The organism is Brevibacillus sp. NRRL NRS-603 (assembly GCF_003013445.1).
GTDB classification, from domain to species: Bacteria; Bacillota; Bacilli; order Brevibacillales; family Brevibacillaceae; genus Brevibacillus; species Brevibacillus formosus.
The window spans coordinates 1-57,671 of the sequence record NZ_PXZN01000009.1 but is presented as its reverse complement, the minus strand read 5'-3'; the positions used below and the strand labels follow the sequence as shown (position 1 = coordinate 57,671).

Below are 57,671 nucleotides of genomic sequence, written 5' to 3'. Positions count from 1 at the left end.
GGGCAATCTCGTTGATCCGATCCCCCGTCATGAGCAGGAGTTGCTTCGCCCGATTGATCCGCAGTTGATTTATGTAATCGAGCGGTATTTCTCCCGTCATTTCCTTGAAGAGCTGCGTATATCGCCAACGCGGAACATTCGCTTCCTGTGCTAGCTGATCTACAGTCAGCGGCTCTTGATAGTGTTCCTCTACATACGCTATCGAACGTTCAACAGCCCGCCTCGGGTCCAAACTTGTTTTGCCTGGTACATTTTGCAGGGCCAAAACGCATAGCAATTCCTCAAACCGCACGTGATTAAAAAATAGTTGCAGCGCCTCCGTGGCATCGCGATGCTTGTAAATCTCCGCAATCAATTCAAAGACACGTGAAAAAGGCGTGCAGGTCAACTCCCCGATACAGAAAAAATCCTCGGAAGCTTGTTCCTCCATCGGAGCTCCCGTGTGGACGACACGAAATGTCAGAGAATAGTAGTCGAGAACGTGACTCGTGCAGCTGATCCGAACGTTCTGACGCGGTCCTGCAATCCAGCACCGCTCCCGAGTAAACCGATATGTGCATGATTCGATCTCTATGAGCCCTTCTCCGTCTGTCGCTACAATCATCGTGTAGTCTTCCGGCTCCTGATAGTCCTGCCAGCTTTCCACATTGACTTTTTGGATGGCCGTCATGGCAAAGAATGATGGTGGAGATAGCTTGGCCCCGGATGCTTCGTTATTCATCTCCCTCACCCTTATCGTGAGAATGATTATCATTTCTATTATAATGAGTTAACATCCCGACGACAAGCTCCACAAATAAAAAAAGAAAGCGCATCAGCCGATATGACGCGCTTTCTCTCAAGAACTCGATTACTTTACAAACGCTTTGACCAAATCGTCTGCCTTCTTCATATTGGCCAGCATGGCACCAGATTGCCAATGTGTCCGCTCCATTGGGTAGACATGACCTTTTTTCACAGCAGGAACAGATTTCCAAATGGGGCTCTCCAAAATCTTGAGCGCATCCTTGTTTTCTTCGGAAGTCCACGTACCGTTCGATGGGAACACGATGATATGGTCTGCATCGATAGCCGGTATAGCTTCTTCTGATAATACCACGTGTGTTTCCTGATTTTTGGCAGCAGAATACGGCGTAAGGCCCAGCTCCTTATAGAGCATCCCTGTGTAAACATTGCCATCTCCGAAGAGGGCCAAATTCGGTTTATTTCCCACGTTCAAACGAATAACAGCCACCGTTTCCTTGCCAATCGCCTTTTCCAGCTTTGCCTTAGTATCCGCTATTTTCTCATTGTACTTTTGGATCGCTTCGTCTGCTTTTTCTGGAACGCCTAGCACCTCGGCGATTTTCTTGAGTCTTCCAGTCGTGTCGTTTCGAAGTTCATCCGGCAGCTTGTACGTAGGAGCTACCTTGCTGAATTCCTCGTATTTCTTGGGATCAGCGTAGCCATCCACAATGATGATATCCGGATTGGCTGCAAGCAACGCTTCAATACTTCCTGTAATATCAAAAAGCGGCACGTCCAGCCCGAGGTAGTCCTGTTTGCCCCACGCCGGGTGATACCACTGAACAACCGGGGTCACACCCAGTGCTGTCAAAAAGTCCTCCTGATAAATCGCCGCTACCCGCTCTGGCTTCACCGGAATCTCTACATCGCCATAGGCGTCTTTCACCACTTTGGTTTTCGCAGCAGTGTTCTCTGTCGATGCTTTCTGCTCAGTGGATGTTGGCTCCGCTGCTTTTTCTGCACACGCAGCTAACACGAGCATCATGATCAATAATAATGCCATCCATGCCAAGCCTGCATCCCGAACCGTTCTGACCATCTTTCTACCCTCTCTCGCATCTGTTGATGATTACCCAATTGATTCTCATTCTCACTTTTGCATCCTGATCATATTAGTTTCCTCTCTATTTTGGCAATGCATTTTCTCTATTATTTTTTGTCTAAACTCCACAACTGTCGGTGTGAAATCCTTCCCTTTGTACAAAATCAATGGTGGGTATCTGACGTTTGTCCATTGTGCTGATAAGCTACATATGATAATGATTATCATTGACAGCAAGCAGATTCGAACGACTAACTGGAGGAAAGTGAAAATGAAACACATGCGCAACATTAGCGGAACGCTAGGGATCTTCGTACTGGCTGGCAGCTTGCTCATCGGATGCAGTTCATCTGCTTCGCAAGCAACGACCGCAACGAGCAGTGAGGCAAGTCAGAAAAGCCAGACGCGTCCCTATACGGATTATCTCGGACATGCAGGCAACATCCCGGTCTCCCCTTCACGAATCATCTATTCCGGTGAGACATTTGGCGATATGCTCGCATTGGGCGTAAAGCCGATTGGGGGCTTCGGCTACACCAACCAAATCTTTGAAGACCAACTGCACGATGTCGAAAATGTCGGTTTTCCCGTTAATCTCGAAAAGGTCCTGGAATTACAGCCTGACCTGATTATCCATGCAAATACGGAAGAAAAAGAATATGAACAGCTAGCCAAAATCGCCCCTACCGTCATTTTTGATACATTCGCGCCGTTGGAAGAGCGAATGACCCAGCTCGGTGATATTCTTGGGAAACAAGAGACAGCTACGAAATGGCTTGCCGATTACAAACGCAAATCGGAGGAGATGTGGAAGAAGCTGAAGGAGTCTGGCATCATGAAAGAAGGAGAAACCGCCTCTGTCTTTACCTATTATCCGGGTGATCGGCTGTTTGTCATGGCAAGAACAGGGCTTTCCCAAGTCCTCTATGATACCAACGGATTCAAGCCCACTGCGCCCATTCAGGAAATACTCGATGCACAAAAAGGATTTGAGCTCATCTCCGTGGAACGTTTGCCCGAAATAGCGGGAGATCGTATCTTTATTTTGAATACAGCGAGCGAGGAAGCCGAGAAATCAACGCAGGAGCTGCTAAAATCACGCATATGGAAAGACCTTCCTGCTGTGAAAAACGGATATGTCTACTTCATCGACATCGAAAAATCTAGCAGTGATGCGACAACTAGAGAGTGGCTCCTGCAAAAGATTCCTGAAATGCTAGCCAAATAATCTATCATGTCCGCCTGAATCGAACACGAGAAGCTTTTCAACAATGATTGAAAAGCTTCTTTCTTTTGTATTCGAATGATAGAATAATTGATAATGATTCTCAAAAAAGGAGGGCAAAACCGATGCTTCACTCTATACCACCTCATCCCCCGCTCGGTTCCCTTCATTTTCAGTTGTGTAAGGCAGAGCGGACGGCTAGTCCTTCAGCCACTCCCTTCCATACCCTGCTCTTCTTCACAAAAGGTTATGGCAGCCTCCATGCTCACAATCAAAAGATTTCACTTTTGGCAGGAAAGTGTTTTTTGCTTTCACCGTCTACTCCTTTTACTATCGAATCCCTGTACGACAGCGTGATTGATTGCTTCCAAATCTCGTTTACCGTCATCCAGTTCGATACAGACAATAAGCCCTTCCCGTACCCATATGCACTGCTTGATGGCCGTATCGAGCTGTCCGCTCACCCCCCTGCCCAGCTCTTTCGCTTATGTGACGCGGTGCTCTTGGGCAGTTCCCCTTCCTCCGAAATGCACAGCTTTTGGCAGCAATTGCGGTTCCAGCAGCTGCTCGGATTTTTGCTGGAGCAAAATTTATCTCTTGACCTTATCCCTAGCAATAGCAACGAAGTCGAGAACAGCATTCGTTATATCCAGCAAAATTATCAAGAGAACATGACGGTCAAGCAGTTGGCACAACTGGCCAATGTGCCCGCGTGGCAGTACACACTGCTCTTTCGCCAGCTGACGGGTAAAAAGCCTTTGGAGTATTTGACAGCGCTGCGTATTCATCATGCGAAAAAGCTCCTGAAAAGCTCGAACGATTCATTGCGGGACATCGCCTCGCAGGTCGGCTTCTCAGACGAGTATTATTTCAACCGTCGCTTTCGAAAGACGACCGGTTACACGCCGAGGGAATATTCCAGGCTGACTCAACGCATGGAGCTCGTGCAGGACTGGACAGGGCATGAGGTAGAGATCCCCCTTCAGCCACAACGCATTATTTATATTGGCGAGACGTTTAATGATTTGCTCGCGCTCCATGTGGAAAATATCATCGGCGGAAATTTTACCTGGATGGAACGAACAATCTATCGAGACAGAGTAAGACACGTGCAGGATATCGCCTTTCCCGTTGACTATGATCATTTGACGACAATGAAGCCAGATCTGATCATTTTCGCGAACGCAGAAGAAGATAATTACAAGCAGATGAGCCGGATTGCCCCAACGCTCACATTTAATTCATTTGCTTCGCTGGAGGAACGATTGCATACACTCGGAGATTGGCTGGGGAAAAAGAACGAGGCGCGGGAATGGCTCCGGAAATACAACACGAATGCTACGACTATGTGGAATCAGCTCCGCTCCGAGCTTGTGCCGGGTGAGACTGCCTCCGTCTTTATCCATGAGCATGGAGGTCGTCTGTTCGTAATGGGCACTTCAGGACTTTCTTCTGCCATCTACCATCCAAACGGTTTTTCTCCTGTGGATAAAATGCAAGAAGTACTGCAAGCAGGCTACGGTTTTATCGAAATTCAAGAGGAGGACATCCACCTGTACGCAGGTGATCGGATCTTTATGCTGCTGTCTGAAGACCCCGAATCGAGTCAAGCTACTGCCGCACTACTGCAAAGTGAGAGGTGGCACAGTCTGCCTGCCGTTCAAAACGGCTATGTCTATTTTGTAGAAGCGGAAAAATGGAATTGCGGCGCTGCCCTTACCAGAGAGAGATTGCTGCATATGCTGCCACTTTTGCTGCGCCATTCTACCTGAAGCAAACAGGCCAGCTTCCCTGTCGTGGGGAATCGCTGGCCTGCTTACTCCTACTCCTCGGCTACCATCCATGCTACGTTTTTTGCTTGGAGTCCTTTATTCCATTCTGCTGGTGCTGGCGTATCGCTGATGATGATATCGACCTCTCCCAAGTCTGCGATCTTGCACAATGTGCTGACCCCAATCTTGGAGTGGTCCGCTAGCACAATGCTTTCATTGGCATTTTCGATAAAACAACGGGCGAGTTCCGTTCGATCCGGCTCATAGCAAGTCAAGCCTTTATGGAGCAAGATGCCGTCAGCCGCGATAAACGCCTTGTCCACATAAAATTGTTTCATCATCTTCTCTGCATAGGTCCCGCTTACCCGATGATGCTTGGCGCTAACCTTTCCCCCCAGGAAGTAGATGTCTGCCGCAAGCATTCCATTGTTTTGGTACTCGATTAATCGATTCAGCGCCGTGATCGAGCTAGTGAGGATCGTCAAATCTTTTTTCGTCACGAGAAAGCTGATCATTTTCAAAGGCGTTGTCCCTTCATCGATGACAATGGTATCGCTGTCTTGCACCAAGTCTGCTGCCAACCGTCCAATCCGTTTCTTTTCTTCCGCTCGCAAGACTTCACGGGTAATATGAGAGGGCTCAGAGCGCTCCACTGTCAGCTTTACTGCCCCGCCATAAACGCGCTTCAGCTTTTTCTCCGCTTCCAGCTCTTCCAAGTACCTGCGGATCGACTCAGACGAGACTTGCAGCTTTTCGACCAGCTCATTGGTCCGCACCTTGCCATTGGAATTGATCAACTGCAAAATGATTTGCTTACGCTCTTCCCCGAACAAAGACACGCCGAATGTCCCCCTATATCGTACTTTACGTCAATTCGATCTTCTCTCCATGGATGTAAATCTGACGTTTTGCCAGCTCGTGAAAAATCACAGCCGGATCAAATGCCTCTTCTGGTGTTATGACGCCAGTAGCTTTTACGTTTCCTTTTGCGATCTGCTCAGTCGCAATTGCCAGCGGGATTCCTACGTTGCGGGTATAGGCGCGCAGCCCTGCCCAGTCAGCAACAGAGCCGTCAGATGCCGGATGTGTATGGTACAGGATGTGTCCTACTTTGCGGCCGTCCTTGGTACCTGTTACCTCGACATGAAGCGAATACCCGTATAAATCCGTCTCTTTTCCCTCCCTAGAATTGTAGAGGTATTGGGAGATACAATCAAGGATTCCCACCTTTGTTTCCCCTACCGTGATCGGATCGTTCCGCAAAAAGCCATAATCATAGAGGGCTTTGACCAGCTCCATGTTTTGCTTCGGCCATGTTCCCCGCACCTCGATCAGCTTTACCCCTTTTGGAGACAAAGCCTGTGCCAGCGTCTTCGTTTCTGCATGAGGAATGATGTACTGAATTGTTTTTCCATACGGCTCGGGAAGCTTTATTTCGCGTGGGCGAGCAAATGGCGGAACTTGAATGAACGAGCCATTTTCATAGACGACACGCCCTGGCAAGTCTGGATCATACTCATAGGTCGTCGTCTCTGTGATCGATTTGGAAAAGGCAATCGGGCGAAAGGAGCCGTGGCTGACGCGAACCTCGTCGACTTCATCGAGCTGGTTCGCTGCATGCATCGCCATCATTTGGGTCAATCCAGGCGTCATGCCAAAGCCTGGCAGACAGGTCTTCCCATGGTCGCGGAAGATCGCATCTGATGCATTTTCTTCTCCAAAACCGTTCAAATTGATGCCATGGCAGCCAGCCTCCGCAATCGCAGCAGTAGACAGGCCGTTCAGTGTGATCGTGGTTCCGTCCATAACGATGTCATAACCGCGCATTTTTTGGACCGTATCCGCATGATCGCGTACATTTACCGGAACAAAATCTACGCGTGGATCGTTCAGCCACTCGACTACCTTGCGACCTTCTTCTTCATTAAAATCACCGATCGTGATCTGCTCAAAATCCGAATGCATCACGAGATCAAGCACAGCTTCCCGACAAATATTTCCCGCTCCACCCAAGCAAAACACTTTCATCACGATAGCCTCCTGTTATTTACTCCAGCCAGAAACGATTGTTTTCTATTGCAGCGATTAATCTCTCGATATCCTCTGGGTAAACCTCTCCGATATTGCCAATTCGGAATGTGTCCGCTTGCGAGATTTTGCCCGGATAGATGACGAAGCCTGCTTGCTTTAGCCGCTCATACAGCTGTGCGAAGGTGAATGCCTCGCTTTCGGGATAGTAAAAGGAGGTGATGAAGGGCGATTGCGATTCTTTTGGCAACAGGATACGAAAACCGATACGCTCCATGCCTTCAGCGAGTAGCTGCTGATTGCGCTGGTAACGCTCGTAACGTTTTTCCACTCCGCCCTCTGCCTCAAGCTCTATCAGTGCTTGATAAAAGGCTCGCACGACATGAGTCGGAGAAGTATAGCGCCACTTTCCATTTTGCTCCTCCATCGTCTTCCACTGGCTGTATAAATCGAGGGACAACGTACGGGCAAGCCCTTTGCATTTGATGAGCGCAGACGTTTTGGCGATGACAAAGCCGAAGCCAGGCACTCCTTGGATGCATTTGTTCGCACTGGAGATCAGGAAGTCGATCGACAGCTCTGCTGCATCCATTGGAATGCCACCGAAGCTGCTCATTGCATCTACGATATAGACTTTTCCGTATTTCTTGGCGACTTCTCCGATTTCTTTGATGGGATTGAGCATGCCCGTAGTCGTTTCCGAATGCACAACAGCCACATGCGTAATGGTTGCATCCGCCGCTAGTCTCTGCTCCAATACCTCTGCATCGGCTTTTGTCACTTCGCCAAAATCAATGACCTCCGTTGCAATTCCATAGACTTGTGCCATTTTCACGATCCGATCCCCGTATGCGCCATTCGTCAGGACGAGCAGCTTGCCGTCTGCGGGAATCGCACTGCCCACCACCGCTTCCACACAAAAGGTCCCGCTGCCTTGTATCAAAACGCTCGTATAATCCTCTACCTGCGAGGTTGCCAATCGGACGAGCTTTTGGCGGATTGCCTGTACCAGTTCATTGTAATCACGATCCCATGTGCACCAGTCCCGCAGCATTGCCTCGCGGACGGTTGAGGAAGTGGTCAATGGTCCGGGTGTGAGCAACAAGTACGGATTATCGGTTGGTCTTGTCTGATTCATGGTCTCTCTCCTTCTGCATGACGCTTCTCGATCTTTTTCAGCACCTCATCCAAGCATCCGATCTCCTCGATCACGTAGTGCGCACCCGCCGCCATCAGTCGCTCCGTTGCGATAGCCAGCCTTTTATCCAGCTCTTCCTGTGACATGCTCGTCACTTCCCCCAAGGACAGACCGAGCTCGCTTCCACCCTTCAGAACACCAACCGTCCACATCCCGGCGTTTCTGCCTTCTCTCATATCGCTCGTCGTATCACCGACCTTGACCATCTCGTTCATTGGATATACGTCCAGCAGGATCGCATTTTGATAGCACATCCATGGATATGGGCGTCCAGCAGGCACTTCACTCGGGGTGACCAGTGCGTCCGGCTCGTAGCCCTGTTGTTTAGCCGATGCTGCTACAACATCCATCATTTCCCTTGTGTAGCCTGTGGTCGAGCCGATTTTGATTCCTTGCTCACGCAGTCGTCCTACCAATTCAATTGCTCCTGGAACAGGAGTGGCGTACTCGTGCAGCGTCGCCATCAGCATTGGTTCGAAGTCGGCGTACAATTCGTCCACATCCGCTTCGTTCGGAAGTCGACCGTAACGCTCTTGCCATAGCGCTGCTACCCGCTCCATTTTGCAAAGGGCCTGGATATGATCGCGCTTAAGCATTCCCATCGGTTCACGAGCTTCTGCTGCTGTCAGCTCGATCCCCCGTTTTTTGAACACCTGTAAAAAGACAGCTAAAGGAGCGAAACATCCGTAATCTACCATCGTTCCTGCCCAATCAAATACTACTGCTTTCATGCTTTATGCCACCTGACCTTTCTCTTGGTAGGACCCTGTTGTCCGTTTGCGAAGTTTGGATGCGATCCATTCTGCGCCAGCACGTGCGATGATGTTGAGGAAGACGATCAATACCGACATCGCTGCTGCCGGAGCCACATCCCCTGCGTCATCCATGTTGACGATAGAGACAGATGCCAACTTGAAATCCGCTGCGTACAGAAAAACAACCGCCGAGATCGTCACCATCGAGTTGATGAAAAAGTACACCGCCATCTCGACAATCGCCGGCATACAGACGGGAATCGTGACGCGCCACAATAGCTTTGTCTGCGAGACCCCCATGGACTCTGCCGCTTGCTCGAACTCGGGATCGAGCTTTTTCAGCGCACTCGTTGCTGTAATAAAGCCGACTGCGAAAAAATGAATGACGTTCGCCAAAATCAAAATCCAGATCGTTCCGTACATGCCGTGAAATGGATTCGACGGATTATTGAAGAAGAAAATGTAGGCTAGTCCAATGACCATCCCCGGCAATGCCAGCGGTAGAATCGACAGGAAGTATCCAGCTTGGCGAAGCCCCTTCCACACTTGGGACTTTTCAATGGTGTAGGCCGTAATAAATGTGACAGCCGTCCCGATCACTGCCGTCAGCAAGGCGACGAGAATACTGTTCCACAGTGGCTCGATCCCTTCACCTGCTACGTTGGAAAAGTCGTAATGATCCAAGCCGAGTGTCAGATTGTACGGCCATACTTTGATGAAAGAAGCCAGTACCACCGCAGCCATGAGGAGCAGCAAAAAGCCGCTGACGCTCACACACAGAATGAAGTAAAACAAGTCGCGCAAACGATTTTCCTTGATTCGATACGGTTTGGACTTCGCTGTTACAGCCGCGTGCTGCTTTCGCTCAACAATCCGGTCCACGACAAACGCCACCAGAGCGGGAATGATCAACAGCAGCCCAACCGTTGCTCCCATCGTCATATTTTGCTGACCGATGACCTGCTTGTAGACGTCTGTCGCCAGTACAGAAAACTGTCCGCCGACAACCTTTGGTGCTCCGAAGTCAGTAAACGAGAGAGTAAAACAGACAAAGCAGGCGCTGACGATACCGTATTTCACACTGGGAATCGTCACTACAAAAAACTTGCGCCAATGATTCGCCCCGAGCGTATCCGCCGCTTCGTACAATTGATAGTCGGCAAACGCAAGGGAAACAGCGAGAATCAAATACGCTTGCGGGAAAACATAGACGATCTCCGCCAAAATAATCCCCACTGGGCCGTACAGATCGATGTCCCATTGAAACGGAAGCAACCCGAAGATCCCTGTCGTCACCAGCCCTTGATTCCCAAAAAGGTAGGTCAGGGCGATTCCGTGCATCATCGTGGGCGCAAACAGCGGCAGCAGCGCGATCGCCCGAAAGACTCGTTTTCCGCGAATCCCGCTGCGCGTCAAGGCATACGCGAACAGAAAAGCGAGCGTGACTGCAATCAGCGTCGTCATCGCGGAAATATACAAGGTGTTATTCAGCGACCCTGCCAGTGCTGGGGTGGAAAAATACGTAACGAAATTGTCCAGGCCGATGAACTGACCGTTCTTGTTATAGAATGCTTTGGAAAACAGCTGGCCAAGCGGCAACAGAACACTCGCTGACAATCCAAGAACGACAAGGCCGATGAGCCACTTTTGTATGGCTTTTCCATCGAAGATCGATGTCATTTCCTTCATGCTGCTCACTCCTGTTCCTCTATGGTTGGCGCATGCTCAAATGTCAGCAAGTTCTCCAGCGGAAACTCCAGCCACACCTTTTTTCCTCGGGCAATTCCAAGCCTTTGTGCCTCGGCCGCTATCAAATCGATTGTCAGAAGCTCATTTTTTATCTGACCTTCCTCTTGCCACTCCAGAAAGATTCGGTAAAAAGCACCGCGAAATTCGATTTCGGAAATAGTCGCAGGTATCGCGCATTCGGATTCTTGCTGCAAAAGCCGCACATGCTCCGGTCTGATCGCAAGTAAGCGATTCGGATCAGATTGGGCATTCTCGAAGCGACTGTACTCAAAAAAGTTGATCGCTCCGATAAAGTCAGCAACAAACGGATTAGCTGGTTTGTTATAGATCTCCTCGGGTGTTCCTACCTGAACGACCTCGCCGTGATCCATTACAACGATCTTGTCTGCCATGGTCAATGCCTCATCCTGGTCATGGGTGACCATCACTGTAGTCATGCCATACTGCTCATGCAAACGCCGAATCTCCCGGCGCAGCTTTTGTCTTACCTTTGCATCCAATGCGGATAATGGTTCATCTAAAAGCAAGACATCCGGCGATAGTGCAATCGCTCGCGCCAAGGCAATTCGCTGCTGTTGACCGCCTGAGAGCTGGCTAGGATATTTGGCGGCGGCATGAGACAAATCAACCATGTCTAGCGCCTCTTCTACTTTGGCTGCGATCTCTTTTTTCCCCAGCTTCTTTTCTTGCAGGCCAAAGGCAATGTTTTCGGCAGCCGTCAAATTAGGGAACAATGCGTATGACTGGAACATCATCGCAATGTTTCGTTTAGCGGGAGGCAGAGAAGTAATCTCCCTGTCTCCCAGGATCATTTTGCCTGTCGTCGGCTGTTCCAATCCAGCCAGCATTCTCAGTAATGTCGTTTTACCGCAGCCACTGGGACCGAGCAGACAAACAAATTCATTCTTGTCAATTTCGATGGAAATGTGCTCCAATGCGGCAAACAAACCAAAGCGTTTACTGACCCCTTGAATGGATAGATAGGATTGTGTCATGCTGTTCTCCTCGCTGCTTACTTGGGTTCACTCTTGGTCGCGTATCGTTTTTCCCACTCTGCCAAGACGTTGTCACGATTTTGTGCGGCTTGATTCAGGTCGAGCTTGATCAATTGCTTGATCGGATCTACTGCGTAGCCTTCCGGGAGTGTCGCGCCTTCTTGCTTGACACTGACGATGGCGAAGTTCTGGTTATAGGCTTTCATGACCTCATCCGAGATGGCCCAGTCCAAGAACAGCTTGGATTCTGGCTTGATCTCGCTCTTTTTGATCAAAGCATTCGCCTCTACATCCCAACCCGAGCCTTCTGTTGGGAAGACGACTTCAACGGGTGCGCCTTTTTTCTTCTCGGTAATCGAACGGTAGCCAAAGGAAATGCCGATTGGATATTCGCCCGATGCGGCCATTTTCGCTGGCTTCGAGCCGGAATGCGTGTAGATCGCCATATTTTCATGCAGCTTGTCGAGGTACGCCCAGCCTTCTTTCTCCCCTTTCAGTTGCATGATTCCGTTGATGGTGAGAAGCCCAGTTCCTGACGACGCCGGATTTGGCATCACGATCAGCCCTTTGTACTCCGGCTTGATCAGATCTTCATAAGAGTGCGGGATGGGCAAATTGCGTTTTTCCAGCTCCTTGGTATTGACCGCGATTGCAGTCTCCCATGCATCGATTCCTACCCAGCTTGCAGGTTCCTTGGAATCCTTAAACTCCGGGGATACCTTCTCGATGCCTTTGGGCGAATAGCCTTCGAGCATGCCTTGCTGTTCGAGTACAAGCAGGCTTGTCGCTGCCGTTCCCCATACGACGTCTGCTTGTGGATTGTCTTTTTCCGCCAGCAGCTTTGCTGTGATGATCCCTGTAGAATCGCGGACGATATTGACCTTTACATCTGGATATTTCGCTTTGAAGGATTCCAAATACGTTTTGATCTGGTCATCCTCCAGCGCTGTATAAACTGTAATCTCTCCGGAGGCGTTTGTACTTTCCTTTGTGGAAGTTTGTGTGTTTGGTTGTGACCCTGGTGCTTGTCCACATCCTGCTAAAAACGCGATTGATAGAACGGAAGCAAGTAAAGGATAATGCCATTTCTTCATGAGAACCTCTCCTCTTTGCGGAATGTTCATTTCTTGGTTCCTACGACACCAATCTTACTGGGAAAATATTAAGCGGATATGAACGCAACGTAAATTGATTGTTTTTATGTGTTTTTAGTTGTGATTTGTTGGCTTCATAAACAAAAAAAGACTGAGTCATCCATTCTAGTAGCAAATGAGATGAACTCAGTCTTTATTTTTTGGGCTTTGATCTACCGCAAAGCAGCCTCCACAGCCGCTTTTGCATGAATCGCAGTCGTATCAAATACCGGGACCGTGCAATCTTGGGCTGTGATCAATAGACCGATTTCCGTGCAACCGAGGATGACTGCCTCAGCGCCTTCCTTGACCAGTCGCTCAATAATCGCCTGGTAAGTACGTTTGGATTCTTCGCGAATGATCCCGACGCACAGCTCGTGGTAAATGATGTCATGGACGAGTGTTCGCTCTTGTTCATCCGGCAACAGTACCTCTAATCCATGAACATCACGCAGACGCCCTGTATAGAAATCCTGTTCCATCGTAAAGCGCGTCGCAAGCAGTGCCACTCGTTTATGCCCATGGTTCGCGATCGCTTGCGCTGTCGCATCGGCGATATGCAGAAATGGCAGGCTGGTCGCTTCCTCGATGGCATAGGCCAGCTTGTGCATCGTATTCGTACAAAGAACGATCAGGTCGGCTCCTGCCGCTTCCAGACTTTTTGCCGCAAGCGCCATCCGCTCGCCGGCTTCTTCCCATCGTCCTTCTCGTTGCATTTCTTCGATCTCAGCAAAATCTACAGAATACAGGATACTTTTTGCCGAATGCAAGCCGCCCAGCTGCTCCTTGACGGTTTCATTGATCAAACGGTAGTAGACCAAGGAGGACTCCCAGCTCATGCCGCCAATTAATCCGATTGTTTTCATTGTTCTCTACTCTCCTTTGTCGTTATCGTTTTCATTTGCGTTTTCCCATCCCGCCTGACGAAAACGGGTCTGTAGCAGTTCATGCGCCTTTTTCGTACACAACGAAGTATCCAACGGAATCCCTCGTTCCAGTGCCTCCACTTCTGTTAACAAGGTTTCTTTTACACCATCAGCATTCAGCCCTAATGCCAGAGCCATCGCTTTGTAAAAAGAATAATAACTCTCTTTCTTTGCTGGACCGAGATGAAGGGTTCCAAGGTAAGAGCCGTGCAGCAATTCGTGGATGGCCTTTCCCACATCTTCCACATGGACAAACGTCTTGTGCAAATTACCTGACCGGCTTACTTCTCTGCCAGCTTCCAGCTCTGCACACATCGAAGCGACGCGTTTATCCCATTGCCCAACCGCATTTCGACCATAGATCGGGCCCACTCGCACGATAACATGATTGGGATGCCGCTCACGAATGCGTGCTTCCCCTCGTATTTTGGCATTCGAATAAGCAGCTAACTGATTTCTCTCATCTAATGGCTCGGGATAATCTTGTTCCCGATAAGAGCCCGTTCCTCTTCCGAAAATACCGTCTGTGGAGATGAAGATGAATTTGCTCTTTTCCGGCAAATGAGAAAGCAGAGCATCCAAGCCTTTTTCTATTAGCTCTCGTTCATCTGTTGCACTCATCAACGCCCAAATGACAACATTCGGTGAAAACTCTTGCAGTATGGCTAAAAAAGAAGGGGTGTCAGTCACATCGACCCGAAGCAATTGATGGACAGCTTGTGCAGAAAAGCATGTACCCATCAGATCAATGGCATTATCCCGCAAAAGCTCCTGATAGATTTGACTTCCCAAGTAGCCGCTAGCCCCGAGCAACAATACGCGGCGTTTCTCCATGGTATGTCCCCCTCCATCACTTACCACTTCCATTATGATCCAATATACCACTATCCTCCATCTAGATCGACACATAAATAGCCCAATCACCTCATGAAAAAGAGGTGTTTTCATAGATCTTTTTCATAGGTAAACCCCAAGGCTTTCTGGATGGAGGCGCTTTTGTACTTAGATTCTAAAGTGTTTGTTGACGAAATGGGTATATCGAGGTCTGTTGCAGACCTGCTTGCGCCCGGCGTAATAAATTTTAATTTACGACATCGATTATTCAGAACGGTATAACTGCCCGCATGCCGCGTTTATGTCTGATCCGAATTGAGTTCGGACCGTGACGCTTATCCCCTTTGACTTTAAGATCCGAACAAACGCTTTAATCCGAGAAGGATCAGATTGCCGATAGCTGTCCGGCGTAACTTCGGTCGAATTGAAGGGAATCAGGTTAACGTGGTAGAGATGTTCCCAAGATCCCCTTCCCCTTAGCAACTCGGCAACTGCTTCCGCATGCGCTGTCGAGTCGTTTACTCCACGAAGAAGAATATAAGCAATATACACCTTTCTCCCTGTTTCCCGGATGTGACGATCCAATGCCATCAGTACGTCGCGGACTGGGAATCGGTCGTTGATCGGCATCAGCTCGCTTCGCTGATCGTCGAAAGGCGAATGCAACGAGAAGGTTAGATTGACCTGGGGAAACTCCTGCGTCAGCTTTTCGATCCCCGGCAACAGGCCGATCGTGGAAATCGTAATTCGTCGATGTCCTAAAGCAAAGAGAGAAGGGTCGGTCAATATCGTCATGGCATCAAAAATATGCGGATTGGCGAGCGCCTCCCCCATGCCCATGAATGAGATGCTGTCCAAAGAGTGGCCGTTCAAGCGAAAGTACAGCAATTGGTCGGTAATTTCGTCGGCGGTCAGATTTCGTTTCAAACCAATCGTTCCGGTAGCACAAAACTTGCACCCGAATCCGCAGCCGCACTGTGTGGAAATACAATACGATTTCCACCCCCGCTCATAAGTAAGTCGTACAGCCTCCACCTGTTCGTCGCCCGGAATCGCAAACAGCACCTTGCTAACCTGTTTCGACGTGAGTTCCTTTACCGGAGCGATACTGCAAACGTTCGGACCAAGTATCCGGTTCAACTCGTCGCGCAAAAATTTGGGTAGTATGGTCATCCGTTCGTATTCGCCGATGTTTTGCTTGAAAATGGCGTCCATAATCTGAGCATACCGATACTCGGGCTGCTTGCATTCGGACAATATTCGCCGAATCGTTTCATATTTCGAGGTTAGTTTCATGTCTTCTCCTTACTGCCGGAGAAACCATATAAAGCAACCGTCAATGGGCGCTATGACACGTTATTCATCTATATAGAAAAAGCGCATACGTTTGCAGACAGATTACTACGTGCATCTGTCGATAAATAGGTAAATCTCCGGCAACCGATTTATTTGTTTGTGAACCGCTTCACACAATTGGAACCGGTTCACATAATCATCTACAACCTCAATCTCCATCGCTTTCATCCTCCTAGAAATGGTTTAGGCTTATCTCTTGTCAGAATAAAAAAAGAGCTACAAGAAAGTTACCTTTCCTGTAGCTCAAAAAATACGACACATCCAACCCATTGCAGGGTATAAAAAGGATATATTTTCTGAGTGAAAAGAATAAGGTAACGATCTTGCCAATAAAGAATAAGAAAAATTCTGCTTTATTCTTTAAAAAAGTGGCAAGAATGATTACATTATCCTCTTCATCTCCTATCGTTAATTGTCAGCACGATTTTAACATACCAGTTTCTGCATGACAACATCCTTGAGTCCTACTCTTCGACCTTACCTGTCAGGGCATTGATATTGTTACCATCTATGCAATAGGCAAGAACCGGTTTGGCCAATCTCTTTCCATTAATAAATGGGTAGATGTATAGCAGTTCAGTGGGTTTCTCTGACAAGGCCTTGGCTGCTGCATCTATGGAGACAGCCTTCCTCTTATCCGGGAGCTTGGCGGGATTTTGGTGGAGCTTTTGATAGTAGTCGGTGATTTTCCCCGTGACTCCATTCACACCAATATCAATGCTTCGGCCGTATATCAGCGGAAGTCCCTCAACAGATGGCACAAACTCTACTACATACTCATGTGGATTCTGTGTATCAGGATTCACCATGTAGTAGAACTCCTTTTCTTCTTGTTTGAGATATGGTTGCAGGAACTGAACAGCTTTCTCAAGAGCCTGCTTTTCCGACAATGTTGGCTTCCCTTTTTGGGGTTCGGCGTTCGAATTGCTTATAAAACCGATCACAACGCCATCCTTCGTAAACAAAACCTCATTTTCATCAGGGGAAACATAGACTCTTTCCTTCTCGTCTCTGACGCCGTTGAAGGTACTTCCCTTCAAGCTGATACCAAACTCGCTTTCATAAATCCGGGTTGCCTCCTGCTCATTCTTCACCTTTACTACCTTTCCACCAGGTGTGAGGGAGATTGGTTTCCACCTCCAGGTTATGTATTGCCGATTAGGGATCAACTCAGCTCCTGTTACTGCGTCCAAATAATGGGAGCCTACAGTGTTGTAGACGAGATCGGTTTTATTTTCATCAAGGATGTACATGAGTTGCAGTTGAGGTGGGATAAAGCGACTGAGCTGATCTTTCTTCATCGCTTGGGCTGGGGGGAGGAAATCAGCAGGATTAATGTTTGTCAGCGTGTTTTCTCCTGCCGAAACGTAAGTTACCTGTCCCGCACTGTTTACTGACAATCGAAACTCATCGCCAACTACCTCGATGCCATTTACATAGCGGCTATAGATGACATCCCCTGCAGGAACCCGCGTTACCTTGTACAGGCTACGCATTTCACCGATCCACCCCTCCATGAAGGTATCGGCGCTCTTATAGGCCAGCTTGTCATCAGGATTTTCAAGGTCCTTGTCATCCCAATGAAACGTAAGCAGTTTTCCTGTTTCTGCATGGATATTGGCTATGGCAAAGAATTCATTATTTTTTTCATAAAGGATCTTGTACACAGGCTGGTCTTTCGTTTCCAAGGTAATATGTCTTGATGTGTCATCGAGCGCTGGGAAGAGCATTTGCAGCTTTTGCTCCGTTCGTTTTGCCTTTTCGCTTAACTGATTTTCCGGAAGGTGAGCTGCTGCTTGTTGGTTCCCTGTCTGATTTGCCATGACTGTGCCCGAGGCTGGTGACAGGAGCAGTGTGGCTATTAGGAGTGCGCTACTTGCCAGTACAGGATAACGCCTTTGAGAGGTCGAGGTCATACGTGTATCCCCCATCTTTTCTTGACGTTGAAGCTCACACAATAAGACGGTGTTTGGAAAAAATAGTAACCTTACCATATGCGGAAAGTATAACAAAGAGAAAAAGGGCCCTTATAAGGCCCTTACATCCGTGTTTCTATTCTGCTATTCAGTTACCCACTACTCTCTGTTCAGTTGATGAAAGTGGGTAAACAACTGATCGCAGTCCTCACGCTTCTCGACCTTGATCATGTTCAAAACGCTCTGATCCTTACCGGAAAAATAGTCGCGAAGATGCTTATCCGAAAAACCGTTCTCATGCGCATCCTCCGCAGTTGAGCAGTAATGAACAACCTTGATGCCAGACCAAATGATAGCGCCCACGCACATCGGGCAAGGCTCGCATGTCGCGTAAATTTCGCAGCCTGTCAGATTCATCGTGCCCAGCGTCTTGCACGCTTCGCGAATGGCTACCATCTCTGCGTGCTGGGACGGGTCCATATCTGCTATCATGCGATTGCTGCATACGGCGATGATTTCGTCCCCTTTCACGACAGCCGCTCCAAAAGGCCCGCCGAGCTTGTTGTTCATGCCTTCCATCGTTTTTTCCACTGCCAGCTTCATGTAATCCATAGACTTGCATCCTCCCTCAAGAGGCTTTTATTTTACGATGTGTGTCCCTGCTTTGTTCGTAATCGCGTCCTTTAAGCTCTCTGGGTTCGTAATGATCACACTTGACCCGTTTTTCTCCAAAAAGCTCAGGCTTGCCTCGATTTTTGGCAGCATGCTGCCTTTTGCGAAGTGCTCCTCACGAACGTATTGCTTCGTTTCCTCTACCGTGATGCGCTCCAGCGCCTTTTGATTCGGCTTGCCGAAGTTAATGCACACCTGCGGAACACCTGTCGTAATGATCAATGTCTGTGCATCGATTTGCTCTGCCAGCAAGCTGGTGGCAAAATCCTTGTCGATGACAGCATCAATCCCATCGTACGTATTTTCGTCCGTTTTCACAACCGGAATACCACCGCCGCCAACAGCGACTACCACATATCCCGTTTCGATCAACGATTTGATTGCGTCTTTTTCCACGATGTCGATTGGCTTTGGAGAAGGAACCACTCTTCTGTAGCCGCGACCGGAATCCTCGATAAATACCCAGTCCGGATGCTCTTTGCGCATCTCTTCCGCTTGCTCAAGCGTGAAGAAGGAGCCGACTGGCTTCGTTGGATTCTGGAAGTTCGGATCATCCTTGCTGACTTCCACCTGTGTGATGACGCTCGCCACTTTTTTGTTGATTCCTCTTTTGGCAAATTCGTTGGTGAGTGCCTGCTGGATTTGGTAGCCGATTCCCCCCTGCGTATCCGCCACGCAATTGACCAGGGGAATCGTAGGCATTCCGGACACTTCATTGGCGATTTCGCATCGTTGCAAAGCAAATCCAACCTGCGGTCCGTTGCCATGAGTAACGACAACGTTGTAACCTTCTTGCACCATATCTGCTATATTTGCTGCGGTTTCACAGACGGCTTCATATTGGTCTTGAATTGTGTTGCGACCCTTATCCTTAACCAATGAGTTGCCGCCGATTGCCACAATTACGAGTTTTTCCACTGGGCACTTCTCCCTTTGTTAAGATACTTTTGCAGTTGTTTCACTCTGCGTGATCGTGCTTGTTTTGTTCCATTTATAGCACAGCGCATATAAGACGCCGGATATGATCGACCCGCTAAGGAATGCTGACTTGCTGATGTTTGCCAACAGTGGCACATTTGGCAAGAAAGAGCCGGATAGCGTAATCAAGAAGCTGACGATCAGTACGCCGCATGCCACCATATTTAATCCGTTTTTGTATTCACCGTGTTCACCTGGTTTTACGTAGATAGCAGATAAATCTAGCTTTCTTTTTCTTTCAATAAAGAAACTGACCAGCATGATCCCCGTAATAGGACCGTACATGGAACCGATAAAGCTATAGAACATATACAGCGCAGCCGTGCCGTCCACCAGCTTCCAAGGTAAAATGACAGTCCCCAATACAGCTGTCAAGATAGCCGCTGATTTCACTGTAAACATTTTCGGAAGAAGCGCTGTCATTTGCAGTCCAGATGGAAGCAAATTCCCAAACACAACATAGCTCGTCGAACCTATATTCAGTGCCAGCAACAAAATAATGACGGCAACAGGATTCCCAATTTGATCAATGGCAGCGACGACATTAAAGTCTTTGATGCCAAACGCGATCTGCGTTCCAACCAACAATCCTACACACGTAATACCAAACAGGATGTAGGATGCAATCATTCCAAGCGGCAGACCAATCATCGGAGCTTTCGGGTGTTTTGCCCTTTGCGTAAGGTCTGCGATATTGACAATCGGGCCACCCCAGTTCGATACCAATGCACTTACACATGCGATAAATACAAGCCAATTCTCCATCGGTTTGGCAGGAGCATAAGCAAAGATTGGACCAAATCCGCCAGCAACGCTGATCGCCCAAATCGCTGCACCTACGATGAAAATATAGATGATCGGTGAAGACCATTTACTAAACAGACTGAGAATTTTCATTCCACCTAAAAACAATCCAACTGTAATGACCCAGAGGATCACATAAGAAAGCATGGTCGGGAAATCTAATCCGAGAAAATCAAAGCCCGGAACCATACTCATATAGCCAGGGAATATTTTTTCAAAAATGACATTAAAGGATTGTGCTCCAATAATTGTTTTTGTCCCAAAAAACACAACACCAGCGATAAGCCCGCGACATATAGCAGGAATGATCGAGCCTTTTACACCAAAGGAGCTGCGCAACAGCATCGAATAGCCAATCCCGTACTTCGTTCCCGCATAGCCATTCAACACATAGCCAGCCGAAACAATCAAGGCAGCAAGCATGACTGCCCACAAGACTTGCGGAACAGATAATCCGAGGACAAAGAATCCGGCTACCGTCATGTACGACATGAGATTATGCACAGCGCCCATCCATACGGTCACGTAGTTAAAGGTGCCCCAATCTCGATTTTCGGAAGTCTTTGGCAAAATATCGTCCGCGTATCCATAGGACTTGAATTCTTCATATGATTCCTTTACGTTTGCTTGTCCCATGTTCATTCACCTTCCTCTTTCAACCCAGCTTTCGCAACCTTCTTTTGCTGCGAAAGCTGAGTCACCTAGGATGAAAAGCTATTCGCTAATCGTTTCCGTTACTGCGAGCAATGCCTTTTCGAAAGCTTCCATTGGCGGATATGTAATACCCGCACCGATCATGCCGATACCTGCGTCTTTATGCGCAATGGCGGTGTTGATAATCGGCAGAATGCCTGTTTGGATCACCTGTCGAATATCGATTCCTGTCGGTACTCCGCTAAAGTCCAGAAGTGGAATCGTGACGTTTGGATTTTCTGCTGTCGTAATTTCCTTCATCGTGGTGGAGAAGCCGATCGCTTCTTCAACCGTTCCGCCTACGAGCGCAACAATCGCTGGAGCTGCTGCCATCGCGAAGCCGCCGATCCCGTATGTTTCGGTGATCGCACTGTCCCCGATATCCAAGCCGGAATCCTCTGGCTTGTAGCCTGCAAACATCGGACCGATTACCTTTTGTGCTGGTCCGGTAAACCAGGTGTTTCCAGCCATGCCGCTTACACGGATACCGAACTCTACCCCATTGCGGGCCATTGTGGTAACAATCGTGCTGTTCTCGATTCCATGTGCTGCATCCAGCGCGCATTTGCACATCGCCATCCATGTTGGGCCAGAGAAGTAATCGCTGCTCGCTACGAATTCGAATACTTCGCGCTTTTGCTCTTTTGTGAAATCTGTCTCCAAAATGTACGGAGTCAGCGCTTGAATCAACAAGCTCGTACCTGCGTTGTTGCGGTTGTGGCATTCGTCACCCATGTGCAGTGCTTGCGCCAGCATGAGACGCAGATCTATTTCACCTGCAATCTTCATTGCATTACGCAGCATTGGCCCCAAAACATCCCGCATCCAGTTCAGACGAGCGATGACAGTTTCATCGTTGGCACCCATGCGCAAAATTTTAGCCATTTGCTCACTGAGGTTGGTGTAAGCGACGTTGCCATACGTCTTGTTTTTCACCACATGCATGAACATCGAAGCGGATGTCACACCTGCCATGGAGCCTACGCAGTTGTGTTCGTGGCATGGAGAGAACGTGATTGCGCCGGAAGCAGCTACCTGTTCAGCTTCCTCGATGTCTTTTGCCAAGCCTTCGAATACGATTGCTCCGGTTACAGCACCTTTCATTGCTCCACACATTTTGTCCCAAGTAATAGGCGGACCTGCGTGCAGAATCGTGGTTTTGGTCATGCCTGGCACCACATTGATCGCTTGGTCGAAGCCAACGAGCATCGGCTGGGAGTTGATGATACGCTCTACTGCCAGCTTGTTTGCCGCAGCGATTTTATCAGCGACAGCTGCATTTTCCAGTCTGTCGAGAGCGTTGATCAGCTCAGGCTTTCCGCCGCCTGGTGGCTTCCAATCCAGATGAGACGCATTCGCATTTTGCTTGATGATATCGTCTTTGAAAAACTCGATCCCTACATTGATCGCATGAATTTTCCCGTTAAACAGCTCGTTGATTTTGCTCATGATTATTCCCCTTTCGCAACAAATTCTCTAGCCAGAAGACCTGCGTTCGTGCTGCTGCTCGCAATCGTTACACCCGCATCCATCAGCTTCTTCACTTGCTCATCGAAGTTCGGTGTATCGAGGTCAGTCCCCAACACATAGCCCAGAATTTCCAGGTGTCTGCCTTCCTTGGCAGCCTGCGCTTTTGCTTCGATGATCGCTGGCAGCATCACGCCGACAGGATCTTCGTGGGAACCAAAGCCCAAGATGAAGTCCATCAAAATGACGCCGACAGAAGGATCTTTTGCTTCTTCCAAAAATCTCGCGATGCGCGTGGAAGGATCGATCATCGGGTGCGGCTTGCCATTTGTAAAGTCGTCATCGCCCATGTCAAGGAAAGTGTGAGCCTTGCTCTCATGGATGTTTTTCAGCTTGTAGTCCGCTTTCTTTTGGATGTTGCTGTATACGTCTTCATACTTGTCCATCGCGAGGTACATGGCTTCGTCGCACAGCGTACCGCCGCAGAACAGCCCGCGAATGTATTTTTGTTCAGGTGTCAGCTTTGCCCGGACTTCTTCAATCAGCGGCCAGTTGAGTGCGCGCTTGTTAAGCTCGTCTTCGTTGGCACCAGCCAGCACAACTGCTTTGATGGCTGCTTCCTTGCTCGTCTTGGCAAAATGTCCGCCTGCTTCCAGAACTGCTGTCTCTTCTCCACCAATGAAGTACACAACCACAGGTTTTTTGCAGCTTTTCACCTGTGCCAGCACTTTTTCCTGGACACTTGGTGCCGGTGGCTTGGAAATGAGCACGATGACCTTTGTCGCCTCATCCTCTTCCAGTGCTTTGATTCCATCGAGCATCATGATGCCGCCGACTTGCTCTGAGAGGTCGCGACCGCCTGTACCGATCAGCTGCGTGATACCGCCGCCGAAGTCGTGAATACGCACGCTCACCTCTTGACTGCCTGTACCAGATGCACCTACGATCCCGATGTTTCCTTTTCTCACAGCGTTTCCGAAGCACAGTGCCACATTGCCGATTATCGCAGTACCGCAGTCAGGTCCCATCATCAAGAGGCCTTTTTCATGCGCAAATTGCTTGAGAGCGATCTCCTCCTCGATGCTCACGTTGTCGCTGAACAGCATGACATGCAGATCGTTTTCCAATGCTTTTCTCGCTTCTCTCGCCGCAAATGCACCGTTTACCGAGATGACAGCGAGGTTTGCCTCTGGAATGCTTGCTGCTGCAGAATCAATCGTGGAGTATTTGATCTCCGTTGCAGATTTGCTGCCGCCTTTTTTCTTGAACAGCTCTTCGATGGCGATGAGAGCGCTCTCGCACAGCTCGTCTGTCGCCGCCTTCACCACGATCATCAAGTCGCTCGTTTTCGCTGCTTCCAGCTCAGGTGTGAGCAAGCCTACGTTTTTCAATACCTCTTTGTTCATGTCGGTGCCCATCGCGATAACCGCTTGTTCGACACCTTCAATTTGATTCGCTTTTGTAGATAGAGACATCAGGGATACCGAGTCAAAATACGTACTTTGCTTGATTACGACTTTGGTAGACATACGTTACCTCCAGCTTCTAGATTTCGTTCCAAACCACATAGGATGCCAAGCAGGATATCCGTACCTGACGACGAGCCGATCCCGATGATTTTGTCTAAGGCAGGGACAAGCTCTTCCACAGAGCCGGACACCATGCATGAAAGTAAGTCATTTAGCGACTCTCTTACTTGTCCATGGGCTGCTTTTTTCAGCGTGATCGCACTGATTTCGTTCGTTAATGTTTGGGATGAACGGACGATTTCATCGAAAAATGGGCATGACAAACAAGAGGAAATGTTTTGCATTTTGTATACACTGCACAATCCCACTAAAAAATCGTCACCCGATGGCGTTAGCCCCGGCCCCAGTCCGATAAGACTTATCGCATGCTGAGTAGCTGACTCTATGCGTTTGTTCGCCAGATCGTCGGAAAGCATGCCTGCACGCTGAATCAGCATACGGGACATCTCTTTCTCAAACGGACTGGCAGGTTGGGAGGACATCTTCATGCCCCCCGTCTTGCCGTATACGTCCACGTAGTTTTTCGTGAACGCCACATTTCTGCGCAATACATCTACGCCTTCTATGTCACAAGGATAGGAAGGGAGTTCACCTTCCCACTTTGTTGCTTGCTGAATCCATATTCGCAAATCCGCTCCGATAACGAGCGTGCTATCTTCCGTCATGACCGGAGCGTTAACGGACAGCCCCAGCTCTGAAAAGCCCTTTACATCAATGATGAGCGTGTTCGGTGCATTGTCTAGCTGATGGTTGCCAATGGTGTACAATTCCCCGTTTTCGCTGCATATCAGATTGATCGTGCGCTCAAAAATACTGTGTACGCCCCCGCTAAAGTTTGCTCGTGCCAAACGCTCAAGGAAACCAGCATCGCCAGACAACGCCTGGATGTACATGGGACGCTTTACTTCGCTCCTGCTTCCAGCAAGATTTTTTCGATCTCGGTGTAGCCTTTTCTTCTCGCAAGCTCAAGCGGTGTTACGCCGTATTTATCTACCATGTGCACATTGCAGCCATGCTCAATCAACAGTTTGATGATCGTTTGTTGCTTCTCGCCGCCATCCCCTAAGATGATCGCTTCGATGAGTGGTGTCCAACCTACAAAGTTGGTATGGTTTACATTGATGTCAGTCGTCGTTACGAGCTCACGCACGATGTCCACGTGACCTTTTTCGCACGCTGGGGTAATCCCTACGCCACCAAAACGAGTCAACAGCTCCAGGTTTGTTCCTGCCTTGATCATCATTTTGACAAGCTCCAGCTTGCCGTTGATGCAACCGAACAAGAACGGGTTGAAGCATGTCTCATCCTGCAAATCTACATCTGCACCCGCTTCTACCAAAAACGATACCGCTTCCAATTTGTCGTTCATGGCAGCAGTCAGAATCGCTGTACGCTTTTGTCTGTTTCTTGCGTTAATATCTACACCCTGCTCCAGATGCTTTTTCAGTGCTTCGATATTCCCCTCAGCCGCTGCCTCGAGAAATGCTTGTACTACGCTTTTGTCTGTCATAGTAAGCCCTCCATGATCTCGTGATTGAACAACCTGCCAAGATTGGCTGAGTGCTTGCTTTTTAAAAAATAATTAGACAAGCCCCCGTACTTACATCATTATTCTAGACAGGGTGAATGGAATCGTCATTGTGTATGGAAACTAAAAAAATTGAGGTTCACTTGTGCACATTGCACAATTACAGGAGTCCCTTTGTGGCAAAGGAGTGAACAGGGTGCTGACCATCAAAGATTTGCTAACCATTCAATCCATAGACGGCATCAAAATCATCGCTGGAGAGCAAGGCATCAATAACGTCATCTCCATCGTCAACATCATGGAGAACCCGGATGCTTTTGACTGGCTGTCTTCCAATGAATTACTGCTCTCCACCGGATATATTTTCAAGGACAATCCCGAGCTGCAAAATAAAATCATCAAAGAACTGGCGGAAATCAACTGCTCTGGGCTCTGCATCAAGATGCATCGCTATTTCGATCAAATCCCGCAAAACATGATTGATCACGCCAACAAGTATGGACTGCCGCTCTTGGCCCTGCCTTTTGAATACACGCTGTCTAAAGTGATTGCCATTATTAACGAGAAAGCCTCCGGGCGCTACGATTTGTTGAACCGCAAAACATTGGACATGCATAACGCCCTGTTTCGCATTGCGCTGGAAGGTGGCGGACTGGATCGTATCGCTTCCGAGCTGTCCGAGACGATCAACAACCCGATCCTTATACTGGATCAGGACTGGAATCTGCTTCATTACACGGAAATCTGGCACAATCCGATTCCGCTTGACTCCTGCCTGACCTTGATCAAAAACAGACCTGTTTTTACCCGTGACTTCACCGATTCCGTCCCGAAAAATATTAGCCAGATCAAAAAGTCGATCAAGCGTATCTACCATGCGAAAGATTACGAGATTAAATGTAGAATTTTACCCGTTGCCGTTGCCAACCACATCTACGGATACATCGTCGTCTGGCAAACCGTGTGGGAGCTGACTGAATTTGACTACATCGTACTGGAACAGGCGTCCACCATCGTGGCGCTGGAGCGGATCAAGGCGAGGGAAATCGAGGAAGTGAAGCTGAAGATCAGACAAGACTTTTTCGATGACTTGCTCACCGGTAAAATTACTTCGGCTGACTCGCTGCAAACCTTATGTGATTTGCACGGACTGCAATCGAGCTACATGTATTTTTGTATGATTATTAATATCGAGCCTGTTGAGTTGGAAAATTTGGAGGATATAATCGATCGCAAGTACGAGCTGGATCGGATCGCCAAAAAATGCGTGGATCTCGTGTATGACTATTCAAACAAAGCTCCCGGAGAAATCACCTGCTTTTATCGGAACAATCGGATCATCATTCTCATCGGACAAAATGAACATCGTCCTGTGGTGTCTGCAAGTGAAGCCAAGCAATTCGCCAATGAGCTGTACAGCGCTCTCGTGGATAAAATCAAGAAAACCTTGTTCTTTATTGGAGTTGGACGTCAGTATAAAAACATCGCTTCGCTGCATAAAAGCTTTTCCGAAGCACACGAAGCGATCCGCCTGATGCAGAAGTTCAACAGCAAGGGCGACGTCTCTCATTTCGATGATTACTCCGTCTATCATTTCCTTGGTTCCAACATTAAGGACATTGAACTGGAAGACTTCTTTTTGAAGCGTCTGGGGAAACTGTACGAGCATGATCAAGAGTTAGGCACCAGCCTTATGGTGACCTTGGACAATTACTTTCTATACAATCAAAACGTCAGTGAAGCGGCGAAAGCGATGTTCATTCACCGCAATACGTTTATTTACCGGATCGAGAAGATCAAAGAGATTTTGAACATGGATTTGAAAAACTCGGAGGAGTTGCTCCAAATCCAGCTGGCGCTCAAGATCGGCAAGCTTTTGCACAAGGAGTAAAGCTCGAAAGAGCTTGGTCTTCTTGCTAATGTGGTCGGGAGGAAGGAGTGCCACATGTTTTCCAGTCGCCTATATCCTCACTTTGTTCGGGCGGTCTCCTTCCAAACATGTGACACTCCTTCCCGTACAGCTGTTTGGGTTGCTCGTTTTGAACTACTTGTAAGAGTAGAAGCTTGACGAAGATTTCGCTTGAATATAAAAGAGCCTCTTTGAAAGAGGCTCTTCCTTTTTAGTTATGAATATATTTTTCAAAGACTTTCCCAAAGTCTTTAACGACATACTTGTATCGGATGTCCTCCAGCCAATCGAAGGTGTATTGGTTGATGGACTTGAATTGTGAAGCTACGTCTGCTTGCTGGCCAGTTACGCGACCCAAAGTGCTTTGGGCGACGTGGAGGCTTTCTTTTGCATGCTGGAGCGCAAGTTCGTTATCGTGCATAATCGAGGCGATCTTCACAAGGGCTTTGTAGAGGTCTTTTAGCTCCTCCAAATGCTTTTTGTTGACATCGATTGAGTAGTGCTCATTGCCCATCGTGAACTTGATTTCTACATCCAAATCGACGGTTCCGGCTGTTTCCAAATACACGTTAGAGATTGGGTGTGTATGGTAGGAATAGCGGCGCAGCATTCGTTTTTTGCTGGTGGCACTCGTTCCATCCAGATGAACCAGCCCCAGATTGGTGAAGCAGTACTCATCGGACTTTGATTTGATCAAAAAATAGATTTTCTCATTGTCCTCGTGCATGATGTAATCATCAGCGTCCACCTTGTCGTAATCTGCTGGTTTTACCACGATTCCTACATTGCTCAAGCCAAGCGCGTCTGCGGCAAGCTTTCCAAACATGATCTAACAGCTCCCCTCGTTATGTACGGTGTAACCTTACCCATTTATACGTGCGTGGGGGGACTTAGTTGCAAACAACTACAGTGCTCACCCAGTTTTTCTTTTCCGTTCCGTGTTTTTTTCAAAGAAGCCAGCTGGAGCATTACAGCCAGGTCGTCTTTTCTTCCGCTGCCACCCGACTCGTCTCAGGAGCATCTGCCTCGGGATAACCAATGAACAGTGTGCCCACGACCTTTTTATTTTCAGGCGATCCGAGGAATTGCAGCAAGCGTTCGTCGCGAACCAAGCCGATTCCTCTCGTGCGCCATACCATGCCAAGTCCGAGTTCCTTCGCTGCCAGCCACATGGAGTGAATCGCGCAGCAAACCGCGTATTCGTTATCCTCTGAGGATGCTTCATCCCCTGGGATCACATCAGCAGTCGCGACAATGACGAGCGGTGTTTTTTCCAGGACGGTTAAGGAATCCTGCACGAGATTCGGCTTGGTCGGAAAACGCTCCAGCAAAAATTCCTTCGCGATTGCCTCGAACCGCAGCTTCGCTTCTCCTCTGATCACGTAAAAATGCCACGGCTGACGCAAGCGGTCGTTCGGGGCCAACACAGCGCAATCTAGCAACGCTTGGATTTTTTCGGTTTCTACTTCTTTTGGAATATAGTTACGTACGGCTCTTCTGCTTTTGAGTGCCTCTAGTACGGACATACTGGTTCCTCCTCGGTTTACCATTTTCATACGAATCCCAACCATTATATCGAAGGTTATTCGGGTTCGTACAGGTATCTATCAGCGAGCATGTATCGCCGAATGTGCTTGGTGTTCGTCTTTTCTCGCAACATAGATATCATATTGCTTATGATCTTCTTGGGGCAGCATCTCCATGTCTCCCCCTAAATGACGCAGCGCATGAGAGTGAATGCGTGTCCGAAAACGAATGCCATGAGAACTTAGCTTATTTGCCACACGAATGTATTCTTCATGACCAAACGCAGTGTGGATCAAGCACTTGCACTTGGAAAAAGGGTGAGAAAAAAGTCCATAAACCACTCCACTCCCTTTCCTTTTGTAGTATATTCCAATTATTGCGGAAATGAGAGGGGACATTCTACTATGAATCGGAAGAAAATATTCACGGGTTCACCTTGGGAGCCTGTCGTGGGATATTGCCGCGCAATCCGAGTAGGAGACCGCATTGAAGTAGCTGGTACCACCGCCATGAAGGACGGAGAAGTCGTTGGTGTGGGCGATGCCTATGAACAAACGCGGTTCATCCTGGAAACGATTGAAAAAGCATTGCGAGAATTAGATGCTGATTTGTCTCATGTGGTCAGAACGCGGATGTTTGTAACGGATATCAGCAAGTGGGAAGAGATCGGAAAAGCACACGGGGAGTTTTTCCGCGAGATTCAGCCTGTCGCTACAATGGTTGAGGTCAAGGCATTGATTGACCCGCGTCTGCTCGTTGAGATTGAAGTGGAAGCCATTGTTTAGCATGCCGGTTAGTAGGAAGCGGACCGACGACTTTTTCTGTCGATCCGCTATTTGCTTTTTCTACGATTGTGTGAGCTCCTCAGGGATATCAAGACCCGCCTTCTCTGCTTCTTCGAGGTGATGTTTCGCCAGAAGCTCATCCACATATTGCGCTTCATTCCGGTAAATTCTTGCCAGTTCGATATGTGCATGCGGGTAATCTCTTTCCAAAGCAGCATGAAAATAAGTGATGGCGGCGTCGATATTTTTGGCTGTACCGTAGCCATTATAGTAGAAGATTCCCAAATTATAGGCACTGAAATCGCCGCCTGCTTCGTAATCTTGGTGATAATAATGCAGCGCCTTTTCGAAGTCTCCTTTTGAATCGTGCAGGTAGCCAAGCCACTCAAAAGCCGGCGAGCCCAATAACTCCCCCTGTTCATAATGCCAGAGAGCCTTGTCCAAATCTTGCGGCACCAGCTCCCCGTCATAATAGGTGGCGCCAAGATTGTTGTGAGCCAGCGCATGACCGTGTTCTGCCGCCTTGCCCATCCAGTATATTGCCTGATCGGCATCAGGCTCCGTGCCTATCCCGTGTCGATAGCAGCAGCCTAATCCATTCATAGCATGGTGGTTGCCTGCCGCAGCCCCTAATTCATACCAGTAAAAAGCTTTATCAGCATCGACGAAGCCTTCTAGATTGTAATACGTATGCGCAAGGTTGTTCATGGATGGGGCATAGCCCTTTTCAGCAGCAAGCGTATCGTACAGAATGGCTTTCTCATAATCGCCTGCTTCATACGCTTCCATGCCCAGGTTGTACAATGTTTCTACCGGCGTGTACTGATCTATGCTGTCACCAGCGGATTGCTCCCCTTTGGCATAGGCCAACAGTCGCTTCCGAACCTCGGCATCAAAACAATTGCTGTAATAACGATCTTCGACATCCTCCAGCACGAGCGTTTTATCTGCCCTCGACAGCCCGTACTCGCTTACTAAATAAACGTCGTGGCCCTTGAAGGCATAAGCAAAACCCTCGACCAGATCCTTTTTCACCACCAGATCGAATTCGAAATCACTCCATCGCTTTTCCGGCGATAAGGCAATGCTCCATAATCCATTTCTCTTCAAAGCATACGCATCCTGATGCAGCCAAAAAATGTTTTCATAATCGTCTAAGGGGAATAACCACGCTGGCTGATCGGCATCTCCATGAAAAACGCCTAGCTTTCCATCTTTTTTCGCCAGCACCTGATTGCCCTGCCCTGCCTCCGTATAAACCTGCAAATCAATCAGTTCATCGTATTCATAGGGCAACAGCAGGCTCTCCTGCTGTTTGCCGTAAGCGGCGTACTTCTTTCCCTTGCGCAGGACGAGCAGATTCGGAAAATAGGTTTGCCTATTCAGTTTATCGAAGCCGGATGCGCCGACAATGCCGTCTTTTTTGTACAAGGTGCTGTGACTTGCATCCTTGTGCGGTTTGACGAGAAGGAGCCCTTCGCCAATATGTTCCAGCGCCGTCAACGGGAAGTCTCCGACGTATTGCCAATATTCATTAAAGATTTTCCGGTTTTTCCTGCCTTTTACCGCTGTATGGTAAAATCCGTCCCCGCACTTGAAGGCTTCTTCATGCTCAAAATCTATCGTTACAGAACCAGCTTGGTCCAGCACGCCCCACTTTCCGTCTTTCTTCGCCGTATAAAATCCTTGGTAATCAAGCAGTTCTAACTCTTCATAGTGAGTAGGGACAATCGTTTGGCCTTCCAGATTGATCAGACCATATCGACCGTTTCGTTTGACAATGGCGCCAGCAGAGCCGTATTCAAAATCGTAGGCATCCTCCCACTCCAACGGAATGACGATTCTCCCGGATTTATGTACATAGCCATATTTGCCATCTCTAGCGACTACGGCGAGATCTTCGGAAGCGAAATCGTAAAAGGCATCGAACTGAGGGGCAAGCAATACGTTTCCCTCTGCGTCTTTGAGACCAAGCAAGCCAGCTTCCTCAAAAATCTCCACGTCTGGCTGTTCTTCATAAGGCTGCCAGATGTGTCCCCAGCCGAATTGGTAGTCCTCATAATTGAGCAGCTCGGCAAAAGAACGAAAGCCCGGGTTCACATCCATCAATTCGGAGTAATTCAATAGCGAGATGTCATCGTTGTCCATTGCCTTTGTCATGATCTCGTTGTTATGGGCAATATTGGCGCGCAAACTTTCCGCCTGCTCATCATGAGGGATGTCATCCATATTGAATACGTCCCAGGCATCGATGTGAAAATACGGAAGCTTTCGTTTTTCCAGATAGCTGAAAAGCTGATTTCTCGCTTCCAAAAATGCTTCTTTGTTACGGATTAGCCCCTCCTGTCTCTCCAGGAAATCGTAGAATCGCTTTACGTTTTCGATGCCTGCCTGTGCGTCGTAATAGAGTCCGGAATTGTCCGGTTCGGTATGGTTGTTGTAATTGTTTCCGGCGATCAAACCACCTTCTATGAAAAGCGGCTGCAAAAGTAGGGGGACCTCATAGCCCCATTCCACCATCATCGTGTCGTTGCCTTGCGCTTGAGAAGGTTCACTGACGTTATATACATAGACTCTGTGCGACATGTCTTCTCTCCCTTTGATTTCCAATTGCTTCTGACCACATTGTAAGCAAATCTAGCAGGGCAAAACAATCCGACTGATGGTCTATCCAATGAAAAAGGCTGACCAGCAAAAATCATGCTGGTCAGCCCTTTCTACTTTTTAGACTATAGCTCGATGACAGGAATACTGCCACCCACACTAACTGGCTCAATCGCCTTGCCCGCTGACCGCACCAAAGTAAAGTACTCATAGCAGCCAATGACGCCAAAGTCCCCATCGATCACACCTGGATAAGCGCGATTCACGGAGTACTCCTGACTGAGGTGAGCCTTCAGCGCCTCTCCTTTTTGTGTCCGATAGCCCGAAATATCGACCTTGCCTGTAATCGGAACCGCTGGCTTTGGACCATGATCCGGGCAATGATCGTAGTAGTGCGGGATCGAAACATAGTACAGATCAGGATATTCTGCCGGAGTTAAGCTCGCTTCGGCTTGTTCGACCGCTCGCGTCGTCGCCTCGCACGTGACGATATGATCGGGATGACCCGTTACCCCGTCCGGCGGAAACGTAACGACGACATTGGGCTTCCATTCCTCTATCGCTTCCCGAATCTTACCCACCAGCTCATCCAGATCGGCATTTTGCAGGGAACCATCCGGGTACCGGAACAATTCGAGACGACTGATTCCGAGCACTTCCGCCGCTGTTTTCAGCTCTAGCTCTCGATGTTTTGCCAGCTTTTCTCTACAATCGATATCGAATGGACCGCTGCGTCCTTTGCAGCCGGAGGTAATGCACAAATAACATGTCTCATGTCCGGCGTCCTTGCACTTTGCCAACGTTCCCCCGCAGGCAAAAGACTCATCGTCCGGATGGGGAAAGACGACCATTACTTTTTTCATTTCTGGCACCTCACTTGCCTCCCGATTGGCGTTTTAAATAAGCCAATCCTTTTGCTATGACACCGTAAATCGGATCGTTTTGCGCATTTTCGATGACGACCTGTGAAGCGTACTCTCGGACGCGCTCTACGACGATCTCTCGCACGCGATCATCGTTTTGCAAAACGCCTCCCTGCATGATCATCTGAAACGGCTTGGCTTTCATTTGCAATGTATCAATGACCGCCCGAGCAGCATCGAAAAGCTCTTCGCCTGCGACCTGCAAGATAGCTGCTGCCACCTTATCGCCAGCAAGTGCCGCTTGACTGACCAACGGCGACAGCTCTCCTACCTTCTCGACGGAATAATGCTCACTGTACGTCCAGTTAAACAATTCTTCTACGCGTCCCAGTCCAACGTGCGGGAGGAGCAGCTTCTTCAATACAGTCGGCTCGCCGCGGCCATCCGCTGCTTTTAATACCGCCATAATCGCTTGCTTTCCGATCCAGTAGCCGCTGCCCTCGTCACCAACTCGATGCCCCCAGCCTCCTGCTCGCGCTGTTTCCTGTTCATCATTTACACCAAAGGCAATCGAGCCTGTGCCTGCGATGACCAGAATGCCGGGTTTGCCTCCGGTGGCACCGAGCAATGCCGCAAACCCGTCGTTTTCCACAATCAGCTGCTGGACGCGAATACCGAGCTGGTGCAGCACCTTGCTCACCATCCGCGAGATCACCTGTCGATCATACTCCGTGTCCAGGCCAGCGATCCCGAACACCGCGCACTCGATTTCCCATTCGATTGGTCCATCCAGTGTCGGAGTCCCGCTCATAAAGGGGGCAACTGTTTGACGAGCGATCGCATCGTCCAGAGCTTGACTGATCGCTGCAACCAACTCACGAGCTGCCGCTTCCTCCCCGATCCCTTGATAATTGCATGAACCGGAGCGTCCTGCACCGATTTCATTTCTGGAGCGGTCCACAAGTACCGCCAGACACTTGGTGCCCCCTCCGTCCACTGCCAGAAGAGGTATTCGCACCATTGCCATTACCCCACACTCCATTCAGCTGTCATCTGATCTAACCCTTTCATCACATTCGCAATCGCCTGTTTTTTCTGTGCCAGCCATTCTGTTTCCTGCTGGAGAACAGCTTGGCGAGCGGCGATCATGCGCTTCATTTCCTCTGGATTGGGTCCACCAGGAAGCTTGCGGATCATTACGAAATGAACCGGATCAAGCGCCAGTCTGAGCTCTTCTGCTGTGAGCGACAGCTCCCGCCCAATTACTTCCACGGCTGCACGGTTTACCAGCTCCAAGCTGATTTGGTTCGCAGCGAGTTGCTCGCTCATCGCTTCTTTTACCACACGACTCACAATATGATGCGATTTGCGGAACGAAAGCTGATCCGTGCGCACCAATGTATCTGCCAGCTCAGTGACGGTCGCAAAGCTGCCCTTTGCCCGCTCCAGGAGGACGTCCTTGTTCACTTCCATTGTACCTACAACGCTCGCCATCAAGCGATACATCTGCTCGAGCACTCCCATGCTCCGCCACGCGTATGGCTGCATATCATCCTCGGTATCCACGATATCGCCAAAAGGCGTATTGTGCATCATCGTAAGCACTGTCGTCGCATTTCCTGCTGCACTGGACAACAGAGAGCGCATATGTTCAAAGGAAACCGGATTTCGCTTTTGAGGCATGATGGAGCTGATCTGCACGTATGGACTCGCGACTTTTAACCCCGCGAATTCTTGTGTGCACCACAGCAGCATATCCTGAACCGTACGCCCCAAATTAATCGCTGCCAGTTGTACGGCTGTCGCTACTTCCCCCAAATAATCCGCGCCGCAGACTGCATCATAGGAATTTTCCACCAGCTCATCAAATCCGAGCAATTCGCGCATCCTCTCCCGGCTGATCGCAAAGCCAGAAGTCGTCAAGGCCGCGGCCCCCATCGGTGAGCGATTGACTGTGTGATAGGCTTGGATCAGTCGCTTGATATCACGGCTGAGCATGTCAGTAGCCGCCATGATATAATGCGCCATTGTCGTCGGCTGCGCCTGCTGCGTGTGTGTGTAGCCAATCATAATCGTATCCGCATGCTCATTTGCAAAGAGGAGCAAATGCTCTTTCAGATAGAGGGCAGAAGCCAAGGTCACCAACAATTTTTCACGCAGCACCATGCGGTAAATGGTAATCCCCATGTCGTTGCGGCTGCGAGCCAGATGCAGATTTCCTGCCACATCAGGAGCCAGTTCCAGCAAACGGCTCTCTACCTGAAAGAACAAATCTTCAAACTGTCCGGTGTAATGCGATTGGCGCAGCTCTTCCATTTCGATCCCACACAGTGCACCAGCAATTCTTTTGGCCTCATCGTCTGTGAGCAATTCTTGTTCACGAAGCATGATCAAATGTGCCTTGTTAATCGCCATCATCGGATGCAGCAGATGGTGCTTCGCTTCATTGAATGCAGGCTCCAAAACCGCCTCCACGTATGTCTTGCCAGGAAAGCTGGCTCCCTCCTGTAGAAAAATTCGCTCTCTGTAATTCATCTTTCTTGCATCTCCTTCCCTATCCATTCGTAAGCTGCTTCTATTTTTGCGTCTGATCTTCTTTTAGGAGGAGGCGACCGCCGAACGATCGCCTTCCCTTCTACTATGATTACTGCTGTGGGCTGATCATGTTGACAAACAAGCGGATCGCACCCGGTACGAGTAATGGAATTTCGCGATACCACACAAGTGAGCTGTAGGTATACGTTCCTTTTCCATACTTGGCAGTGAGGTACGTACCCGTAAATTCCTTCTCGCCTTCATCTCCATTGGAGATTAGCTCTGTGTATTCCTTGCCCCACTCGGATGGGTTGTAAGCGGAACGATCCTGAATCCAGTTGTCCCAATCTTTCTCCGTGATTTTGTTTGGCGAATGGAACAAAGCATGATCAGGCGCCAATACTGTCACTTTGGAGGTTTCGTCTGTGACACGCCATTGAATCAGCGGAGCACCGATTTTGATCGGATAAGGTGCCAGCTCCGGCTTCCATTTATCCTCTGGCTTGTGGTATTGTACGACCAGATTTCCACCGTTTTCCACGTATTTCAGCAAGCGGGCATTCGAAGGTATCAGCTCTGGCCGGAAACCATAAGCGCGAATACCCAGCACGATCGTATCGTATTGATCCAGATCGCCAGACTCGATGTCTTTTGCCGACAGATTCGTCACATCGACTCCCAATTGGGATAAATACTGATCGATATTGTCAAAGCCACTGGATACGTAACCGACCTTCAAACCTTCCGGCACCTTCAGGTCAAATGCCTGGATGGCAAGAGTCGCTGGTTGAACAAAGTAAGTCGTGCCGATATGCGGGTAACGGATGACTTGGGCTCCGTGTCGGCTCTCTTTACCACTGCCAGACGCTACTGCAGTCACCGTATACTTATCCGGTTGGACCGAAGCATCTGCATTGACCGTAAAGGCAACCGACTTCGTTTCTCCCTTGGCTTCAAAGGCGAGCGGTGCTGCTTGTGGCTCCACACTCCAGCCTTTTGGCACATCGAGAGAGATGGTTGTTTTCGCTGCACCTGGATTGTAGTTTTTCACCGTAACCTTGACCGGGATTGGCTCCTCTGGCTTCTGCGTATTCAAAACCGTCGCATTTGGACTCAGCACCATAGAAAAAGATGGAAGAACTGCAATGGCATCTGCTGGTGTCACATGGCTATGCGCCGTCGAGCCTGCAAAGCTGTAGCTGACGTCAGCTGTAATGGCAGGAGCGGCATACGGTTGGAACAGAGCAGCATCAGAAGGAACTGTAACATCAAAGGTCGTTTTCACCGTCTGATTGTAGCCGAGCGATGAGAAGCTCGTTGTCGATTGCGGCTTGGCTTGCCAGCCTTTTGGTACATTCAGCGCGAGATTGATCTTCCCGACTTTTGCTTGGCCGCCGTTGTATGCCGTGACCGTAACTTTTGTCGTTTGGCCTGCTACCAGTTCGGTTGTCTCAGGCTTTACTTTGGTTACGAGCGAGAGCGCTTCGGCACTGGCTTTGTTCAACTGGGATTTTTTCACTCCCAAACGATGGCGCAAGTCTGTTTTCGTGTCAGTTGGCAAGGAGGACGATTCGACTGCTGCCGTCGCTTTTTCCACATCCGCCAGCATCTCATGCGCTTCCTTGGCTACGGAGGCAAAGCTTGGGTACGCAGCAATGACCTCTGCGGCATCCTTTTCCAGCTTTTTCAGTTCGCCTGCGACTTTTTCCCCGCCAGACTGGCTGGCAACTTCCTTCGCTAAATCATCAAACGAATAGGCAATTCCCTCAAAAAAGTCTGCTTCCTTGTCTTTTGTCTCTACGATGGATTGATCGAGCTTGTAATAATTGAAGCTTGGCCCCTCGTCATAGTGACGTCCCATGCCCTGGCTCTTGTGCATGAAACGGGATTCTTCGCCGAGTTGGACGTAAGAGGCGCCATAAATTTCGTCATAGTCGCCAACAGGCACCTTTACTGTGTAATCCTTTTCCTTTGCAGGCAGATACAGCTTCTTCACCTGCCACGGAGCCAAGCCTTCCTTTGCATGCTGTGGAAAAACGTTTGGATCTGCGGCATCCTTGAATGCCCGTACCGTAATGACATTAATCGCGCGGTGATGACCGTGAGTCGAAGGTTCGTTCAAAAATGCGGGAATCACGACATCGGGTCTCAGTGTCCGGATACGGCGGATGAGCTTTTCGTACGCGACATCCTCGCCCCATTTTTGTAAGGTTTCATCCGGGCTTTTGGAAAAGCCGAAGTCAAAAATAGGGTCATCGATTTTTTCACTGAGGTTCTCCAGATGGATGTTCGTGATTTTGGAAGCTTCCTGCAATTCGCGGGTACGAATGATCCCCAGCGCATTGCCCAGCTCGCTGCCTATCTCGTTCTGTCCTCCCTCGCCTCGGTTCGCAATGACACTGGATGTGTCCACCCCTTTGCCAAGCGACAAATACGCAAGCATTGAACTGTGCTCATCGTCCGGATGTGCTCCGGTGTTCATCGCACTGGCAATCGTGGTGAGCGGCTTGATGGCTTTCCACAGGTCGACAACCCCGCGGTCTGCATGGGCGGTCTCGGGTGCTACCGGCATAATCAGACTCGTGGCCAGCACCGCTGCAGTCGTAATCGTGTACAGCTTGGCAAGTTTCCCCTTACTCAATGAACAACTCCTCCATTCCATTCAGATTGATGTCTATATCAATCATGGCGGTCTGTACGTTTGCATTTCATTGATGTAGCCATGGATCGACCCACGGTTGGCCCGGAGTGGATGGGGCATTACTGCTTCTGACTGATCATGTTGACGAACAAGCGAAAAGCGCCAGGGACTAGCTGTGGAATCTCGCGGAACCAGGCAAGCGAGCTGTAGGTGTACGTCCCTTTTCCATAGTGCGCCGTGAGGAAAATGCCGCGGAACTCCGGTTCTCCCGGATCACTTGTCGCAATCAGCTCGGTATACTCGCTACCCCAGCGAGAAGGATTGTAGATGGAGCGCTCCTGCACCCATCCATCCCAGTCTGCTTGGGTAATCACGTTTGGCTCCTGGAACATCGGATGGTCAGGGGCCAGCATACGGACGTCTGATTGCTCATTGGTCACCCGCCAATCGATCAGCGATTCGCCGATAAAAATGGGGTATGGCGCCAAGTGCGGCTTCCATTTGTCCTCGGGCTTATGATATTGAACGACGAGATTTCCGCCGTTTTCTACATACTGCAAAAGCCGCTGGTTGCTCTCGATTAATTCGCGGCGGAATCCGTATGCTCGAATGCCGAGAACAATCGTGTCGTAGCGGGACAAATCGCCCGATTGTATTTCGTTTGCGTCGAGATTGAGGCAATTCACCCCAACCGCGCGCAAGTATTTATCCATATTGTCAAAGCCGCTGGATACGTAGCCGATCCGTTGGTTTTTCGGGATGGCCAGGTCAAAGGCTTGAACAGTCAGCGTAGCGGGCCGAATGAAATACGTGCGGCCGACATGCGGGTATTCAATGACCTGCACATCTTGCGCAATCTCTGTCACACCGTCTGTTCCCGTGACCGTAGCGCTGATCTGATATTTGCCATTCGTCACCTGCGGTGTGGTATGAACAGTAAAAGCGATCGTTTTCGTCTCGCTGCGGAAAGAAAACGGAACATCGACAAAGGCTGGCTCCGCTGTCCAGCCTGCCGGGACAACGAGAGCGACTTTGGCTATAGAGCTTCCCGGCCGGTACTGTTTCAGTGTTACCTTAACCGGGATCGTCTCATCCGTATGCAGCGTGTTTCGCACCACATCGGACGGAGTCAGCGTCACGGCATACGGCGGAAGCACAGCTACACGGCTTTCCGGCTCTACACGAATCGTACTGGCTGTCTCGAAGGCAAAATAGAGCACCTCGACATCGAGCACGGGCGGCTTGTAAGGATGGAACAGCTCCGTCTGTGCAGGAATCGATACCTCAAATACGGTACACACCGTCTGATTGTAAGCAAGTCGCGGAAACGCAGTTGGCGTAAGCGGTTTCGCCGTCCATCCAGCGGGGACACGCATACGCAGCTGCACATGCTCAACCTCAAGGGAGCCGCCGTTGTAAGCCGTTACGGTAACCGTTGTCGTCTGGCCTGCCACCCACTCGCCCGTCTCCGGCTTGATTTTCACGACCAAAGACAGAGCCTCCGCACTGGCACGGTTGAGCTGCGCTTCCTTGAGTCCTAGCCGATACATCAAATCAATCTTTGCTTCTTCATCGAGTGGAGCCTTGCGTACTTCTTGTAGTGCAGTCGCAAGCAAAGCCTTCATGCGGTGAACCCTTTGGGCTACCTCAGCAAAACGCGGGTAGGCATTCAGTACATCTGTAGCCGCATCGTGCATATGGTGAAGCACTTCCGCGAGTTCTTGCCCGCCTTTTGCAGCGATGCTCTGCGCCAGATCAGCAAAACTGACGGGCAGTCCAGAAAAAAAGTCGCGCTCTTTTTCCGGTGCCGGAAAAACAGAGGCATCCAGGCGATAGTAATTGTAGGTCGGGCCTTCATCGTAATGAACACCCATGCCCTGTGTCTTATGCATAAACCTCGATCGCTCACCAAGCTGTACATAGGATGAGCCATAGATTTGGTCGTATTCCCCCACGGGTACAGCGACGTGATAATCATCGTTGTCCATGATAGGCAGATACAGCTTTTTCATTTGCCACGGCAATAGTCCAGTCTGTCTATGCTCCGGAAATATCTGTGGATCGGCTGCTTCGTGGAAAGCTCGCTGTGTCAGTAACGTAATCGCCCGGTGATGTCCATGTGTCGTCGGTTCATTTTCAAAGCAAGCGATGACCACATCGGGGCGCAGCTCCCTGATTTTTCGAATCAATCGCTCGTACACGACTTCTTCGCCCCATTTGCGGAAGGTTTCTTCGGCGCATTTGGAGAACCCGAAATCATGGATGGGATCATCCAGCTCTTCGCTTAAGATGCCAAGCGTCACATTGCTAAGAGATGAGGCTTCTTCCAGCTCACGCGTGCGGATAATCCCCAGCGCGGTTCCTTGCTCGCAGCCGATTTCGTTTTGGCCGCCTTCGCCTCTCGTCGCGATCACACTCGTGGTATACACGCCTCTCCCCAGCGCCAAGTAAGCGAGCATGGCACTGTGCTCATCGTCTGGATGGGCACCTGTGTTCATGGCACTGGCAATGGTAGCGAGCGGCTTGATTGCTTTCCACAGATCGAGCAATCCGTGTTCCCCCTGCATGGTGCGAACAGATGCGGGAATTGGCGGGCAGGGCAGTTTGGTCGGCTGTACCATCGGTGATTTCTTGTCCATCGATTCACTGACATCCACGTGAAGCCCCTCCTTTTTCACGAAGGCATCCAGCTTTACACGGCAGTTCCCGCTTTATCTCCGGTCAGTTTTCTGGAGATGAACAACACGATGATGATGACCACGATTTGCAAGACACCATAAGCGCAAGCGGTGCCGAATTCATTACTGTACATGCGTTGGAATACCGCGACAGACAATGGCGTTGTCTTCGGTGTGAAAATCAGAATCGAAGCCACGAACTCCCCGATACACTGAACAAATGCCAAAAGCGTACCTGCAAGAATTCCACCCCACGCCATCGGGAACACGACACGCCTGAAGCTGTACCACCAGGAAGCACCCAGATTCCGCGCTGCCTCCTCGACAGATGGGTCCATCTGCATCAAAGTCGCATTGGTAGAGCGAAACACAAGTGGCAGATGTCGGACAAAATAAGCCAACGGGATAATCCAGAATGTTCCGATCAAAACCTGTCCAAAGCTGAATGCATTCGGCTCACTGAACGCTGCAATCAGGTTGATCGCCACGACTGTCCCTGGCAATGCCCATGGCAGCATGATCAACACATCAAGAAGCGTTTTCCCGCGAAACTTGAGCCGAACCATGGCATAAGCCGCAGCTACACCGAAAATGACGATCCCGATTACCGCGATCGCAGACAACTGCAAGCTGTTCAGAATCGGACGCCATGTCTTGCTATCCGTGAACAAATCCATGTAATGCGACAAGGTATACTCAGGTGGTAATATTTGCACCGTCCAGGTACCATCCACTGAGAAGGAGATGAGTACCAATACGAGAATTGGCAGCATCAGAATGATTGTACCGATAAATGACAGCACAATCGTGGTGTAGCGTCCCGCTTTGCTCTTGATCTCGGTACGATGCACGCTGACCCCTTTGCTCAGGTTCTGGTAGTTGCGCGCGCCTTGGTACCAACGCATGATCAAAAGAAAAGCAACAGAAACAATCGAAAGAATCGTAGACTGTGTCGCAGCCATGTCCAAATCTCCATTGGTGCGAGACAGATAGATTTGCATCGTCATCGTCCGGTCAATGCCGAAAATGAGTGGCGCCGTATAAGAAGCCATCGAAATCATGAAAACCAACAGAGAAGACGCGACCATGGCTGGCGTGAGCATTGGCAATATAATGCGCCGCCAAACGGTAAAGCGATTCGCTCCAAGACTGGCTGCCGCCTCTTCCAAGGACGGGTCGAGTCCCTTGATTGCTGCTGTTGCTGTCATGAAGAAATAGGTGTACATCGTAAACGTATGAACGACGACCACACCCCAAATTCCTTTTAACGAGAAAGGAACCTGGGCAAGCCCGAACAGCTCTTTGATCGCCCGTGGGATAATTCCGCTCTCTCCGTACAAAAAGGTAAACGAGAGAACGCCAATGAGCGGAGGCAACGCCATCGGAACCAAAGCCAGCACAGAGAGAATTTTTCGTCCAGGAAACTCATAGCGCTCCAATAAAAACGCCATCGCAACCCCGACAATTCCGCACGTAATGACACTCAGAACCGATATGTAGATACTGTTCCACAACGCTTCCAGGTTAGCGGTATGCTCCAGACTGAAGAAGCGAATGTAGTTTTTCCACGTAATTTCCTCATCGATTTTGATACTCGCAACGAACGTTTCGAACAATGGATAAACGACATAAGCCAACAATATTAAAAAGAGTGGCGATACCAGCACGTAGACGAAGGCGGGTGAAGCGGTGATGGACTTTCGTCTGGCTGCTGTCGGCGCTTGCTGCAACTCTGCTCTCAAAAGCTTCTTCCCCCTTATCCGGCAAAATAAATGCTCTCTTTCGGTATATGTAGGCCGATGGCATCGCCGCGCTGTTTAATCGGTCGTCCCAGGTTGATGGACATGCTGCGCAGGCTCTCCGTTCCTACTTCCGTGACGTAATTGACACACGCCCCTGTAAATTCAGACATGACAACAGAGCCTGTCACTACATTTTGTCCCTCGTTGCCTGTACTCTCCAGAACGGATTCAGGACGAATGGACATCGTTACTTTCTCCCCAACTGACAGCTGTGCACGTGGCGAGGCATTTTTCTTAAATCCGCTGAGCATTTGTCCAGAAGCTGTGCGAACCAGCACTTCATCGCCGTCAAACCCTGTAACTGTACCTTCCCACAGATTCGTCTCGCCAATAAAAGAAGCGACAAAACGGTTTACAGGACGATGGTAAATCTCATGCGGTGTCCCGATCTGCTGCACTTCTCCGCCTTGCATGACCATAATCCGATCTGACATGGACATGGCTTCCGCCTGATCGTGTGTAACGTAAATCGTCGTAATCCCCAGCTCCAGCTGGAGTCTCTTGATCTCGAAGCGCGTCTCTTCACGAAGCTTCGCATCCAGATTGGACAGCGGCTCATCCAACAGCAGAATCTGCGGCTCGATGACCAGCGCCCGTGCCAGTGCTACCCGTTGCTGTTGTCCCCCGGAAAGCTGATCAATGCGGCGTTCGCCATAGCCTTCCAGACGGACCAGCTTCATGATCCGTTCTACGCGCTCTTTTGCATCTGTTTTGTTCACCTTCCGAACCTGCAAGCCAAACGCGATATTTTCAAAAACAGTCATATGCGGGAACAACGCGTAGTTTTGGAATACCATCCCGGTATTGCGCTTGTGGGGAGGAAGAGAAGTAACCTCCTGTGATCCAAAGCGGATATGGCCTTCCGTTGGATAATAAAAGCCGGCAATCATGCGCAGGGTAGTCGTTTTGCCGCAGCCACTCGGACCGAGAAAAGTAAAAAACTCTCCTGATTCGATATGAATGTGCACATCTTCGACCCCTTTTGCTTGGCCAAACCTTTTGTGAACGTGATCAAGTGTTACGCTGCTCATCGGGTTGTGTTTCCTCCTTCATCGCAAGTCATTTCAAGCTGCGTCCGTATAAAAACAACTTCTATAAGTGACTAGACGGAAAGGACAACTCCTTCCCGCCTAGCTGCTTCGAAAAACCCTTCCTTACTTCTTGCCTTTCCCCTTGATGTTTTCATCCCAATGCTGCATCCACTCTTTTTCTTTTTCAGCCATGACAGCCCAATCGAGTTCCATTGGCTTCAGCTCGAGATTTTTCATGAAGTCTGGCAGTTCGTCCTTGCTGATGTCTGTACGAGATGGGAACTGGAAGCGCTCCTTCGCCAATTGGGCAGCCATTTCAGGACTCATCAAGAATTCCATAAACTTTTTCGCTGCATCCAGGTTTTTCGCGCCTTTTACCAGAGCCACGCCGTCAACAAGAATCGGTGCTCCGCTCTTCGGATAAATGAAGTCATACGGATGGTTGTTCTTTTTGCTTTGGATCAGAACGTCTTGGAGGTTCCACAAGGAGATGACGCCCTCTTGACGATCCAGCTTCAGATACAGGTTTGTCGGGTCTTGTGTGTACTCTTTTGTATTGGCATCGAGCTTGGTCAGCCATTCAAAACCTTTTTCAGGAGTATCCGCCCCTTGACGGAAGATCATTGCGGAATAAATGGTACGCATGGTGCCGGACGGCAGTACGTTTCGGATCACGATCTTGTCTTTGAATTTCGGATCGATCAATTCGTCCCAATCTTGCGGCGCTTCTTCTGGCTTCAGCACCTGCGAGTTGTACATGATGACCTCTGGCAAAAGCATTTCGCCGTACCAGCGATCTTGCGGATCTTTGTACAAATCTGGAATCTTGTCTGCAAAAGTCGGCTTGTAAGGCTCCAGCAGATCTTCATTGGCTGCTGTCGCTAGAGCAGATTGTGTACCACCCCACCAGAAGTCAGCCTGTGGGTTCGCCTTCTCTGCACGAACGCGCTCCAAAATTTGTTGGGCACCCATCTCGAGTGTTTCCACTTCAATGTTCGGGTACTTTTCTTTGAATTTTGGCAACACGATTTCAAAAATGTTTTTGTCCCGTCCGGTGTAAATCACCAGTCTTTGTGGGTCACCCGATGAATCAGCAGGTTGAGCAGCCGTGCCCGATTGGCCGCCTGCGCTGTTGTCGGCAGGCTTTGCTTCCTGTCCTCCACTGCCGCAGGCAGCTACAGTCAGAGCCAAGGAGCTGACAAATACGCCTTTCATCCATGTTTTCAGCTTGCTAGTTGTCTTCTTCAAAACGAACTCCCCCTCTTGTTCTTCTCACTCTTTGTCAAGCAGTCGTGTGAAAGGAAACGCTTCCAAAACACTGTGGACAGCACCAATTAAACCAGCTCGCTCCCCCAGACTTGCTTTTTCAAGATTAGGCACCTCGGGCACCCATTCTCTCAGCCATTCGTGAATTTGCTTCACCCCTTCACCATCGACATGGACCATCTCCCCGCTCAGGATCAATATTTCCGGGTTCAAAATACTGATGATGTTCGCCATTCCGTACGCCCAATGTCGATACACATCCGCAAGAAGCTCCTTTGCTTGTGCATTTTGTTTGGCGTGCCGGATCAGCTCTTCTATGACACTCGACCCTTCCTGAAGGTCAGAGAGAAATCCCTTAGCCTGTTCTTGGATGCCCGGAATCGAATAATGCGTCTCAAACACGCCTGACGCGCCATTCGGGCGATTATGTACCGGGCCGATCATCATGAAGCCGATTTCTCCTGCTGCCTCACGACTCCCCCGATAAAACTGTCCATCCAAAATGATCCCGGCCCCAATCCCCGTTCCTACGTACATGTAGACGACGTTGGTATGGCCGACCCCTGCTCCACGAACGTACTCGCCCAGTGTCATCATATTCACGTCATTGTCGATAATGACGGGCAGTCCGAGTCGCGCTTCGATGGTCTGTTGAATAGGTGAACCCATCCAGCCTGTGCTGGGTGAAAAGCTGACGGTTCCACTGCCACGCTGTGTGACGCCTTGCAAACCGACGCCCATTCCGAGCAGGCGCTCTCGCGGGATTCCACTTTCAGACAACAAGCGATCCAGTCCGGCTGCCAAATCTTCGATGACCGTTTCGCCATTCGCTGGTTGCGCTAGCCGTTTGCGATAGCGAGCCAAGAACTCGCCTTTCATATCTGCGATGGCCATGTCCAGGGTAGAGCCTTCAAAAATTGCGCCGGCAATGGCGTAGGCCTGATAGTTGTACTCCAACAAAATCGGCTTGCGGCCGCCTTTGGAATCGCCCATTCCTACTTCTTGCAGGAGTCCTTCCTGGATCATTTCATCTACGAGGGCAGAAACACATGGACGGCTGAGCTGTGTCTGTTTGGAGATATCCGCACGGGAAATCTGCCCGTGCAAGACGACCTGCTGCAATACTTCTTCTTTATTCAGTTTTTTCACGAGTTTGCTGTTACCTGTTTTTTTGGGAGCTTGCACGCTTCATCGATCACCGCCACACAGTTAGTTAACATTACTAACAAAGATAACCAAATTATAGACAGGGTGGCACCTAATAGTCAAACAATTTACATTTGTCTTTCAGATATTTTTTAGTTTTTTTAGTGTACATATCCCTTGTTAAAAAGTACTAAAAATACAGTCGTCACGCTGTTGTGGTGGGGAGGAAACAGGAGAAAACGCTCAGATTCTTGTCCCACCCGCTGAGGGATTCACTGCCCGACTCCATGCAAAAAGCGAAACCGCGTCCAAAGTGGTCATTCCAGGTTGTGAGTCAGAGGTGGACGCTTAAAGGCGTGTTTCGCTTTTTGCATGGAGTCTCGGTCGGTGTACCAAAGATCTTCGCTGTTTTCTCCTGTTTCCTCTACGTGCTGTTAAAGTTATTCGTTTTTTAAAAGCTTGAAAAGAACGAAGAACGTAATCAGTCACGACAGAGAAGAATATTTCCAGACATAGCGACTTGTGGATTCCTACCGAGCGGAGAAGGGATTTGCGGGCAAAAGAAACGCAACCGTGCCCATACGACGAAGCGGCTACCACTTTTGCGTTTCCCCGCGAATCCCTTCGGAGCGGACAGTCTCAACCCTCAGCGGGACGAAGCACTGAGCCTAGTCTGGAAATATTCTTCTCCCCACCGCAGCCACTGTTGTCTTTCAGATATATAAAAAAGCACATCACCCTTTACAGGGGAATGTGCTTGGAACGTCCTTTATTAGTCTATGTATCCAGCGACTCCTTTTTTAATCAAGTATTCCATCTCTACATCCAGGATCTTCTCAACGGTGATCTCATCCAGCTTCACATCTGACTTACCCATGACGTAATCTACGAGATCATCAAAATCAACGTCGACATCACCTTTTGCATCTGCCTTCGCACTGTTCATGTACGCTTGCTCATGCTTGAGTACGATCCTAATTTTTTCCGGGTCTACTTTTGTTTTCGTAGCTACATGCGAAACGAGTTCGGTTTCGTTTACTTGCTTACTCATTTGTTGTCATCTCCTATTTCTCTTACCTTCTGTCATTTTACACTATCATTGCGGAAGAAAATATTGTTTCCAAGAGACAATTTGCCCTTATGTCGAGTTGGGTATTCGGCTCATAACACATAACTTGGTAAAAGTAGCGGGCATCCGCTAGCCACATTCTGTGAACCCATAAAAATGAAAGAGAAGCTAGGAAAAACGAAACTATTTTTCCCGGCTTCTTTTCTTTTTAAGGACTCTTAGACAGCCCCTTGTCATGACTACTCTTCTCTTACGGATAACCAGATGTCTTTGACGAGCTCCATGAAGGTCTGGATTGCGGGTTCTTCTCTTCGGCGCCCCAGACAGACCAGCGATGTTTCTGCTTTCTTGGAAAAGCGGTACAGCTCGATTAGCTCTCCTGTTCGAAGCTCTTTTTCCACTAGAACCTTACTGAGCAGGGCTATGCCAGTTTGATTCAGGACTGACCGTTTGATCGTTTCTTCGCTGCTACATTTAATGACAGAGGGTGGGATGTAGTTTAACTCCATCAGGCACTGGGTAATAAATTCATCGAGATTGCACCCCTCCTGATAGGACAAAAAAGGAAAGGTCACGAGTGCGTCTGCCAGTGTTTTGTCCTTCATCAAATCAGGAGAGGCAATCAAGGTAAATTGTTCTAAGTCCACGACGGTGGAATGAATACCTGGTTGCGAGGTGGTGCCCGCAATGATCCCAATATCCGCCTCGTGGGCTTGGATTTTTTTCAAAGTCTCCTGGCTGGTGCATGAAATCACCTGCAGATTGACCTGTGGATGTGTCTCCACATAAGCTTTCAGAATTTGGGGCATGTATTGGATGCAATAAAACTCCGGGGCCGCCACGACCAGCGGTCCTACAGGCATGTCTAAGTGATTAAGTCCCTCCGCCATGTGCTGAAGAACGTAGAAAAGCTGATCCGTATGCTGTTTCACTATTTTTCCGGCCGGTGTCAAAAACGTGCGCTTGCCTACCCGATTGAGCAGAGGATGTCCCAACTCCCGCTCCAATGCTTGAATCTGGAGTGTAATCGTAGGCTGGCTGTATCCGAGCTGCTCTGCAGCCTTCGTCAAGTTCAAATGCTCGGCAACGACCTGAAATGTCTTCAGATTGCGTAACTCCATGATTGATTATCCACTCCCTCACCGAACGACACCCATTCTTCGTGTACGTGCGTGTTCAAAAAGTCAGCTTTTTGAACAAACTCTGTTAGAAAAAGTGTAGCCGAGAGTGGCTCTATGTTCAACCGATACCCTATGCGTGCTTCTCTATAATCTCTGCCAGCTTGCGAGCATCTACGTTACTGCCGCTCACGATCGTCAGTACCTTTTTCCCTGCAAGATCGGGTACCGTTCCCTGCATGAGTGCAGCGATACCTACCGCCCCAGAGCCTTCCACCATCAGATGATGCTCCTTTGCCAGCCAGCTCATGGCTTGGGCAACATGTTCTTCCTCTACGAGCAGGAAGTCATCGACGATCTGAAGGGCCAATTCCAGATTGCCTTGTGTAATTCCCCCGTGAAGACCATCTGCGAGCGAATCGCTGTATACCACATCAGCCAACCGTTTTTCTCGGAACGAATAGTACCAGGGCGGAGACGCATGTGTCTGAATCCCAATCACCTGCACATCCGGATTGATTGCCTTTGCTGCGAGCGCTACTCCGCAAATTAACCCTCCGCCGCCAGCAGGTACGAGAATGACCTCAAAATCCGGCTCTTCCAAAAGAGCTTCTAGGGCTGCCGTTCCCTGCCCTGCTATGATTTCGTTGTCTTCAAAGGCGTGGACGAATGTTCGCCCAGTTTCTTTCGCCAGTTCATAGGCATATCTTTCTGCGTCATCATAGCTGTCTCCATACACGACCAACTCCGCACCGTAGCGCTTGATCCCTGCTTTTTTGGTCTCTGGTGCTGTTTTTGGCACGACGATCAAGGCCGACACCCCTCGAAGCGAAGCCGCATACGCGACCCCTTGCGCATGGTTGCCTGCTGAAGCGGTAATTACGCCCCGAGCTAGCTCCTCTTCCGTCAAGGATGCGATTTTGTTTAGCGCACCGCGCGCCTTGAATGAGCCTGTTTTCTGCTGGCATTCCAGCTTCAGCCAGACATCAGCAGCTGCGATGGCAGACAGCGCGGGTGATGAAATTAACGGGGTATGGACAACCTGCCCCTTTAGATTCTTGTGAGCCTTTACAATATCGAGAAAGGATACCGTCAACGACATGAACTACTCCTCCTTATTAAAATCTTTTCACTAATTGAATCAATAGTTCAACAGCGGTCGGAATGACATCCTCATCAATGTCAAAACGCGGATGATGATGGGGATAGCAGCTCTTTTCTCCACGCATTCCTACAAAAATAAAACTGCCAGGCTTGCGCTCCAAATAGTAAGAAAAGTCCTCGCCACCCATAACCGGCTCTACAATAGCAAGACAGCTCTCGCCAAATTGATCGGTTACGACATCAGCAACGAATCGACTCATTCGCTCATCGTTGACAACAGGCGGGGTCCCCCAATCTACCATGACTTCGGCATCTGCGCCCCATGCCGAACACAATGTCTCAATCGTCTGCTTTAGCTCGCGAGCCAAGAGTTGCCTCGTCTTTTCTGACTGCGCCCGCAATGTTCCATATAAAACGGCCTGATTCGGGATGATGTTATAGGTCGAGCCGGCTTCCATCCGACAGATGGAAATGACCGCAGGTTCGATTGGGTTGACGCAGCGCGCCACGATTCCTTGAATCGCGTTAATCACCTGACTTGCCACATAGATCGGATCAACGGTTTCGTGTGGCATCGAGCCGTGTCCTCCACGTCCGGTAATGACGATGCGCAGGTCATCAGCAGACGCCATCATCGCGCCCGTACTGATTCCGATCTTTCCTTTCTCAAGAGGCTGCCATAGATGCAGCCCAAAGACAGCGTCCACATCATCAATCGCACCCTGACGGACGATAGCTTGTGCTCCACTTGGGAGCATTTCTTCTGAGGATTGAAATAGAAAAAGCACATTTGGTGCTACGTCTGCGCGGTTTTCCGAGAGCCATTTGGCTGCCGCTAGCAAAATGGCCGTATGTCCATCGTGACCGCATACATGAGCGACACCTTCATTTTTCGAGAGATACGGCTTCTCTCCCTCTTCAACGACCGGTAGTGCATCCATATCTGCCCGTAACGCAATGGTTTTCTTGCCATCCGTCCCCCGCAACATGCCGACCACATTCGGCGGCTCACATGGAATCAGTTCCATCTTCCATTCCTGTAAATACTTCCGAACATAAGCCGCTGTCTGATACTCCTGACCAGACAGCTCTGGATATTGATGCAAGTATCGCCGTTCACTGATGGCCCATTGTGCAAGAATGGGTGTGCAGAGTGCCATTCATGATCTCCCCCCGTCAATATGGTCCATAACCAATCAGATGCGCGATAACGACTGCTACTGTCGCAATCCCGTACTGCATCAGGATCAGCGGCATAATCCATTTCATCCAGCGTAACCACGGGATGCCAGCCAAAGCCAAACCAGCCATGAAATAGCCTGATGTCGGAATAAAGATATTGGATATTCCATCCCCGAACTGATAGGCAAGAACTGCGGTTTGACGCGTAACGCCAACTAATTCTGCCAAAGGGGCCATGATCGGCATGGTCAAAGCAGCCATTCCGCTGCCGGACGGAACAATAAAGCTGATCACGGTTTGGAGGACGAGCATGCCAAACGCTGTAAGTGCACTAGGCAACTGATTCAAGACACCAGCAGAATAGTAAAGAATCGTATCGAGTATGTGACCGTCATTAAGCACCACAACAACTGCCCGTGCAACTCCAATGACCAAGGCCCCGGCTATCAGGCCAGCAGCACCTTTCATGAAGTTGTCTACCATTTCATTGATGCCGAGTCTTCCCACGATTCCGATGATAATGGCCAGCAATAGAAAGATTCCGGATAGCTCGGTGAGATACCAACCATATTGAATGACACCAAAGACCAACACGACAAAATTGAGAACAAAGCAAGTCAAGATTCCTTTATGTCTGGCCGTCAGCTTCAAATCTTCACGCAAAAGCTCAGCCGTGTTCTTCCCTTCAAACAACCCGAAGAAGCCCTGCGAACGGTCTTTTTTGACTTTCGACGCATACCGCAGGACGAATGCAGTCGATACGAAGTACATCACGACAAAAACAGCCATTCGATAACCCATTCCCGAAAAAGTGGGCAGCTCAGCGATGCCTTGGGCAACTCCCACCGTAAACGGATTCATTAGTGCAGATGTAAACCCGACCGACGCTCCTACCAGCACAATGGCAGCACCAGTCATTGCATCAAAACCAAGAGCAATCGCCAGCGGAATCATGATCGCGATGTAGGGTAATGTTTCTTCAGCCATTCCCATGAGCGAGCCGCCTGCCGCAAAAAACAGCATCATGATGGGAATCAGCCACTTCTCTTGATTCCTAAGTAGACGCGATAGCGTGACGATGAGAGCTTCAATCGCGCCAGTGGCTGTTAAAATACCGAATGTTCCGCCAATTATCAATACAAAAAAGATAATGCCTGAGGCCTCCACCAACCCGGTATGCACGCTGTTTACCAGCCCGAGCGGCTTGACTGGAGATGATTCAATCCACTGAAACGACTGTGGATCAATGACACTCCTGCCGTTTACCTCGACTCGTCCGTATTCTCCGGCAGGCAAAATATACGTCAGGATGACCGCAATCGCAATCACGCCAAAAAGTAACGCGAACACATTGACTTCCCACAGCTTCTTCTGCTTTTTCGGCTGCAAATCTACATTAAGCTGACTCATGATATCCCCCCAGTTAGGAATCGTGATCAGAAATGCCAGAATGGTAGAATTTAGGACAAGAGTGTCCCTTTGCTCTCGCCGAAGGGACACTCCTCCTCCCGTTTTATCCGTTATTTGTTTGACTCCAAAAACTCCGATACTTTTGCCAGACCCGCTTGAAGCACTTCCGTCGAGCAGGCGTACCCGATTCGTACCCACCCTTCCATGTCGAAGCAACTGCCTGGTGTCAAAAACGCCCCTGTCGTTTTAAACAGATCAATGCAAAATGTGTCCGAAGGGATATCCAGCTCGTACTTGAGCATTGCGGTTGTTCCTGCCTGCGGCTTGACGTAAGAGATCAAAGGCTCCTTCGCTACCCACTCATCGAGAATCTGCAGGTTGTCGCGCACGATCTTCAGGCTGCGCTCCATAATCTTATCGCGGTTTTTCAGTGCATGGACAGCCAGCATGTCATCCAGCATCCCGCAGCTGATGGTCGTGTAATCGCGGTGCGTAAAGCAGCTTTTAATCACATCCTGAGGCGCTGCAATCCATCCCAGACGCAAGCCCGCCAATGAAAACACTTTGGACATGCTACTTGTCGCGATCCCTTTTTCGTACAAGTCGACGATAGATGGCACCACAACCTCCGGGTCTTGGTGCAAATTTCGATACACCTCGTCACACAGCAGGTAGGCATCAACGGAGCGGGCAATCTCTACGATTTCTCGCAGCAATCCTTCACCCATCAAAGCTCCGGATGGATTGTTCGGATTGTTGATACAGATCAGCTTGGTCTTGTCTGTAACGAGCGAGCGCAGCTCATCCAGATCAGGCAGAAAATCATTTTCCGGCAAAAGTCTGAGCAGCTTGACTTGTGCTCCGAACGACTCCGGTACCGAATAAATTTGCTGGTAGGTCGGATGAACGGTAATGACTTCGTCACCAGGCGCAACGAGCGAGAACAAGGTGAGAAAATTCGCTCCAATCGCCCCGTTCATCGCCAAAATGTTCTCTGGCTTCATCGTTTGATACATACTCGCGACGAGGCTTCGGAATTCCGGCGAACCCTCAATATGACCATACGTCAGCTTCTTCTGGGCCATCTCGCGGAAAAAATCCTCCGGCTCATCGGAAAGGCGGATCAACTCTTCTACCGTCAGCGAATCGACGCATGTTTCGGCAATATTGTAAACAGCCTCCATCTCGTAGGCGTTCATCCATTCTTCTACTTTAAAAGGTGCAATTCTCATCGTCGTTCCTCTCCTTTTACTGTCCTTTCACTTTTACAGATCAACTATCGTACCTATACCGCGTTTATCCGCCACTTTCAAAATGTGTGCAGCTGTCAGTAAATCTTGGAACGCGATTCCGGTACTGTCAAAAATCGTGATTTCTTCTGCATGTTGTCGTCCTTGGGCATGACCGGAGATGACATTGCCGATCTCTGCTGCGATATCGTTTTCTGTTATCAGGCCCTTTTTTACAGCTACCTTTGTCTCTCCCACGCGTACAGCCTGTCCTACATCATCAACGAAGACGCGCGCTTTTACAAAAAGCCGTTCATCGATTTCCTGTTTTCCTTCCATGTCTGCCCCTATGCAGGTAATATGAGTCCCTGGCTTTACCCACTCCGCTTGGATCATCGGTTCGCGTGAAGGGGTTGCGGTGATGATAATATCTGCATTTCTAGTCGCTTCTTCGAGGTTGTCCACTGCAATAAACTGCACGTCACAACGACTGGCATAACACTCGTACTCTTCTCCTGCATATTTGGAGATGAATCTGGCCAAGAGGTTTTCCTTGATTTTGGCGGCAAAGCTTTGCGCCTTTTCTGGTGATCGCGGATGGCAGATGAACACCCGCTTGATCTCTGTCATCGTCATCAGTGTCGCCATGATTTGAAATGGAGCCTGGTGTCCCGTCCCGACAACTAGCAGATTCTCCGATTCTGGACGTGCCAAATACTTTGCACCGATGCCACCGGCAGCTCCCGTACGCATGCAAGTAATGTGCTCTCCACTCAAAATCCCCTGCGGCACGCCAGTTTGGCTGTCCAACACCATCACCGTACCCACTAATTGTGGCAGACCCTTCTTGTCATTGTCACCGAACCACGAGACGAGCTTGAGTCCAAATATATCAGCTTGCGGCATATGACCGGATTTGATATCCATGTCGGCTCTACCCTCTACGAACTCATGAAAAATGAGCGGAAACAACGTCGCCTGCTGACTCGATTTCATTTGATAGGCTTGCTCGACCACTTGAATCACGCTGGCCATATCCAGCACATCTTCCGTGGTTTCCTGATTAATGACGCGAAATGGAAACATGTCTATCTTCCCTCCCCACTGTTTCTTTCACACTAACACAGTTTTTCAGGGCGAAAAAATTGAAAGATCCAATGGTTCCTATTAAAAAAAGCAAACCCTCCACCAACAGATGCTGGAATGGAGGGTTTGCTTATGCTCCGCCGATTCTTGCCGAAATCGTCGCAGCCTGGCGTTTTACTTTTTCGATGAGCAGGGGCAATCGATCTTCTGTCACCCGAAAGCACGGGGCGTTGATCGAGAGTGCTCCCACGAGTTGATTTCCGTAGCCGACGATCGGTGCGGCGACTGCCATGGTGCCTTCCGTCTTCTCCTCGTAGCTGATGGCATAGCCACTTTTCTTGGCTTGACTCAGCTGTTCCAAAAATGACGGCTGCTTGTCTCGGGCAAGCTGGGCGGAAACGACTTTCGTAATCGCATCCTGCTTCAAATACGCGAGAATGATTTTGCTAGGGGCGCCGATTGTGAGAGGTATCCGCTCCCCCAGGTTCTCGTCTATGCGTATTTTCAGTGGACTTTCTACTTTTTCGATCGGCATCGAATCCGTCCCCGCCAATACGTTGAGGAAGATACTCTCCTCGACTTCATTTGCCAGCTCCTCCATGAAAGGTCTCGCCACAGCCCGCAGGTTCAGCTTTTCATGCAGGATAAAACCGATTTCCATCCACGTATATCCCGGCTTGTAATGCTTGGTGACTGGATCCTGCTCAACCAATCCGAACTGGATCATGGATTCGAGAAAACGGTGGAGCGTACTGATTGGTAGACCCGTTGCGCTCGCCAGCTCCGAAATCGGCCAAGCATGTTTTTCGTCTGAAATCAGTACCCGAATAATTTTCATCGCCCGTTCGACTGATTGAACCATCCTTCTTTCGTCCTCCATGACAAAAAGTTACGCTGCAACACTCGTGTTATCTTTCGCTTGTTTAGTGGGAGCTTTACCTTTGGCGAGCCTTGCTTCCAGCTTGTTGACGAAATACGAGAAGATCATGATCAGTACGAGATAGTACAACCCGACGACCATATACGTTTCTAGCTGCTTGTAGTTGGAAGCTGCTTCACCGAGACCCGTTCCCCATAAATCCTGCATTCCTACGTATGCGACCAACGACGAATCCTTCAACCCGATAATAAACTGATTGCCAAGCGATGGGATCGCCCGACGGAACGCCTGCGGCAAAATGATTCTGCGCATCGCCAGCGGGTACGACATTCCGAGTGATCGGGAAGCCTCCATCTGCCCGCGATCGATTGACTGAATGGCGCCTCGGAAGATTTCTGCAATATACGCGCCATTATGAACGGCCAACGCGATGGCCCCTGCCCAAAACTGCGACAGCGTCACCATATTCGCCAAGCCGAAGTACAGAATACAAATTTGTACGATCAATGGCGTTCCGCGAATGACGGTAATGTACACATGTGCGATGTAGTTCAATACTTTGGAATCGGATATTCGGAAAAAGGCAATGACAAGACCTACCACACAACCGAGCATCAGCGCAACTGCCGTCAACTGTACCGTGAGCCACGTCGCTTTTAGAAAAAGGGGATAACTGGATAGAAAAATATCAATAATCACGTTCAATCCTCCTCACATGAAGCGTTAAAAAGGGGGGCGTCCATCACGGACACCCCGTTGCCCACTTACTGTTTTTGCAGGATATTGCGGCCAAACCATTTTTGGCTGATCTTTTCATAGGTGCCGTCTTTGACGATCTCGTCCAACGCCTTGTTGATCCGCTCCACTGCCTCTTGGTCACCCAAGCGCACAGCGATTGCTTGCTCGTCAAAGCTGAGCGGCTCGCCTACATCTATCACTTTTCCGCCGCCTTCTTTAATGAAACGCAAGCCTACTACCTGGTCGGTAATCACTGCATCGAGACGCCCTGTCGGCAAGTCCAGCAAAGCGGTAATATCGCTATCATACTGAGTGATTTTGTCTTCATCAGTCAGCTTTTTCGCCCAATCCAAGTAATTCGATGCTTTTACGACTCCGATCTTTTTGCCCTTCAAATCCTCTTTGCTCTTGATGGTGGTATTGCCTTCTTGCACGAAAATTTGCGAACCGGAACGATAGTATGGATTGGTAAACAAAACAGCTTTTTGACGTTCAGGTGTGACGGTCAAGCTCCCAATGACAGCATCGTATTTTTTCGCGTCCAGACCAGGGATGATCGTTTCGAATGGATTGGTGATCGGCACTGCGTTCATGCCCATTTTTTCTGCCAGCGCTTGTCCAATCTCTACATCAAAGCCAGTCAGTTGCCCGTTTTCCTTGAAGCTAAACGGCTTGTACACGCCACTCATGGCGTACGTAAAATCTTTCTTTCCACCGTCTCCAGAAGCTTGTCCGCCTGCTGCCGGTGCACTTTCCTGTGATCCACAAGCAGAGAGCAACAACGAGCCTACTAGAACAGTGGACAACAAAATTCCGGACCATTTTGCACGTTTTTTCATTGGTGATTCCCCCTGTTTTATTCTCTTTATATAGTGAATGGTTTAGCGGATGCTGCCTAAAAACTGCTTGGTACGATCATGCTGCGGGTTTTCAAAGAATTCTCTTGGCGGTCCTTGCTCCAGGATTTGCCCATCGTGCATGAACACCGCCCGATCTGCTACTTCACGAGCGAACCCCATTTCATGCGTCACCACGATCATTGTCATTCCTTCTTTGGCGAGCTGCTTCATGACCTGTAGCACTTCACCGACGAGCTCGGGATCGAGTGCAGAGGTAGGCTCATCAAAGAGCATGATCTTCGGTTTCATCGCAAGCGCCCGGGCGATGGCAACCCGCTGCTTCTGTCCACCCGAGAGCATGTCTGGGTAGACATCGGCTTTATCCTGCATATTCACTTTTTTCAGGAGCTCGTACGCTAATTGTTTGGCTTCTGCTGCATTCATGCCTTTGACGTGAACAGGTGCCTCGATCACGTTTTCCAAAACAGTCTTGTGCGGAAACAGATTAAAGTGCTGAAAAACCATGCCAACCTCGGCGCGGAATTGATTCAGATTCGTCTTGTGTGGATCAATCTGCTGACCACCGATTCGAATCTCTCCGCTGTCATAAAATTCCAGAAAATTCAAACATCGAAGTAAAGTACTTTTGCCTGAACCACTGGCTCCAAGCAAGACGACAACTTCTTTTTCTTCCACCGTGAGCGTAACGCCCTTCAACACGGTTAACGGGCCAAAAGATTTGACAAGCTGCTTAACCTCAATCATCCTGCTATCCCCCATTTATCTCCCGGATGAATTGCGTATCAGTTTTTCCGAATATCGGAAATGATTTCTGATTTAAAT

47 protein-coding genes (1 of these 47 running past the window's edge) are annotated in these 57,671 nt (G+C 49.4%); 4 read left to right on the top strand and 43 right to left on the bottom strand.

Annotated elements, in window-relative coordinates; genetic code table 11:
• Together C7R94_RS05010 and C7R94_RS05005 are read right to left on the bottom strand one after the other, a co-directional pair.
• Positions 1-721 carry the 5' end (the start) of an AraC family transcriptional regulator gene (locus C7R94_RS05010; protein WP_106778729.1) on the bottom strand. Its footprint begins 872 nt before the window's first position, so the window shows 721 of its 1,593 coding nt (coding positions 1-721); its start codon is at positions 719-721; its stop codon lies beyond the left edge, outside the window.
• Between the two features lie 129 nt (positions 722-850).
• On the bottom strand, positions 851-1,825 hold the full coding sequence (locus tag C7R94_RS05005) for an ABC transporter substrate-binding protein (RefSeq protein ID WP_106778728.1): 975 nt from the start codon (positions 1,823-1,825) through the stop codon (positions 851-853).
• A 274-nt stretch (positions 1,826-2,099) separates the two neighbouring features.
• Here C7R94_RS05005 and C7R94_RS05000 point away from each other — a divergent pair, with 274 nt between their 5' ends.
• A complete protein-coding gene (locus tag C7R94_RS05000) occupies positions 2,100-3,056 on the top strand; it encodes an ABC transporter substrate-binding protein (RefSeq protein WP_106778727.1) in 957 nt (318 codons plus the stop codon).
• A gap of 122 nt (positions 3,057-3,178) precedes the next feature.
• Positions 3,179-4,825, top strand: a complete 1,647-nt coding sequence (locus C7R94_RS04995; protein WP_106778726.1) for an AraC family transcriptional regulator — start codon at positions 3,179-3,181, stop codon at positions 4,823-4,825.
• 50 nt (positions 4,826-4,875) lie between these two features.
• Here the strand turns inward: C7R94_RS04995 and C7R94_RS04990 are convergent, their stop codons facing one another.
• From C7R94_RS04990 to C7R94_RS04905, 18 genes are all read right to left on the bottom strand, one after another.
• The gene (locus C7R94_RS04990) at positions 4,876-5,664 is read right to left on the bottom strand and encodes a DeoR/GlpR family DNA-binding transcription regulator (protein ID WP_106778725.1); all 789 of its coding nucleotides are present in this window, start codon (positions 5,662-5,664) and stop codon (positions 4,876-4,878) included.
• Positions 5,665-5,689: 25 nt separating this feature from the next.
• On the bottom strand, positions 5,690-6,853 hold the full coding sequence (locus C7R94_RS04985) for a saccharopine dehydrogenase family protein (protein WP_106778724.1): 1,164 nt from the start codon (positions 6,851-6,853) through the stop codon (positions 5,690-5,692).
• A gap of 19 nt (positions 6,854-6,872) precedes the next feature.
• Entirely contained in the window at positions 6,873-7,991 is a 1,119-nt protein-coding gene (phnW, locus tag C7R94_RS04980; RefSeq protein WP_106778723.1) for a 2-aminoethylphosphonate--pyruvate transaminase, read from the bottom strand.
• Positions 7,988-8,782, bottom strand: a complete 795-nt coding sequence (gene phnX / locus C7R94_RS04975) for a phosphonoacetaldehyde hydrolase (protein WP_106778722.1) — start codon at positions 8,780-8,782, stop codon at positions 7,988-7,990. Before phnX ends, phnW begins: the two co-directional genes overlap by 4 nt.
• Positions 8,783-8,785: 3 nt before the next feature.
• Positions 8,786-10,495 carry a putative 2-aminoethylphosphonate ABC transporter permease subunit gene (locus C7R94_RS04970; protein ID WP_106778721.1) on the bottom strand — a complete coding sequence of 570 codons (1,710 nt, stop codon included), beginning with the start codon at positions 10,493-10,495 and terminating at the stop codon, positions 8,786-8,788.
• Between the two features lie 5 nt (positions 10,496-10,500).
• Positions 10,501-11,550, bottom strand: a complete 1,050-nt coding sequence (locus C7R94_RS04965; protein ID WP_047071420.1) for a putative 2-aminoethylphosphonate ABC transporter ATP-binding protein — start codon at positions 11,548-11,550, stop codon at positions 10,501-10,503.
• A gap of 17 nt (positions 11,551-11,567) precedes the next feature.
• Entirely contained in the window at positions 11,568-12,644 is a 1,077-nt protein-coding gene (locus tag C7R94_RS04960; RefSeq protein WP_106778720.1) for a putative 2-aminoethylphosphonate ABC transporter substrate-binding protein, read from the bottom strand.
• A 212-nt stretch (positions 12,645-12,856) separates the two neighbouring features.
• On the bottom strand, positions 12,857-13,549 hold the full coding sequence (locus tag C7R94_RS04955) for an aspartate/glutamate racemase family protein (protein ID WP_047071416.1): 693 nt from the start codon (positions 13,547-13,549) through the stop codon (positions 12,857-12,859).
• A 6-nt stretch (positions 13,550-13,555) separates the two neighbouring features.
• Entirely contained in the window at positions 13,556-14,443 is an 888-nt protein-coding gene (locus C7R94_RS04950; protein ID WP_047071415.1) for a sugar nucleotide-binding protein, read from the bottom strand.
• Between the two features lie 264 nt (positions 14,444-14,707).
• Positions 14,708-15,739 carry a Cfr family 23S rRNA (adenine(2503)-C(8))-methyltransferase gene (locus C7R94_RS04945; protein ID WP_106778719.1) on the bottom strand — a complete coding sequence of 344 codons (1,032 nt, stop codon included), beginning with the start codon at positions 15,737-15,739 and terminating at the stop codon, positions 14,708-14,710.
• Positions 15,740-16,263: 524 nt separating this feature from the next.
• Complete coding sequence (locus C7R94_RS04940; RefSeq protein ID WP_106778718.1) at positions 16,264-17,715, bottom strand: YcdB/YcdC domain-containing protein; 1,452 nt, start codon at positions 17,713-17,715, stop codon at positions 16,264-16,266.
• A gap of 159 nt (positions 17,716-17,874) precedes the next feature.
• Entirely contained in the window at positions 17,875-18,327 is a 453-nt protein-coding gene (locus tag C7R94_RS04935; protein WP_047071410.1) for a nucleoside deaminase, read from the bottom strand.
• Between the two features lie 27 nt (positions 18,328-18,354).
• Positions 18,355-19,305 (bottom strand): carbamate kinase, encoded by a 951-nt coding sequence (gene arcC / locus C7R94_RS04930; protein WP_106778717.1) that lies wholly within the window; start codon positions 19,303-19,305, stop codon positions 18,355-18,357.
• Between the two features lie 18 nt (positions 19,306-19,323).
• The gene (locus tag C7R94_RS04925) at positions 19,324-20,805 is read right to left on the bottom strand and encodes a cytosine permease (protein WP_106778830.1); all 1,482 of its coding nucleotides are present in this window, start codon (positions 20,803-20,805) and stop codon (positions 19,324-19,326) included.
• A 78-nt stretch (positions 20,806-20,883) separates the two neighbouring features.
• Positions 20,884-22,311, bottom strand: a complete 1,428-nt coding sequence (locus C7R94_RS04920; RefSeq protein WP_106778716.1) for a YlbE family protein — start codon at positions 22,309-22,311, stop codon at positions 20,884-20,886.
• A gap of 2 nt (positions 22,312-22,313) precedes the next feature.
• Positions 22,314-23,858 carry an acyl-CoA synthetase FdrA gene (gene fdrA / locus C7R94_RS04915; protein ID WP_106778715.1) on the bottom strand — a complete coding sequence of 515 codons (1,545 nt, stop codon included), beginning with the start codon at positions 23,856-23,858 and terminating at the stop codon, positions 22,314-22,316.
• Positions 23,840-24,751: an oxamate carbamoyltransferase subunit AllH family protein gene (locus tag C7R94_RS04910; protein WP_106778714.1), complete on the bottom strand. Its 912-nt coding sequence runs from the start codon at positions 24,749-24,751 to the stop codon at positions 23,840-23,842. Before C7R94_RS04910 ends, fdrA begins: the two co-directional genes overlap by 19 nt.
• 8 nt (positions 24,752-24,759) lie before the next feature.
• A complete protein-coding gene (locus C7R94_RS04905) occupies positions 24,760-25,368 on the bottom strand; it encodes an ankyrin repeat domain-containing protein (protein WP_047071401.1) in 609 nt (202 codons plus the stop codon).
• A gap of 214 nt (positions 25,369-25,582) precedes the next feature.
• Here C7R94_RS04905 and C7R94_RS04900 point away from each other — a divergent pair, with 214 nt between their 5' ends.
• A complete protein-coding gene (locus tag C7R94_RS04900; RefSeq protein ID WP_106778713.1) occupies positions 25,583-27,277 on the top strand; it encodes a PucR family transcriptional regulator in 1,695 nt (564 codons plus the stop codon).
• Positions 27,278-27,506: 229 nt separating this feature from the next.
• Here C7R94_RS04900 and C7R94_RS04895 read toward each other — a convergent pair whose 3' ends face one another.
• Both C7R94_RS04895 and C7R94_RS04890 read right to left on the bottom strand, forming a co-directional pair.
• Complete coding sequence (locus C7R94_RS04895; protein WP_047071397.1) at positions 27,507-28,121, bottom strand: PH domain-containing protein; 615 nt, start codon at positions 28,119-28,121, stop codon at positions 27,507-27,509.
• A gap of 142 nt (positions 28,122-28,263) precedes the next feature.
• Positions 28,264-28,821 (bottom strand): nitroreductase family protein, encoded by a 558-nt coding sequence (locus tag C7R94_RS04890; RefSeq protein ID WP_106778712.1) that lies wholly within the window; start codon positions 28,819-28,821, stop codon positions 28,264-28,266.
• Positions 28,822-29,226: 405 nt separating this feature from the next.
• Between C7R94_RS04890 and C7R94_RS04880 the strand changes: the two genes are divergently transcribed.
• Positions 29,227-29,607: a RidA family protein gene (locus C7R94_RS04880; RefSeq protein ID WP_047071393.1), complete on the top strand. Its 381-nt coding sequence runs from the start codon at positions 29,227-29,229 to the stop codon at positions 29,605-29,607.
• A gap of 60 nt (positions 29,608-29,667) precedes the next feature.
• On the opposite strand, the gene C7R94_RS04875 is transcribed toward C7R94_RS04880, so the two are convergent.
• The 21 genes from C7R94_RS04875 to C7R94_RS04770 form a co-directional block, all read right to left on the bottom strand.
• Positions 29,668-32,193, bottom strand: coding sequence for an SEL1-like repeat protein (locus C7R94_RS04875; protein ID WP_106778710.1), 2,526 nt, complete (start codon positions 32,191-32,193; stop codon positions 29,668-29,670).
• 143 nt (positions 32,194-32,336) lie between these two features.
• The gene (locus C7R94_RS04870) at positions 32,337-33,074 is read right to left on the bottom strand and encodes a PIG-L deacetylase family protein (protein WP_047072009.1); all 738 of its coding nucleotides are present in this window, start codon (positions 33,072-33,074) and stop codon (positions 32,337-32,339) included.
• A gap of 10 nt (positions 33,075-33,084) precedes the next feature.
• Positions 33,085-34,101, bottom strand: coding sequence for an N-acetylglucosamine kinase (locus C7R94_RS04865; protein ID WP_106778709.1), 1,017 nt, complete (start codon positions 34,099-34,101; stop codon positions 33,085-33,087).
• Positions 34,101-35,609, bottom strand: coding sequence for an argininosuccinate lyase (argH, locus tag C7R94_RS04860; RefSeq protein WP_106778708.1), 1,509 nt, complete (start codon positions 35,607-35,609; stop codon positions 34,101-34,103). The genes C7R94_RS04865 and argH overlap by 1 nt, the downstream gene beginning before the upstream one ends.
• A gap of 109 nt (positions 35,610-35,718) precedes the next feature.
• A complete protein-coding gene (locus C7R94_RS04855) occupies positions 35,719-38,250 on the bottom strand; it encodes an NEW3 domain-containing protein (RefSeq protein ID WP_106778707.1) in 2,532 nt (843 codons plus the stop codon).
• A gap of 119 nt (positions 38,251-38,369) precedes the next feature.
• On the bottom strand, positions 38,370-40,889 hold the full coding sequence (locus C7R94_RS04850) for an NEW3 domain-containing protein (RefSeq protein ID WP_369834977.1): 2,520 nt from the start codon (positions 40,887-40,889) through the stop codon (positions 38,370-38,372).
• A gap of 53 nt (positions 40,890-40,942) precedes the next feature.
• A complete protein-coding gene (locus tag C7R94_RS04845) occupies positions 40,943-42,670 on the bottom strand; it encodes an ABC transporter permease (protein ID WP_047071376.1) in 1,728 nt (575 codons plus the stop codon).
• 14 nt (positions 42,671-42,684) lie between these two features.
• A complete protein-coding gene (locus tag C7R94_RS04840; protein ID WP_047071373.1) occupies positions 42,685-43,761 on the bottom strand; it encodes an ABC transporter ATP-binding protein in 1,077 nt (358 codons plus the stop codon).
• 123 nt (positions 43,762-43,884) lie between these two features.
• Complete coding sequence (locus C7R94_RS04835; RefSeq protein WP_106778705.1) at positions 43,885-45,009, bottom strand: extracellular solute-binding protein; 1,125 nt, start codon at positions 45,007-45,009, stop codon at positions 43,885-43,887.
• 24 nt (positions 45,010-45,033) lie between these two features.
• Positions 45,034-46,212, bottom strand: coding sequence for an ROK family protein (locus tag C7R94_RS04830; RefSeq protein WP_106778704.1), 1,179 nt, complete (start codon positions 46,210-46,212; stop codon positions 45,034-45,036).
• Positions 46,213-46,945: 733 nt separating this feature from the next.
• Entirely contained in the window at positions 46,946-47,224 is a 279-nt protein-coding gene (locus C7R94_RS04820) for a hypothetical protein (protein WP_106778703.1), read from the bottom strand.
• 257 nt (positions 47,225-47,481) lie between these two features.
• Positions 47,482-48,363, bottom strand: coding sequence for a LysR family transcriptional regulator (locus tag C7R94_RS04815; RefSeq protein WP_106778702.1), 882 nt, complete (start codon positions 48,361-48,363; stop codon positions 47,482-47,484).
• Between the two features lie 130 nt (positions 48,364-48,493).
• Positions 48,494-49,462 (bottom strand): threonine ammonia-lyase, encoded by a 969-nt coding sequence (locus C7R94_RS04810; RefSeq protein WP_106778701.1) that lies wholly within the window; start codon positions 49,460-49,462, stop codon positions 48,494-48,496.
• A 16-nt stretch (positions 49,463-49,478) separates the two neighbouring features.
• On the bottom strand, positions 49,479-50,624 hold the full coding sequence (locus C7R94_RS04805) for a M20 metallopeptidase family protein (protein ID WP_106778700.1): 1,146 nt from the start codon (positions 50,622-50,624) through the stop codon (positions 49,479-49,481).
• 16 nt (positions 50,625-50,640) lie between these two features.
• Complete coding sequence (locus tag C7R94_RS04800) at positions 50,641-52,056, bottom strand: YfcC family protein (RefSeq protein WP_106778699.1); 1,416 nt, start codon at positions 52,054-52,056, stop codon at positions 50,641-50,643.
• A gap of 110 nt (positions 52,057-52,166) precedes the next feature.
• Complete coding sequence (locus C7R94_RS04795; RefSeq protein ID WP_106778698.1) at positions 52,167-53,288, bottom strand: aminotransferase; 1,122 nt, start codon at positions 53,286-53,288, stop codon at positions 52,167-52,169.
• 33 nt (positions 53,289-53,321) lie between these two features.
• The gene (locus C7R94_RS04790; RefSeq protein ID WP_106778697.1) at positions 53,322-54,371 is read right to left on the bottom strand and encodes an ornithine cyclodeaminase family protein; all 1,050 of its coding nucleotides are present in this window, start codon (positions 54,369-54,371) and stop codon (positions 53,322-53,324) included.
• A gap of 130 nt (positions 54,372-54,501) precedes the next feature.
• Complete coding sequence (locus C7R94_RS04785) at positions 54,502-55,233, bottom strand: IclR family transcriptional regulator (protein ID WP_047071356.1); 732 nt, start codon at positions 55,231-55,233, stop codon at positions 54,502-54,504.
• A gap of 27 nt (positions 55,234-55,260) precedes the next feature.
• On the bottom strand, positions 55,261-55,950 hold the full coding sequence (locus C7R94_RS04780; protein ID WP_106778696.1) for an amino acid ABC transporter permease: 690 nt from the start codon (positions 55,948-55,950) through the stop codon (positions 55,261-55,263).
• Positions 55,951-56,015: 65 nt separating this feature from the next.
• On the bottom strand, positions 56,016-56,828 hold the full coding sequence (locus C7R94_RS04775) for an ABC transporter substrate-binding protein (protein ID WP_106778695.1): 813 nt from the start codon (positions 56,826-56,828) through the stop codon (positions 56,016-56,018).
• Between the two features lie 42 nt (positions 56,829-56,870).
• The gene (locus C7R94_RS04770) at positions 56,871-57,593 is read right to left on the bottom strand and encodes an amino acid ABC transporter ATP-binding protein (RefSeq protein WP_106778694.1); all 723 of its coding nucleotides are present in this window, start codon (positions 57,591-57,593) and stop codon (positions 56,871-56,873) included.
• Positions 57,594-57,671: the final 78 nt, after the last annotated feature.

What these genes read in the sequence shown, in the direction of transcription:
- C7R94_RS05005 (WP_106778728.1), bottom strand. Translation starts at nt 1,825, where the DNA reads ATGGTCAGAACGGTTCGGGATGCAGGCTTGGCATGGATGGCATTATTA.
- C7R94_RS05000 (WP_106778727.1), top strand. Translation starts at nt 2,100, where the DNA reads ATGAAACACATGCGCAACATTAGCGGAACGCTAGGGATCTTCGTACTG.
- C7R94_RS04995 (WP_106778726.1), top strand. Translation starts at nt 3,179, where the DNA reads ATGCTTCACTCTATACCACCTCATCCCCCGCTCGGTTCCCTTCATTTT.
- C7R94_RS04985 (WP_106778724.1), bottom strand. Translation starts at nt 6,853, where the DNA reads ATGAAAGTGTTTTGCTTGGGTGGAGCGGGAAATATTTGTCGGGAAGCT.
- phnW (WP_106778723.1), bottom strand. Translation starts at nt 7,991, where the DNA reads ATGAATCAGACAAGACCAACCGATAATCCGTACTTGTTGCTCACACCC.
- phnX (WP_106778722.1), bottom strand. Translation starts at nt 8,782, where the DNA reads ATGAAAGCAGTAGTATTTGATTGGGCAGGAACGATGGTAGATTACGGA.
- C7R94_RS04970 (WP_106778721.1), bottom strand. Translation starts at nt 10,495, where the DNA reads ATGAAGGAAATGACATCGATCTTCGATGGAAAAGCCATACAAAAGTGG.
- C7R94_RS04965 (WP_047071420.1), bottom strand. Translation starts at nt 11,550, where the DNA reads ATGACACAATCCTATCTATCCATTCAAGGGGTCAGTAAACGCTTTGGT.
- C7R94_RS04960 (WP_106778720.1), bottom strand. Translation starts at nt 12,644, where the DNA reads ATGAAGAAATGGCATTATCCTTTACTTGCTTCCGTTCTATCAATCGCG.
- C7R94_RS04955 (WP_047071416.1), bottom strand. Translation starts at nt 13,549, where the DNA reads ATGAAAACAATCGGATTAATTGGCGGCATGAGCTGGGAGTCCTCCTTG.
- C7R94_RS04950 (WP_047071415.1), bottom strand. Translation starts at nt 14,443, where the DNA reads ATGGAGAAACGCCGCGTATTGTTGCTCGGGGCTAGCGGCTACTTGGGA.
- C7R94_RS04945 (WP_106778719.1), bottom strand. Translation starts at nt 15,739, where the DNA reads ATGAAACTAACCTCGAAATATGAAACGATTCGGCGAATATTGTCCGAA.
- C7R94_RS04940 (WP_106778718.1), bottom strand. Translation starts at nt 17,715, where the DNA reads ATGACCTCGACCTCTCAAAGGCGTTATCCTGTACTGGCAAGTAGCGCA.
- C7R94_RS04935 (WP_047071410.1), bottom strand. Translation starts at nt 18,327, where the DNA reads ATGGATTACATGAAGCTGGCAGTGGAAAAAACGATGGAAGGCATGAAC.
- C7R94_RS04925 (WP_106778830.1), bottom strand. Translation starts at nt 20,805, where the DNA reads ATGGGACAAGCAAACGTAAAGGAATCATATGAAGAATTCAAGTCCTAT.
- C7R94_RS04920 (WP_106778716.1), bottom strand. Translation starts at nt 22,311, where the DNA reads ATGAGCAAAATCAACGAGCTGTTTAACGGGAAAATTCATGCGATCAAT.
- fdrA (WP_106778715.1), bottom strand. Translation starts at nt 23,858, where the DNA reads ATGTCTACCAAAGTCGTAATCAAGCAAAGTACGTATTTTGACTCGGTA.
- C7R94_RS04910 (WP_106778714.1), bottom strand. Translation starts at nt 24,751, where the DNA reads ATGTACATCCAGGCGTTGTCTGGCGATGCTGGTTTCCTTGAGCGTTTG.
- C7R94_RS04905 (WP_047071401.1), bottom strand. Translation starts at nt 25,368, where the DNA reads ATGACAGACAAAAGCGTAGTACAAGCATTTCTCGAGGCAGCGGCTGAG.
- C7R94_RS04895 (WP_047071397.1), bottom strand. Translation starts at nt 28,121, where the DNA reads ATGTTTGGAAAGCTTGCCGCAGACGCGCTTGGCTTGAGCAATGTAGGA.
- C7R94_RS04890 (WP_106778712.1), bottom strand. Translation starts at nt 28,821, where the DNA reads ATGTCCGTACTAGAGGCACTCAAAAGCAGAAGAGCCGTACGTAACTAT.
- C7R94_RS04880 (WP_047071393.1), top strand. Translation starts at nt 29,227, where the DNA reads ATGAATCGGAAGAAAATATTCACGGGTTCACCTTGGGAGCCTGTCGTG.
- C7R94_RS04875 (WP_106778710.1), bottom strand. Translation starts at nt 32,193, where the DNA reads ATGTCGCACAGAGTCTATGTATATAACGTCAGTGAACCTTCTCAAGCG.
- C7R94_RS04870 (WP_047072009.1), bottom strand. Translation starts at nt 33,074, where the DNA reads ATGAAAAAAGTAATGGTCGTCTTTCCCCATCCGGACGATGAGTCTTTT.
- C7R94_RS04865 (WP_106778709.1), bottom strand. Translation starts at nt 34,101, where the DNA reads ATGGCAATGGTGCGAATACCTCTTCTGGCAGTGGACGGAGGGGGCACC.
- argH (WP_106778708.1), bottom strand. Translation starts at nt 35,609, where the DNA reads ATGAATTACAGAGAGCGAATTTTTCTACAGGAGGGAGCCAGCTTTCCT.
- C7R94_RS04850 (WP_369834977.1), bottom strand. Translation starts at nt 40,889, where the DNA reads ATGGACAAGAAATCACCGATGGTACAGCCGACCAAACTGCCCTGCCCG.
- C7R94_RS04840 (WP_047071373.1), bottom strand. Translation starts at nt 43,761, where the DNA reads ATGAGCAGCGTAACACTTGATCACGTTCACAAAAGGTTTGGCCAAGCA.
- C7R94_RS04820 (WP_106778703.1), bottom strand. Translation starts at nt 47,224, where the DNA reads ATGAGTAAGCAAGTAAACGAAACCGAACTCGTTTCGCATGTAGCTACG.
- C7R94_RS04815 (WP_106778702.1), bottom strand. Translation starts at nt 48,363, where the DNA reads ATGGAGTTACGCAATCTGAAGACATTTCAGGTCGTTGCCGAGCATTTG.
- C7R94_RS04810 (WP_106778701.1), bottom strand. Translation starts at nt 49,462, where the DNA reads ATGTCGTTGACGGTATCCTTTCTCGATATTGTAAAGGCTCACAAGAAT.
- C7R94_RS04805 (WP_106778700.1), bottom strand. Translation starts at nt 50,624, where the DNA reads ATGGCACTCTGCACACCCATTCTTGCACAATGGGCCATCAGTGAACGG.
- C7R94_RS04800 (WP_106778699.1), bottom strand. Translation starts at nt 52,056, where the DNA reads ATGAGTCAGCTTAATGTAGATTTGCAGCCGAAAAAGCAGAAGAAGCTG.
- C7R94_RS04795 (WP_106778698.1), bottom strand. Translation starts at nt 53,288, where the DNA reads ATGAGAATTGCACCTTTTAAAGTAGAAGAATGGATGAACGCCTACGAG.
- C7R94_RS04790 (WP_106778697.1), bottom strand. Translation starts at nt 54,371, where the DNA reads ATGTTTCCATTTCGCGTCATTAATCAGGAAACCACGGAAGATGTGCTG.
- C7R94_RS04785 (WP_047071356.1), bottom strand. Translation starts at nt 55,233, where the DNA reads ATGGTTCAATCAGTCGAACGGGCGATGAAAATTATTCGGGTACTGATT.
- C7R94_RS04775 (WP_106778695.1), bottom strand. Translation starts at nt 56,828, where the DNA reads ATGAAAAAACGTGCAAAATGGTCCGGAATTTTGTTGTCCACTGTTCTA.
- C7R94_RS04770 (WP_106778694.1), bottom strand. Translation starts at nt 57,593, where the DNA reads ATGATTGAGGTTAAGCAGCTTGTCAAATCTTTTGGCCCGTTAACCGTG.